This window comes from Prevotella sp. MGM1 (genome assembly GCF_002933775.1).
Classification (GTDB): domain Bacteria; phylum Bacteroidota; class Bacteroidia; order Bacteroidales; family Bacteroidaceae; genus Prevotella.
The window spans coordinates 1-57,593 of the sequence record NZ_BEWV01000180.1; the positions used below are offsets into that span (position 1 = coordinate 1).

General features: G+C 47.4%; 51 protein-coding genes. 31 read left to right on the forward strand and 20 right to left on the reverse strand.

Going from position 1 to position 57,593, the window contains the following annotated elements:
* The first annotated feature begins 125 nt into the window (after positions 1-125).
* From ffh to MoGM_RS07015, 7 genes are all read left to right on the forward strand, one after another.
* On the forward strand, positions 126-1,469 hold the full coding sequence (gene ffh, locus MoGM_RS06985; protein ID WP_104369390.1) for a signal recognition particle protein: 1,344 nt from the start codon (positions 126-128) through the stop codon (positions 1,467-1,469).
* Positions 1,470-1,609: 140 nt separating this feature from the next.
* Positions 1,610-2,488, forward strand: coding sequence for a bifunctional methylenetetrahydrofolate dehydrogenase/methenyltetrahydrofolate cyclohydrolase FolD (folD, locus tag MoGM_RS06990; RefSeq protein ID WP_104369391.1), 879 nt, complete (start codon positions 1,610-1,612; stop codon positions 2,486-2,488).
* Complete coding sequence (locus MoGM_RS06995) at positions 2,488-2,667, forward strand: tetratricopeptide repeat protein (RefSeq protein WP_104369392.1); 180 nt, start codon at positions 2,488-2,490, stop codon at positions 2,665-2,667. Before folD ends, MoGM_RS06995 begins: the two co-directional genes overlap by 1 nt.
* A 68-nt stretch (positions 2,668-2,735) precedes the next feature.
* A complete protein-coding gene (locus MoGM_RS07000; protein ID WP_104369393.1) occupies positions 2,736-2,969 on the forward strand; it encodes a 4Fe-4S binding protein in 234 nt (77 codons plus the stop codon).
* A gap of 4 nt (positions 2,970-2,973) precedes the next feature.
* The gene (locus tag MoGM_RS07005; protein ID WP_104369394.1) at positions 2,974-4,062 is read left to right on the forward strand and encodes a 3-methyl-2-oxobutanoate dehydrogenase subunit VorB; all 1,089 of its coding nucleotides are present in this window, start codon (positions 2,974-2,976) and stop codon (positions 4,060-4,062) included.
* 8 nt (positions 4,063-4,070) lie between these two features.
* Positions 4,071-4,832: a thiamine pyrophosphate-dependent enzyme gene (locus MoGM_RS07010; RefSeq protein WP_104369430.1), complete on the forward strand. Its 762-nt coding sequence runs from the start codon at positions 4,071-4,073 to the stop codon at positions 4,830-4,832.
* Positions 4,833-4,892: 60 nt separating this feature from the next.
* Entirely contained in the window at positions 4,893-5,435 is a 543-nt protein-coding gene (locus tag MoGM_RS07015; RefSeq protein ID WP_104369431.1) for a 2-oxoacid:acceptor oxidoreductase family protein, read from the forward strand.
* Positions 5,436-5,561: 126 nt separating this feature from the next.
* Here the strand turns inward: MoGM_RS07015 and cobC are convergent, their stop codons facing one another.
* Positions 5,562-6,092, reverse strand: a complete 531-nt coding sequence (cobC, locus tag MoGM_RS07020; protein WP_104369395.1) for an alpha-ribazole phosphatase — start codon at positions 6,090-6,092, stop codon at positions 5,562-5,564.
* 286 nt (positions 6,093-6,378) lie between these two features.
* Between cobC and fucO the strand changes: the two genes are divergently transcribed.
* Positions 6,379-7,533 (forward strand): lactaldehyde reductase, encoded by a 1,155-nt coding sequence (fucO, locus tag MoGM_RS07025; protein ID WP_104369396.1) that lies wholly within the window; start codon positions 6,379-6,381, stop codon positions 7,531-7,533.
* Positions 7,534-7,787: 254 nt separating this feature from the next.
* Here fucO and cobS read toward each other — a convergent pair whose 3' ends face one another.
* The 3 genes from cobS to MoGM_RS07040 are packed head-to-tail and all read right to left on the reverse strand — an operon-like array spanning position 7,788 to position 10,159.
* Complete coding sequence (gene cobS / locus MoGM_RS07030; protein WP_104369397.1) at positions 7,788-8,576, reverse strand: adenosylcobinamide-GDP ribazoletransferase; 789 nt, start codon at positions 8,574-8,576, stop codon at positions 7,788-7,790.
* Positions 8,551-9,621 (reverse strand): nicotinate-nucleotide--dimethylbenzimidazole phosphoribosyltransferase, encoded by a 1,071-nt coding sequence (gene cobT / locus MoGM_RS07035; RefSeq protein ID WP_104369398.1) that lies wholly within the window; start codon positions 9,619-9,621, stop codon positions 8,551-8,553. Before cobT ends, cobS begins: the two co-directional genes overlap by 26 nt.
* Positions 9,608-10,159 (reverse strand): bifunctional adenosylcobinamide kinase/adenosylcobinamide-phosphate guanylyltransferase, encoded by a 552-nt coding sequence (locus MoGM_RS07040; protein ID WP_104369399.1) that lies wholly within the window; start codon positions 10,157-10,159, stop codon positions 9,608-9,610. Before MoGM_RS07040 ends, cobT begins: the two co-directional genes overlap by 14 nt.
* 239 nt (positions 10,160-10,398) lie before the next feature.
* Here MoGM_RS07040 and MoGM_RS07045 point away from each other — a divergent pair, with 239 nt between their 5' ends.
* Positions 10,399-11,544 carry an OmpA family protein gene (locus MoGM_RS07045; protein WP_104369400.1) on the forward strand — a complete coding sequence of 382 codons (1,146 nt, stop codon included), beginning with the start codon at positions 10,399-10,401 and terminating at the stop codon, positions 11,542-11,544.
* Between the two features lie 694 nt (positions 11,545-12,238).
* On the opposite strand, the gene MoGM_RS07050 is transcribed toward MoGM_RS07045, so the two are convergent.
* From MoGM_RS07050 to ilvD, 7 genes are all read right to left on the reverse strand, one after another.
* Positions 12,239-14,632, reverse strand: a complete 2,394-nt coding sequence (locus MoGM_RS07050; protein WP_104369401.1) for a glycoside hydrolase family 2 TIM barrel-domain containing protein — start codon at positions 14,630-14,632, stop codon at positions 12,239-12,241.
* Between the two features lie 186 nt (positions 14,633-14,818).
* Entirely contained in the window at positions 14,819-15,262 is a 444-nt protein-coding gene (locus MoGM_RS07055; protein WP_255401893.1) for an HIT family protein, read from the reverse strand.
* Between the two features lie 231 nt (positions 15,263-15,493).
* Positions 15,494-16,543 (reverse strand): ketol-acid reductoisomerase, encoded by a 1,050-nt coding sequence (gene ilvC / locus MoGM_RS07060; protein WP_104369403.1) that lies wholly within the window; start codon positions 16,541-16,543, stop codon positions 15,494-15,496.
* 117 nt (positions 16,544-16,660) lie between these two features.
* Positions 16,661-17,422 (reverse strand): acyl-[acyl-carrier-protein] thioesterase, encoded by a 762-nt coding sequence (locus tag MoGM_RS07065; protein WP_104369404.1) that lies wholly within the window; start codon positions 17,420-17,422, stop codon positions 16,661-16,663.
* Positions 17,423-17,431: 9 nt separating this feature from the next.
* Positions 17,432-17,974, reverse strand: a complete 543-nt coding sequence (gene ilvN, locus MoGM_RS07070; protein ID WP_104369405.1) for an acetolactate synthase small subunit — start codon at positions 17,972-17,974, stop codon at positions 17,432-17,434.
* Positions 17,975-17,979: 5 nt separating this feature from the next.
* Entirely contained in the window at positions 17,980-19,695 is a 1,716-nt protein-coding gene (gene ilvB, locus MoGM_RS07075; RefSeq protein WP_104369406.1) for a biosynthetic-type acetolactate synthase large subunit, read from the reverse strand.
* A gap of 280 nt (positions 19,696-19,975) precedes the next feature.
* Positions 19,976-21,775, reverse strand: a complete 1,800-nt coding sequence (gene ilvD, locus MoGM_RS07085; RefSeq protein WP_104369408.1) for a dihydroxy-acid dehydratase — start codon at positions 21,773-21,775, stop codon at positions 19,976-19,978.
* Positions 21,776-22,216: 441 nt separating this feature from the next.
* Between ilvD and MoGM_RS07090 the strand changes: the two genes are divergently transcribed.
* From MoGM_RS07090 to MoGM_RS07110, 5 genes are all read left to right on the forward strand, one after another.
* Complete coding sequence (locus tag MoGM_RS07090) at positions 22,217-22,714, forward strand: sigma-70 family RNA polymerase sigma factor (RefSeq protein ID WP_104369409.1); 498 nt, start codon at positions 22,217-22,219, stop codon at positions 22,712-22,714.
* A complete protein-coding gene (locus MoGM_RS07095) occupies positions 22,711-23,025 on the forward strand; it encodes a hypothetical protein (RefSeq protein ID WP_104369410.1) in 315 nt (104 codons plus the stop codon). Before MoGM_RS07090 ends, MoGM_RS07095 begins: the two co-directional genes overlap by 4 nt.
* The gene (locus tag MoGM_RS07100; RefSeq protein ID WP_146078678.1) at positions 23,000-23,401 is read left to right on the forward strand and encodes a hypothetical protein; all 402 of its coding nucleotides are present in this window, start codon (positions 23,000-23,002) and stop codon (positions 23,399-23,401) included. The genes MoGM_RS07095 and MoGM_RS07100 overlap by 26 nt, the downstream gene beginning before the upstream one ends.
* Positions 23,402-23,476: 75 nt before the next feature.
* Entirely contained in the window at positions 23,477-25,453 is a 1,977-nt protein-coding gene (locus MoGM_RS07105; protein WP_104369412.1) for a peroxiredoxin, read from the forward strand.
* Positions 25,454-25,685: 232 nt separating this feature from the next.
* The gene (locus MoGM_RS07110) at positions 25,686-28,493 is read left to right on the forward strand and encodes a hypothetical protein (RefSeq protein WP_104369413.1); all 2,808 of its coding nucleotides are present in this window, start codon (positions 25,686-25,688) and stop codon (positions 28,491-28,493) included.
* Positions 28,494-28,659: 166 nt separating this feature from the next.
* Here the strand turns inward: MoGM_RS07110 and trmD are convergent, their stop codons facing one another.
* On the reverse strand, positions 28,660-29,346 hold the full coding sequence (gene trmD, locus MoGM_RS07115) for a tRNA (guanosine(37)-N1)-methyltransferase TrmD (protein WP_104369414.1): 687 nt from the start codon (positions 29,344-29,346) through the stop codon (positions 28,660-28,662).
* 93 nt (positions 29,347-29,439) lie between these two features.
* Entirely contained in the window at positions 29,440-30,294 is an 855-nt protein-coding gene (locus MoGM_RS07120; protein WP_104369415.1) for a patatin family protein, read from the reverse strand.
* Positions 30,295-30,510: 216 nt separating this feature from the next.
* On the opposite strand from MoGM_RS07120, the gene MoGM_RS07125 reads away from it, so the two are divergent.
* Together MoGM_RS07125 and MoGM_RS07130 are read left to right on the forward strand one after the other, a co-directional pair.
* Positions 30,511-31,209, forward strand: a complete 699-nt coding sequence (locus tag MoGM_RS07125; protein WP_104369416.1) for a DUF2461 domain-containing protein — start codon at positions 30,511-30,513, stop codon at positions 31,207-31,209.
* Positions 31,206-32,252, forward strand: a complete 1,047-nt coding sequence (locus MoGM_RS07130; RefSeq protein WP_233210195.1) for an esterase-like activity of phytase family protein — start codon at positions 31,206-31,208, stop codon at positions 32,250-32,252. Before MoGM_RS07125 ends, MoGM_RS07130 begins: the two co-directional genes overlap by 4 nt.
* Positions 32,253-32,513: 261 nt before the next feature.
* Here MoGM_RS07130 and rhaM read toward each other — a convergent pair whose 3' ends face one another.
* Positions 32,514-32,831, reverse strand: coding sequence for an L-rhamnose mutarotase (gene rhaM, locus MoGM_RS07135; RefSeq protein WP_104369417.1), 318 nt, complete (start codon positions 32,829-32,831; stop codon positions 32,514-32,516).
* A 132-nt stretch (positions 32,832-32,963) separates the two neighbouring features.
* Positions 32,964-33,875: a glycosyltransferase family 2 protein gene (locus MoGM_RS07140; RefSeq protein WP_104369418.1), complete on the reverse strand. Its 912-nt coding sequence runs from the start codon at positions 33,873-33,875 to the stop codon at positions 32,964-32,966.
* Between the two features lie 205 nt (positions 33,876-34,080).
* Between MoGM_RS07140 and MoGM_RS07145 the strand changes: the two genes are divergently transcribed.
* Entirely contained in the window at positions 34,081-34,719 is a 639-nt protein-coding gene (locus tag MoGM_RS07145; protein ID WP_158249571.1) for a lipocalin-like domain-containing protein, read from the forward strand.
* Between the two features lie 118 nt (positions 34,720-34,837).
* The gene (locus MoGM_RS07150) at positions 34,838-35,380 is read left to right on the forward strand and encodes a 30S ribosomal protein S16 (protein WP_104369420.1); all 543 of its coding nucleotides are present in this window, start codon (positions 34,838-34,840) and stop codon (positions 35,378-35,380) included.
* Between the two features lie 161 nt (positions 35,381-35,541).
* Here the strand turns inward: MoGM_RS07150 and MoGM_RS07155 are convergent, their stop codons facing one another.
* The 3 genes from MoGM_RS07155 to MoGM_RS07165 all read right to left on the reverse strand — a co-directional run bounded on the left by MoGM_RS07155 (position 35,542) and on the right by MoGM_RS07165 (position 38,807).
* Entirely contained in the window at positions 35,542-36,720 is a 1,179-nt protein-coding gene (locus MoGM_RS07155; protein ID WP_104369433.1) for a glycosyltransferase, read from the reverse strand.
* Between the two features lie 171 nt (positions 36,721-36,891).
* Positions 36,892-37,926, reverse strand: a complete 1,035-nt coding sequence (locus MoGM_RS07160; RefSeq protein WP_104369421.1) for a glycosyltransferase family 2 protein — start codon at positions 37,924-37,926, stop codon at positions 36,892-36,894.
* On the reverse strand, positions 37,881-38,807 hold the full coding sequence (locus tag MoGM_RS07165; RefSeq protein ID WP_104369422.1) for a glycosyltransferase family 2 protein: 927 nt from the start codon (positions 38,805-38,807) through the stop codon (positions 37,881-37,883). Before MoGM_RS07165 ends, MoGM_RS07160 begins: the two co-directional genes overlap by 46 nt.
* Before the next feature lie 115 nt (positions 38,808-38,922).
* On the opposite strand from MoGM_RS07165, the gene MoGM_RS07170 reads away from it, so the two are divergent.
* The gene (locus MoGM_RS07170) at positions 38,923-40,407 is read left to right on the forward strand and encodes an oligosaccharide flippase family protein (RefSeq protein ID WP_104369423.1); all 1,485 of its coding nucleotides are present in this window, start codon (positions 38,923-38,925) and stop codon (positions 40,405-40,407) included.
* A complete protein-coding gene (locus tag MoGM_RS07175) occupies positions 40,404-41,384 on the forward strand; it encodes a glycosyltransferase family A protein (RefSeq protein WP_104369424.1) in 981 nt (326 codons plus the stop codon). The genes MoGM_RS07170 and MoGM_RS07175 overlap by 4 nt, the downstream gene beginning before the upstream one ends.
* Before the next feature lie 538 nt (positions 41,385-41,922).
* On the opposite strand, the gene MoGM_RS07180 is transcribed toward MoGM_RS07175, so the two are convergent.
* Both MoGM_RS07180 and rlmD read right to left on the reverse strand, forming a co-directional pair.
* Positions 41,923-43,053, reverse strand: coding sequence for a porin (locus tag MoGM_RS07180; protein ID WP_104369425.1), 1,131 nt, complete (start codon positions 43,051-43,053; stop codon positions 41,923-41,925).
* On the reverse strand, positions 43,053-44,648 hold the full coding sequence (rlmD, locus tag MoGM_RS13320) for a 23S rRNA (uracil(1939)-C(5))-methyltransferase RlmD (RefSeq protein ID WP_233210196.1): 1,596 nt from the start codon (positions 44,646-44,648) through the stop codon (positions 43,053-43,055). The genes MoGM_RS07180 and rlmD overlap by 1 nt, the downstream gene beginning before the upstream one ends.
* Before the next feature lie 227 nt (positions 44,649-44,875).
* Between rlmD and ppdK the strand changes: the two genes are divergently transcribed.
* The 11 genes from ppdK to MoGM_RS07250 all read left to right on the forward strand — a co-directional run.
* The gene (gene ppdK / locus MoGM_RS07195) at positions 44,876-47,596 is read left to right on the forward strand and encodes a pyruvate, phosphate dikinase (RefSeq protein WP_104369426.1); all 2,721 of its coding nucleotides are present in this window, start codon (positions 44,876-44,878) and stop codon (positions 47,594-47,596) included.
* 203 nt (positions 47,597-47,799) lie between these two features.
* Positions 47,800-49,296 carry a site-specific integrase gene (locus MoGM_RS07200; protein ID WP_016212917.1) on the forward strand — a complete coding sequence of 499 codons (1,497 nt, stop codon included), beginning with the start codon at positions 47,800-47,802 and terminating at the stop codon, positions 49,294-49,296.
* A 1,241-nt stretch (positions 49,297-50,537) separates the two neighbouring features.
* Entirely contained in the window at positions 50,538-50,927 is a 390-nt protein-coding gene (locus tag MoGM_RS07210; protein WP_104369427.1) for a hypothetical protein, read from the forward strand.
* Positions 50,928-51,030: 103 nt separating this feature from the next.
* Complete coding sequence (locus MoGM_RS07215; protein ID WP_104369428.1) at positions 51,031-52,587, forward strand: relaxase/mobilization nuclease domain-containing protein; 1,557 nt, start codon at positions 51,031-51,033, stop codon at positions 52,585-52,587.
* A 172-nt stretch (positions 52,588-52,759) separates the two neighbouring features.
* Positions 52,760-53,533 (forward strand): ParA family protein, encoded by a 774-nt coding sequence (locus MoGM_RS07220; RefSeq protein ID WP_016212921.1) that lies wholly within the window; start codon positions 52,760-52,762, stop codon positions 53,531-53,533.
* 17 nt (positions 53,534-53,550) lie between these two features.
* Positions 53,551-53,937, forward strand: coding sequence for a hypothetical protein (locus tag MoGM_RS07225; protein WP_016212922.1), 387 nt, complete (start codon positions 53,551-53,553; stop codon positions 53,935-53,937).
* Positions 53,934-54,521 (forward strand): hypothetical protein, encoded by a 588-nt coding sequence (locus MoGM_RS07230; RefSeq protein WP_016212923.1) that lies wholly within the window; start codon positions 53,934-53,936, stop codon positions 54,519-54,521. Before MoGM_RS07225 ends, MoGM_RS07230 begins: the two co-directional genes overlap by 4 nt.
* A gap of 12 nt (positions 54,522-54,533) precedes the next feature.
* The gene (locus tag MoGM_RS07235; RefSeq protein ID WP_016212924.1) at positions 54,534-54,971 is read left to right on the forward strand and encodes a hypothetical protein; all 438 of its coding nucleotides are present in this window, start codon (positions 54,534-54,536) and stop codon (positions 54,969-54,971) included.
* Positions 54,972-55,084: 113 nt separating this feature from the next.
* A complete protein-coding gene (locus tag MoGM_RS07240; protein WP_016212925.1) occupies positions 55,085-55,438 on the forward strand; it encodes a DUF4134 domain-containing protein in 354 nt (117 codons plus the stop codon).
* A gap of 18 nt (positions 55,439-55,456) precedes the next feature.
* On the forward strand, positions 55,457-55,747 hold the full coding sequence (locus tag MoGM_RS07245) for a hypothetical protein (protein ID WP_044214434.1): 291 nt from the start codon (positions 55,457-55,459) through the stop codon (positions 55,745-55,747).
* Positions 55,748-55,749: 2 nt separating this feature from the next.
* A partial coding sequence (locus MoGM_RS07250) for a TraG family conjugative transposon ATPase (RefSeq protein WP_104369429.1) occupies positions 55,750-57,593 on the forward strand: 1,844 nt, incomplete at its 3' end.

The window sequence follows — 57,593 nt, forward strand, 5'->3', positions numbered from 1 at the left end:
GTAAATGTGCGCAATTTAAAAGACCGACGTTTTAAAATAGTTTAAAACACAGATAACATATTCGTTTTTTCTGATAATATAGCGTAATTTTGCAGAAAAAGCAATAATAAAGACACATTATATATATGTTTGAAAATTTAAGCGACAGACTTGAACGATCGTTCAAAATTCTCAAAGGCGAGGGAAAAATCACCGAAATCAATGTTGCGGAAACGCTGAAAGACGTGCGCAGGGCGCTGCTTGATGCCGACGTAAACTATAAAGTGGCCAAGACATTCACCGACACGGTTAAGAAAAAGGCTATGGGTATGAACGTGCTTACGGCCGTGAAACCGAGCCAGTTGATGGTAAAGATAGTGCACGATGAGTTGGCGGAACTTATGGGCGGAAAGGCGGTCGATATAAAAATCGAGGGCCGTCCGGCGATAATCCTGATGTCAGGACTGCAAGGTTCCGGAAAAACGACGTTCAGTGGTAAACTGGCCAACATGCTGAAAAACAAGAACCGCAAGAACCCTCTGCTCGTGGCTTGCGACGTGTATCGTCCGGCTGCTATCGAGCAGTTGAAGGTTGTGGGGCAGACAGTAGGTGTGCCGGTATACTCGGAACCTGAAAGCAAGAACGTGGTGGAGATTGCCGCCAATGCCATTCGTGAGGCCAAGGCCAAGGGACACGACGTGGTTATCATAGACACCGCCGGCCGGTTGGCTGTCGATGAGGAGATGATGGATGAAATCGAGAAACTGAAGAATGCCGTAAACCCCGATGAGACCCTTTTTGTTGTAGACTCGATGACGGGTCAGGACGCTGTGAACACGGCCAAGGAGTTCAACGACCGTCTCGATTTCGACGGAGTTGTGCTCACCAAACTCGACGGTGACACACGTGGCGGTGCGGCGCTTTCCATACGTACTGTTGTGACGAAGCCAATCAAGTTTGTCGGAACGGGTGAGAAAATGGAGGCTCTCGATGTGTTCCATCCCGAGCGTATGGCCGACCGTATTCTCGGAATGGGAGATATCGTCAGCCTGGTGGAGCGCGCGCAGGAGCAGTTTGACGAGAAACAGGCCAAGGAGCTGGAAAAGAAAATACGCAAGAACCAGTTTGACTTCAACGACTTCATGAGCCAGATACAGCAGATAAAGAAGATGGGTAACATCAAGGACCTGGCAGCAATGATTCCCGGTGTGGGCAAGGCTATTAAAGACGTTGATATAGACGATAACGCGTTCAAAGGCATCGAGGCCATCATCAACAGCATGACCCCGAAGGAGCGTTCCAATCCCGACATCATCAACCAAAGCCGCCGAATGCGCATAGCGAAAGGCTCGGGTACGAACATTCAGGAGGTAAACCGCCTGTTAAAACAGTTTGACCAGACAAGAAAGATGATGCGCATGGTCACCGGCACGTCCAACAGCAAGATGATGCAGATGGCAAACGCAATGAGAAAGATGAGGGGGATGTAAATGATGTAAATCTTAGTATAGGGAATCGAAGGAGTTAAAAGGAAACAGCCACAGGCCTCAGCCAGCGTATTGCTTTTAACTCCTTTGACTCAACAAGGAGAATACTATAACTCCCAACCCAAAATATAAATAAAAGAAATATGCGACTGATAGACGGAAAGGCTACCGCGGCCAAGATAAAGGAAGAGATAGCGGAGGAAGTGAAGGCAATAGTGGCTTCGGGAGGCAAACGCCCGCATCTGGCGGCAGTGCTTGTGGGTCACGACGGTGGCTCGGAGACATACGTGAAGAATAAGGTGCTGGCTTGTGAGGCTTGCGGATTCAAGTCTTCTCTGATACGGTTTGAAGACAATATCACGGAAGCTGAATTGCTCGAATGCGTCGACAGACTCAATAATGATGATGATGTGGACGGATTTATAGTGCAGTTGCCGCTTCCGAAGCATATTGATGAGCAGAAGATAATAGAGGCGATAGATTATCGTAAGGATGTGGACGGGTTTCATCCGATAAATGTCGGGCGGATGGCAATTGGCCTGCCGTGCTTCATTTCGGCCACTCCTCTTGGTATAATAACTCTCCTGAAAAGGTATGGGATAGAGACAAGCGGTAAAAAGTGTGTCATCCTCGGTCGCTCGAACATAGTGGGCAAACCCATGGCCCAGCTCATGATGCAGAAGCAGTATGGAGATGCCACGGTGACGGTATGTCACAGCAGGTCGCAAAACCTCAAGGAAGAGTGCAGGCAGGCGGACATTATCATAGCCGCCATCGGTCGTCCCGACTTCGTGACGGCGGACATGGTGAAAGAAGGAGCGGTAATTGTGGACGTGGGCACGACCCGTGTTCCGGATGCGACTCGCAAGAGCGGCTTCCGTCTCAACGGTGATGTTAAGTTTGACGAGGTGGCTTCTTTGTGCTCTTTCATAACTCCAGTACCCGGCGGTGTTGGCCCGATGACAATCTGTTCGCTGATGAAGAACACGTTGGCGGCAGGCAAGAAAGAGTATTACGGATAATGACGGCGCAGGAGTATTACCGTTTGGGAAACCGTTTCCGCCGTGAGGGCAACTGGCAGGAAGCCATCAACAATTATATTGCGGCAATAGCTCTCGACCCTGACAGCCCCGCTGTCGAGGCCAAGCGCATGCTCGAAGATATATTAAACTATTATAATAAGGATATGTATAATCCTTGATTCATCGTGGAGCTGACATGCAGTAAAAACCGTGATGGATATTCCTGTGATAACAAAAAGACTGATTTATGAGTAAGATTATTGGCGCTGTCGTGGTAGATACGGGACGTTGCAAAGGCTGTTCGCTATGTGTGGAGGCTTGTCCGAAAGACGTACTTGCCATGGCAAGCAAAGTGAATGTCAACGGATATCAATACGTTGAGGCGGTCGCTGCCGACGCATGTATCGGTTGCGCGTCGTGTGGCATAGTGTGTCCCGATGGATGCATAACCGTTTACAGGAAAAAAGTGGAGGAACAATAGAACTATGGCAGAACAGGAAGTGACACTGATGAAAGGTAACGAGGCGATAGCCCGTGCCGCAATCCGTTGCGGAGTCGACGGATATTTCGGTTATCCGATAACGCCGCAGAGTGAGATAATAGAGACGTTTGCGCTCGACAAGCCTTGGGAAACAACGGGTATGGTCGTGGTGCAGGCAGAGAGTGAGGTGGCGTCGATAAACATGGTATATGGAGCGGCGGGCGCGGGAAAGCGGGCGTTCACGTCTTCATCGAGTCCGGGTGTGGCTCTTATGCAGGAAGGCATTGCTTACATGGCGGGAGCGGAGATTCCCGGCGTGATTGTGAACGTGCAGCGCGGAGGCCCGGGACTGGGAACCATCCAGCCGTCGCAGAGCGATTATTTCCAGGCTACCCGTGGCGGTGGAAACGGTGATTACAATGTGATAGTGCTCGCTCCGGCGTCAGTACAGGAGATGGCCGACTTCGTGGAGCTTTCTTTCGATCTCGCTTTCAAATACCGTAATCCGGCAATGATACTCAGCGACGGTGTCATCGGGCAGATGATGGAGAAAGTGGTGTTGCCGCCATATAAGCCCCGTCGCACAGAGGAAGAGATACGGAAGGAATGTCCTTGGGCTACTATCGGACGGTCGAAAGACCGCAAGCCGAACATAATGACATCGCTTGAATTGAAGCCCGAGGTGATGGAAGAGCACAACATACACCTGCAAGAGAAGTATGCCGCAATCCGTGAGAACGAGGTCAGATACGAGACAATGCTTTGCGATGACGCCGATTATGTCATAGTGGCTTTCGGCAGTGCCGCGAGACTGGCACAGAAAGCTATCGGCATGGCCCGCGAGGAAGGGCTGAGGGTGGGGCTTTTCCGCCCTATAACCCTGTGGCCGTTCCCCGAAAAGGAGATTGCGGCGATGGCAAATGGTAAGAAAGGTGTGCTCGTGGTGGAGATAAATGCCGGCCAGATGGTGCAGGATGTGCGTCTGGCGGTTAATGGAGAGGTGCCGGTCGGGCACTACGGACGTCTCGGCGGAATAGTGCCGGAGCCTCATGAGATATTGGAAGCATTGAAGACAAAACTGACAGAACGATGAACAACGATATGACCAATCATATAATATCACCCGAAAATCTTGTATACAAGAAGCCGGAGCTGATGAATGACACACAGATGCATTATTGCCCTGGATGTAGCCACGGCGTGGTGCATAAACTTGTGGCTGAGGTAATAGAGGAAATGGGTATGGAAGAGAAGACCGTTGGAGTGTGCCCCGTGGGCTGCGCCGTGTTTGCCTACCGCTATCTTGACATCGACTGGCAGGAAGCCGCGCACGGACGGGCGCCGGCAGTGGCTACAGGCATAAAACGGCTGTGGCCGGACAGGCTCGTATTCACTTACCAGGGAGACGGCGACTTGGCGTGTATAGGTACTTGCGAGACGATACATGCCCTCAACAGAGGAGAGAATATCGTGATAATATTCATCAATAACGCAATATACGGAATGACGGGCGGACAGATGGCACCTACGACTCTGATGGGGCAGAAGACCTCCACATGTCCGTATGGTCGTGTGGCAGAGCTTCATGGATATCCTCTCAGGATAACCGAGATGGCCGCGCAACTTGAAGGAACGTGCTATGTGACACGCCAAAGCGTTGATACCGTGGCTTCGATACGTAGTGCCAAGCGTGCAATAAGAAAGGCGTTCGACGCTTCAATGGCGGGAAAGGGCAGCAGCCTTGTTGAGATAGTGTCTACCTGCAACAGCGGGTGGAAAATGTCTCCAGTGAAAGCCAATGAATGGATGCGCGAGAATATGTTTGAGTTCTATAAGAAAGGAGATTTGAAAGATACCATCTGATGAGTGCTTATCGGTGGCACGGCTATCGGTAAAAACTCCTTGATACATAAATATAGGAACATGGAAAAAGAGATAATAATAGCCGGTTTCGGCGGTCAGGGCGTGCTCTCAATGGGTAAGATACTGGCTTACTCGGGACTGATGGAAGATAAAGAGGTGACGTGGATGCCGGCTTACGGACCCGAGCAGAGGGGTGGAACGGCCAATGTGACGGTGATAGTGAGCGACGAGCGGATTTCATCACCGATACTGAGTACATACGATATAGCGATAGTGCTCAATCAACCGTCGCTCGACAAGTTTGAGGATAAAGTGAAACCGGGTGGCGTTCTTATTTATGATGGTTACGGGATAATAAACCCTCCGCGGCGTAAAGACATCACAGTATATCGAATTGATGCCATGGACAAGGCTGCGGAGATGAAGAACGGCAAGATATTCAATATGATTGTGCTCGGCGGACTGCTTGAAGTATGCCCTGTTGTGAGTCATGCTGGTATTGAAAAGGCACTATATAAGACGTTGCCTGAGCGTCATCACGGACTTATTCCGCTTAATATTCAGGCACTGAAAGCCGGAGCGGAGATAATAGTGAAAAATTGATTTGTATAAAAACAGGATTTGCGGGCGCGATGTTTCTTTATCGTTTACGATTTATTTGATAGAGAACGGTGCCTGCAAATTTTGTACATATACACAAACCGACTTCCCAAATACTTGTTGTAATCGTTAAACGCTGATTTTCATTATCCCTCCGTAAGGCACGAGGTGTTTGAAACAATCGTTCTTTGGAAACAATCCGCCATATATTCCGGCGCACATCATTACTCCGCCATGTGCAAAGACAGAGACACGTTTGTAGCTATTGAGGCGTATCTCATCAAGAAAAGCTGCCACACGGGCGTACAGCACAGGAAAGCTCTCGCCGTTTTTGGTAGCCGCATGCATGTAATCGTCGTACCATTCTTGCAGTTCCTTGTCTTTTATCTCATCGAATTTGCGCATCTCCCAGTCGCCCATGCTCATCTCTTTAAGCCTGTTGTCGATAGTGGGTGAGGGGTAGCCGCAGTATTCAGCCAGTTTGCGTGCTCTTGTGAGTGGTGATGAGAACACGGCGTCAAACTTTCCATATTCCATCAGATTCTTTTTGGTTACGGCCGCTTCTTGTTCGAACGTATCGTTAAGCGGTACGTCGGTGCGTCCGTAACATGTGCCTTTCGGCACGTTGACACTCGTATGTCTTATAAAGATTATATCCATATCGGTTTATTTTTTCTGAAAGTACAAAGATAAATGATTTTCGGGTAAACGGCAAGCTGCACTCCTTTTTATTTCCTAACCAAAAGTATAGAATACCGAATATTCTTCGTATATTTGCAGAAGATAGGCTGCGTCTCAGTAATTTGAAACAAATTTCATCACAATTCGACTTGCACTATCTTTGCAGAAGATAGGCTTCCCATTGGCAATTTAAGCGGTTTTGGTTGCTTCCGGTTTGCGCTATACAGGCAGAATATTATTCAATCTAAAACAATAAGTATTAATTATGGTAAACAGATTTATTTTAAACGAAGTTTCATATTTCGGACCCGGCGCACGAAAAGAATTGCCGAATGTTGTAAACCGCTTTGGATATAAGAAAGCGTTGGTCGTGACGGACAAAGGACTTATGAAGTTCGGAGTGGCTAAAATGGTGCTTGATGAACTTGACGCCGCCGGAATAGCATACGATATATTTGATGACGTGAAGCCTAATCCGACCGTGACAAACGTGAAAGAAGGTATCGGGGCGTGCAAGACAGCGGAAGCCGATTTTATAATAGCCATTGGCGGCGGATCTGCCATGGACACTGCAAAGGGCATCGGTATTGTGTGCAACAACCCTGAATTTTCCGACATTGTTTCTCTTGAAGGCGTGGCAGACACGAAGAAAAAGAGCCTTCCTATTATTGCCTTGCCAACAACGGCCGGCACGGCGGCGGAAACGACAATAAACTATGTGATAGTCGATGAGGAAAATCAGAAGAAGATGGTATGTGTCGATCCCAACGACATACCGGCTGTTGCCATTGTTGACGCGGAATTGATGTATTCGTTGCCCAAGGGGCTCACTGCTTCCACCGGAATGGACGCCATGACACATGCCATAGAAGGCTATATAACGAAAGCAGCGTGGGAGATGAGCGACATGTTTGAAATAAAGGCAATAGAGATGATCCACAAATACCTGCCGATAGCAGTCAACGAACCGGAAAATCCGGAGGGACGTAACGGTATGGCGGTGGCTCAGTATATCGCAGGTATGGCGTTCTCGAATGTTGGTCTCGGTGTGGATCACGGTATGGCTCATCCCATGAGCGCACTGCATGATGTGCCGCATGGTGTGGCTTGTGCCATACTTCTGCCCGCGGTGATGCGTTTCAATGCTCCTGCCGCAAAGGAAAAATATGTAGAGATTGCCAAGGCTTGCGGTGTGTATAAGGATGGAATGACGGTCGATCAGGCCGTTGAGGCTGCTTGCGAGGAGATTGCCAACCTGTCGAGAATAGTGGGAATACCGGCTCATCTGTCAGAACTCGGTATCAAAGAAGAGGATATTCCGGCACTTGCCGAACAGGCTATCAATGATGTTTGTACTCCCGGTAATCCGCGTGAGGTCACAAAGGAGGATATTATAGCACTGTACAAGTCTATCTTGTGATCGGCCTTTCCTTTGTGAGAAGAAGTTAAAGACAATGAGAATGAGGGATTTATTATCCGCATAGAGGTTTTCATGCGGTATTCCTCATTCTCATTTTTCCTTTTGGTTATTTGTTGAAAAACAGTAATAGTCGTTCTGCTTATTATTTTTTAGTATGTGTAAGTATACGGCTGATTGTTTTTTACAGTCCTGGTAATCCCCGAAACAGCCATATTATATACTTTGAGACAGGCATCAGGAATATTCGGTAATGACTAAATCATTCCTGCGACAGTGATATATATGCTCAGTTCGACAAGCAGAAACAACGCACCGCAGCAGTCACCGGTATATCCCTTCAGTTTGTTCCATATCATGAGATATAGGAAATACATGACGATGCACGGAGTGAACACAAGCAGTTGCCAGTCTATATGAACATACATAATATATATATATGCTGCAAGTGGCAATAAACCTTGTGCCGCCAGGCTCAGTGACGCGGTGACGTTCATTTTGCGATATACGGTCTTTGCTTTCGATTCTTCTTCCGTTCTGGCATAGGGCATCATCATTATAATCTGTCCGGCAATCATTTTAGCGTATGGATCGGCAGCAAGTATCGTGAACGCCGCAATTTTTGGAGGCATCGAATAGAGAGCGGCCGCAAGCAAGGCAATGTAAAGCACTATGCCCAGTACTCCGTAAGTACCTATACGTGAGTCTTTCATTATCTCGAGAATGCGTGCCTTGTTGCCGCCACCGCCGCCGAAGCCGTCGAAAAAGTCGCACAGGCCGTCTTCGTGTAGTGCTCCTGTGAGCAGTATACGGGAGGAAACAGCCATGATAATGGCGACGGGATAGGGTAGAAACATGCTTCCGAAATATAGAGTGGCGGCCATCACTGCCCCCGTTATCCATCCGGCAAGCGGCCAGTGTTCAACGACAGTGCGATAGCTTTCGTGTGGAGGTTGATGTATTCTCCATAGCGGAAGACGTGTGAAAAATATCATCGCAGCCCATATATTATCGTACCATTTAGAAGTATTTAGTGATATTCGCATTGTCAAAATTATTCATTTCATTGATCATTCTTACGGCACTCTCGATAATAGGGTAGGCGCATAATGCCCCGGTACCTTCGCCGAGACGCAGGCCGAGGTTCAGAAGAGGCTCCGCTTTGATGATGTCGAGCATCCGGCGGTGCCCGTTCTCGTCACCGCAGTGCCCGAATACCATGTATTCTTTTGCGGCAGGATAGAGCTTGATTGCAGCCACGGCGCAAGCCGTCATTATAAATCCGTCCACCATTATAATCATGTTCCTCTCGGCGGCACGCAGCATTGCGCCGATGGCTCCCACCATCTCGAATCCTCCGAAGTAGCGTATGGTGTTGATAGTCTCATTTGTATTGTTATTGTTTTCTGGCTGTGTGGCGTTCCATTTCCGGTAATTCGTCACCGAGGCTTTCAGTATCTCGCGTTTATGCCGTATGCCGTCGTCGGCAAGTCCGGCTCCCGCTCCTATGCATTCGTCAAGTGGAATATTACCGAAAATACTCATCCAAATGCTTGAAGGAGACGTGTTTGCAATACCCATTTCCCCCATACATATTATGTTGCATCCCTTGTCGGCGCATTCATCTGTCTGTTCCGCACCGATTTTGATTGCCTTTTTAAACTCTTCTTGGCTCATGGCCGGCTCATGCAGGAAGTTCTTTGTACCGTTTGTGATTTTGCGGTTGATGATTTCCGGATACTTGCTAAGATCATAATCGACACCGATATCGATGATGTTCAATTTAAATCCGTGTTGCCGGCAGAACATGTTTACGCCTCCGCCACCTTGCGTGAAGTTTATCATCTGCTGCCAGGTGATTTCTCTTGGTGATACGCTTACTTTCTCACGCTCGATGCCGTGGTCGCTGCCGAAGAGCAGATGGTGCGGTTTTTTGAGCGTTGGGCACAGTGATTGCTCTATCAGGCATATCTGTTCGGCGAGTGTTTCCAATCTCCCCAGAGATCCTTTGGGCTTGTTGAGATTATCTATCTTTTCGCGTATGTCGCCCAGCATGGATTTGTCGGGACTTTTTATGTTAAACTTTATCATCGTTGTCAGATTTTATTACCACAGGAATACCGCTTACCATAAGCACCACCTCGTCTGCCCGGCTTGCCACGTATTGGTTCATCCACCCTTCAAGGTCGGTAAACCGTCGCTGTATCGAGTTGTCGCTCACTCCTCCGCTTCCAATCTCGTTGGTGACAAATATAAACGTGGCGTCTTGCGCCGTAAACCTGTCAAACTCGGATTGTATTGCAGCCAGTGCCTCTTCGACCGATGGTTGTTCCCATTCGGCCTTGCTTCGTGAGAAGAAAAAGTTAGTACACCACAGCGTTATGCAATCGATTACCGCTACCCTTCCGCTTATGTTGTGGCGGCTAAGTTCTTTTTCCTCTTCTATATTAGTCCATTGGTCGCCGCGTCGCCGCTGGTGTATTTCCACACGTTTTCTGAACTCATCGTCCCATACATGTGCCGTAGCCATGTATACAGGGCTGTTACTGAGGCTCAAAGCCAGTTTTTCGGCATATTGGCTTTTTCCAGAGCGTTGTCCGCCCGTAATCATTATTATTCTTTTTTTCATTACCCGCAAAGTTAGCTTAAATATAAGAAACAAAGAATATAACCAATGTTTTTTTCATACTTTTTTACCATATAAGTGTAAAAAAAGAGATACCAAATGTTTTAATATCATGAATAATGACCTTTTGTGCAAATATTTACTTAAAAATTTGGTTGATGGTGGATTTTGTATTTACTTTGCAACGCAATCAAAGCAAAGAGAATAGTTAAATTAGAGTATTCATTAAAAACATTAGACGTATGAAAAAAGTAATTTTTACGCTTGCAATTGCAGCGTTGTCTGCACAAACAATGTCTGCTCAGACTGTTGAGGAGAGCAAATTGACAGACAACTGGTATATTGGAGTGAATGGAGGTCTTAATACAAAGACAAGTCACAACGCACTATTTAAGAATGTCAATCCTTCCGCAGGTCTGCGCATCGGTCGTAATCTCACTCCGGTATTCGGACTGGCAGCAGAAGGTGAGGTTTATTTCAACAACAAAGGAAGCGAGTTCCGTCCTCTCGGAACATTCGTTAAGGGTATGAACCTGTCGCTGCTCGGTACTACCAATTTCAGCAACTGGTTTGGCGGTTATCCGGGATCACCACGCGTATTTGAGGTAATCGGTGTATACGGTCTCGGTTGGGGACACGCTTTCCACACACAGAGTGTCCAGGGCATGGACGAGAACGTGCTCACATCTAAATTCGGTCTTGACTTCGCTTTCAACTTCGGAGCTGACAAAGAGTGGCAGGTTTATGTAGAGCCTAACATCACTTACGGCATGAATGCGGGTGACAAGATACAGTTTAACTCAAACCATTCGGCACTTGGTGTACTCGTAGGTGTGAACTATAAATTAGGTAACAGCAACGGTACTCACAACTTTAAGGTTGCCGAACTCCGTAATCAGTCGGAAATCGACGCTCTGAACTCAAAGATCAACGAACTTCGTGCTGACAACAGCAACAAAGACAACACTATCGGTAACAACAACAGAACAATTGCCGATCTCCAGTCTCAGCTTGCAGCGGCGAAGAACCAGAAACCGACAGTTGTGGTTAATGAGAACAAGAACGTTCTGCAGCCTACCGTAATCTTCCAGCAGGGCAAGAGCACGATCGACGCTGCTCAGTATGCAAGCATCTCAATGATTGCCACATATATGAAGAACCACAAGGAGGCTAAGATCCTTATCAAGGGTTACGCATCTCCCGAGGGTAGTCTCGAACTGAACCAGAGACTGTCTGAGGCTCGTGCAAACGCAGTTAAATCAGCTCTTATCAAGCGTTACAAGGTTTCTGCAAACCGTCTTTCTGTACAGGGTATGGGTGCTACCGACAAGTTGTTCGATGAGGTTGACTTCAACCGTGTGGTAACTTTCACTGACACTACGAAGTAATAGCAGACTGCTTTTTCAGAATAGGAAACAGACTTCCCCGCAATCAAAAATGGTTGCGGGGATATTTTTTTGTATTCTGCCGTTTTATGTGGATGAACGTTGAGTAGTCCTGATATTGGATATGCTGTGGGCTAATGGATTTGCCCATAGGTTTTGTGTGGTTTGAAGTTTAGGTTATTAATCATTTATTATAAAGCGCAGTTTGTTTTTATTGTTAGTCATAATGCTGAAAAAATCAGACAAACGATCGTTTATATTTCGATTGTTTTGAAAAAACAAATCCTATGACCGAAAATATCGGCGTATTTTCAATGTTTGCGCAACCGGCTGTTTGTCAGTCTGATATGCCGGTTTGGCCGGAAAATGTTTCCAAACAGATCTGACCCTCATTGCTGTTTTTTTATAACAAGCGTCTTATTGGTCTGCATTTAGACGCTCGATGCATTGCGTTTAGCAATCAATTGGAAGCCAACGGGCGGCTAAACGTCTTGCAATAACGTGCCAATTGCGTTCCATCGAGCGTCTGAATGCAAAAAAGCCGATTTCCCACTAATTTAGGGAGATCGGCTTATCGTGTTGTATATCGTGATTTGTATGGTGCAAATCGACTTAGATTGAGTAAAAACAAAGTGTTAAATTTGTGACTTTATTATTACAACCGATTTGATTTGCGTGCCCATTTTCCGTCATCGGCTCAGATAGTCTTTATGTCTATCGACTTGGATATGTTCCGTTGTTTGTCTTTTACGGTGAGTGTCATCGTTCCTGCCGTTTTATTGCTGCGTACTATGACGACAAGCTGGCCGGCAAAGAGTTTCATGGTCGGCTTGGTGAACGGTTCGAGCGATGTGGCGTCGCCATTGCAGGCAGCCTGAAATGCTCCGCAGCCTTCCACCTCGAATGTCAGTCGGTCTGCTCCATCGGGTACGATGTTTCCGTCTTTATCGCACAGACTGACTGTGACAAAAGCCATGTCATCTCCGTCGGCAGAGATGTTTGTGCGGTCGGCTTTCAGTGTTAATTCGGTCGGCTTGCCGGCTGTGCGTCTCGTGTCGCGGCCCGTTTCCCTGCCTTCTGCGTCGTAGGTGACGACAGTAATTTCGCCGGGTTCGTATACCACATCATTCCATCTCAGTCGGTAGCGGTCGAGGCGGCTATCCTTATTCTTGCGCACACGTCCTTGACTTTTGCCGTTTACAAACAGCTCGCCTTCAGTCCCGTCTGTATAACAGTATACGGGAGTTACTTTTCCCTCTCGGCCGGGCCATGTCCAGTGTGGTAACAGGTGGGTGGTGTGTTTCTTTGTGTTCCACTTGCTGCGATACAGGTAGTAGCGGTCTTTCGGCAGTCCGGCAAGGTCGCATATACCGAAATAGCTGCTGCGGCTCGGCCAGTATTCGTCATAGGGTGTAGGTTCGCCAAGATAGTCGTATCCCGTCCACACGAACTCACCTATCACTTGCGGGTAGTCGTCTTGCCAGCGCCAGTCATCGTCAGGCAGATTGCTCCACGGGCAGTATTCTGTGTCGTAGCCGCTGCATTGACCGTCGGCGTATGTCCTGTTTGATGCCACTTCTACCGGAAATTTATATACGCCGCGGCTGCTGACGGTAGACGCCGTCTCACTTCCGAGCAGGAAACCTTGCGGTAACTCTTTCAGTCCTTTGTCATATTTGTGCAGCCGGTAGTTAAAGCCAGGTACGTCCATCACTTGAGCGAACCCGGTCTTCATGGCGTTGTCAACCCTGTCCATTCCCTGGGTCACCGGGCGGGTGGGGTCAAGTCTGTGGCAGATGTCTTGAAGATTTTTGGCCATCGTGGTTCCGCCTTTCATGCCTTGCTCCGGAATTTCGTTGCCTATGCTCCACATCACGATAGACGGGTGGTTACGGTGGTTGCGCACGAGATTTGCCATGTCTTTCTCCGCCCACTCGTCAAAGAAGCGCGCGTATCCGTTCTTGCACTTGGGATATTTCCACATGTCGAAACTTTCTGCCATTACCATCATGCCAAGTGAGTCGCAGATGTCCATCTGCATTTTGGAAGGCATGTTGTGTGCCGTGCGTATGGCATCGCAACCCATTTCCTTCATCATCTTTATCTGTCGGATTAGTGCGGCCTTGTTCACTGCCGCTCCGAGTGGACCGAGGTCGTGATGCAGGCATACTCCTTTTATCTTTCTGGTTACCCCGTTTAGTTGGAAGCCGCCTTCTTTCGTCACGCTTACTGTGCGTATTCCTACATTGACAGTCTGCTCGTCTATCAATTTATGGTCCTTATACAGTTTCGTGACGAGCTTGTAGAGATACGGTTTCTCGGGCGACCAAAGATTTGGCTTCTTTATATCGAGCACAGTGCGGACATCTCCCGATGGTGTGTTTTCGCAGTGGCTTTCGGCTATGATGTATCCTTTTGCGTTGTGTAACGCTATGTTTATTCCTATGTTTTCGCCTTTCAGGTCTCCCGAGACCTTGGTGTCCACTTCCACTTCTGCGTAGTTTTTGTCGGCTTTGGCTGTGCGGGCAAATGTCTCGAATGTATCAAACCTCGCCTTACCGGTGAGAACGAGGGTCACAGGGCGGTATATTCCACCTCCTGGATACCATCTGCTGCTTTCCTCGACATTGTTAAGATCTACCTCAATCGTATTCTCACCGCTCTTTATATATGGGGTGACATCGATGTTGAAGGCATTGTATCCGTATGCCCAATAGCCGGCCTGCTTACCGTTTATCTTTACGTTCGGCTCGCTCATGGCACCGTCGAATATCAGTTCGGCGTGGCTGTATCCGCTCGGTATGCTTACTGTTGTCTTGTAGTGGCCTTTGCCAATCCATGGCAGAGAACCCGAGCGACCTGATTTTTCTGTTTTCTCCTTCTCTCCGTTCTGTACGATCGCCACCGTCTGTAAGTCCCATTTCTTATCGAATGGGCCGCTGATGGCCCAGTCGTGCGGCACTCTTACTTCTTGCCACTGTGCTTTGTCGCGAGAAAACAACCAGCCTTCGCTTAGCGTTATCTCTTGTCGTTGCTGTGCGAAAGCGACCCCGGCGAGTGACAATCCGAATAAAATAAGTCTTTTTCTCATCGCTGTTTTTGGTATGATTAAGTTTTAAGTAATTAAAAAGAAATATGTTTTTAAATAATATCCGCCTATAATAAATCGGAGGAGGACGGAACTCATTTTCCTGGCCAATGATGAGTGGGAACAGAAAATGCCGAATCCGTGCTTCTTCCGGTTTATTATAGTGTTGCCATAAGGGGCTTGCTACGATTATAATTCCTTGCGTAGCTTCTCTGCCATGTCGTTATATTCACCGTCGGTGAGGTATACTTCTTTAGGGTTCATGCGGAATACCCCACCGAAGTCGGGACCTCCCTTATATTTGGGGATGAGGTGGAAGTGGAGATGTTCGAGCGTGTCTGAGTATGCTCCGTAATTGATTTTATCGGGATTGAACACTTTTTGCATCGCTCTCGTCACTTTGGCCACGTCTGCCATGAACGCATTGCGATCTTCATCGCTAAGCAGGTTCAGGTCGTCTATGTGGTCTTTATATGCAACGAGGCACCGGCCGTGGTATGTCTGTTCCTTAAATATAAATACGCGCGAAACGTCCAGCTTCGCAATCTCAATCATAAGACTGTGCAATGTATCGTTGTTTTGGCAATACAGGCACTCTTTAGGATCACTTTTCATTTTGTATTTTTGTTTTATTGGTTAGTGTTTTGATTATTGCAAAATTACTAATAAAATCTGTAAATGGCGAACGAATGTATATAAAAACAGGGAATTGTCCTTACGGCAATTCCCTGTGATTATTATTATAATCCGGAAAAGGATTGTATTTCATGTCATAATGCCGGGATATTACGGTTTGCTCCTGTCAAATAAACTTTAAGCGCAAATGATGCTTTATCCCGTAATGCCATGATGTTATTGTGCGGTTCAGTCGGCACAGTTTTCCGGACGGAGTTGACGCACTGTCTCGGCTGCACGCCACATTTCCATGTTACGCATAGCTTCGAGTTCCTTGTTGAGTCCGTCGCGGTAGTCGGCTTTCGAGTTGCTGTCGATGGAAATCTGTGCCTCGTTGCCGGTCTTTACAGAGTAATACAGCCACTGCATCACCGGTTTGATAGCGTCGCGGAAGCGCGGTGCCCAGTCTAATGCGCCGCGTTGTGCCGTTGTGGAGCAGTTGGCGTACATCCAGTCCATGCCTTTCTGTGCGAACAATGGCATCAGGCTCTGTGTAAGCTCCTCCACTGTCTCGTTGAAAGCCTCCGACGGTGAGTGCCCGTTCTCACGGAGCACTTCATACTGTGCTTCAAGCAGTCCTTCTATAGCTCCCATCAGCGAGCCGCGTTCACCTGTAAGGTCGGAGGTTGCCTCGCGTTGGAAAGTGGTTTTAAACATATATCCCGCTCCTATACCTATACCGAACGCTATTGTTTTCTCCTCTGCGTTGCCGGATGCGTCCTGATATACGGCGTACGAGCAGTTAAGGCCGCGGCCTTCAAGGAACATTGTACGCAAAGATGTACCCGAACCCTTCGGTGCTACAAGAATTACATCTATGTCTGCTGGTGGTACCACGCCAGTGCGGTCGCTCCAGTTGATTGCGAATCCGTGAGAGTAATATAGTGTCTTGCCCGGTGTGAGGTATTGCTTTATTGTCGGCCAAGCCTGAATTTGTCCGGCGTCTGAAAGAAGCATGCAGATAATTGTGCCCTTCTGTGCGGCCTCTTCGATAGAGAACAGTGTCTCACCGGGCACCCATCCGTCGGCGACAGCCTTGTCGTATGTTTTTCCGGCACGCTGTCCCACAATCACGTTAAATCCGTTGTCGCGCAGGTTGCAGGCCTGTCCGGGACCTTGGATGCCATAACCAATGACGGCTATTGTCTCGTTTTTCAATACTTCACGCGCTTTTTCCAATGAAAATTCTTTGTTGGTGACAACTGTCTCGATAACGCCACCAAAATTCATCTCTGCCATAATATATAAGTTTTTTGTTATACGACCTTGCGAAAGACCGCCTGTTGTTAAATTGTCTGTTGTTATTAAATAGAGTTGCAAAAGTATAAAATTAAAGCGTAAACTCCAAATTTACTTTCATATTTTTGCAAAAACGACTTTGCTTCTGCACACTTCGATATTTTTGTCGCTTTCTTTTTCAATCTTGACAATGCGTATGTTCCATTCGTTTTCGCCTGCCGTTTCGCGATAGAAAGCCAGCCTGTCGCCTCCGTGGCTCTCTGCGACGTAGGCTATTTCGAACCTCTTTATCCGGTATTCCTTATACCAATCAATGTCAAATAGGTCGAGAACATGTTCTATGTACTTCACCGAATTGATGTGTCCGTTTACGTCCACATCATTGTAATGTGTGTCAATCGTAGCCACATGCTCGGCATTGTCGCTCATTTTCACACGCGAGCTTTTATCGATCGGGCACTCCTTGCCTGGCTCTATCCACCCGTTTATCTCGCCGTCGCGTTCAGCCAGTATGTCTTGCGGTTGCCGTGTGCGTGTGTCTATCATTGCCCACACGCTGCGGCCGTATCCGAATACATGGCCGTTTTCGTCCGCAATGCGGAAGTTTCGGTTGGTGAAATATTTCATTGCGCTTTCCACCCATGTCTCGACATTGAATTTGGTGTATTGTGCCGGCATTTCATTCATCTCGATGGCAAGGCGTGACAATACCCATGTCTTGTGCACTTTGTTCAGATACGCCATGCCGAAGCCACGGTCTGAAGAGTGGAAGTCGGCGGCGTTCAGCAGATGATTACCAAGATGTCCCATAAAGAGCCGGTGCGAAAAGTCGCAGTGAAACGGCTCGGCCATGAACGAATATATTCCTGTTTTTTCCATTTCCAATATTTATCTTCCAGCCTGTTCTCTTTCCTTGAGATATTCGCAAACCTCTTCCTGTATGCTTCTTGTCACGGCAATGCGCCCCGAGCGTGTGTATTGCAGCACGCAACCGAAAGCGTTAAGGGCTTCATACAGGCTTAGAATATCTTCCGTAAGTCCGCTTTTCGTCACTATCACATAAGTCGGATTGACCTCTGTTATGGTGGCCTCGTGTTTTCTTATCGTTCTCGATACTTCCGGATTGTCGAGCACTGTGGCCGTGGCAAGTTTGTATAGAGCCGTCTCACGGATGAAAAGCTCTTCGTCGGTGCAGTATATGGCTTTTACCACATCGATTTTTTTCTCTATCTGTTTTGTTATTTTCGTTATCAGGTTTTCGGTGCTCCACGCTGTGATTGTGTACTTGTGAAGTCCCGTTATGCTGGAAGCCGATACGTTGAGACTCTCTATGTTCACCTGCCTGCGGGTGAATACGGCCGTTATCTGGTTCAGTATTCCGGCTATGTTCTCTGAGTATACCAGCAGTGTATAAAGTTTCTTTTCTTCCATTTCTCTTAGATATTTACGTCCAACATCATCTCGTCGACAGTCTTTCCTGGAGGTGTCATGGGCAATACGTTGTCGTCTTCCTTTATGGCGCATTCGAGCAGGTATGGACCTTTTGCGGATAGCATATCCCTTACAGCGTCAGCAAGTTCATGACGGTCGCTTATCCTTCTGTATCCTATTCCGTAGGCTTCGGCAATCCGTTCATAGCAAGGATTGAGCATTCTGGTGAAAGATTGCCGCCTGTCGAAGAACATATCCTGCCACTGTCGTACGTTACCGAGATAGTTGTTGTTCAGCATAATCATCTTTACGGGTATCTGTTGCTCCATTATCGTGCCCAGTTCCTGTATGCTCATCTGATAGCCTCCGTCACCGGTGAAGACGCATACCGTGCGCCCGGGTGAGCCGAAAGAGGCTCCGATGGCGGCCGGAATTCCAAATCCCATCGTTCCGAGACCGCCGCTTGTCACAATAGAACGTTTGTTATTGTATTTGAAGTATCGACTTGCGAAAAGTTGGTTTTGGCCTACGTCAGTAACGAGTATGGCATTGCCTTCTGTCGCTTCGGCAACGGCATTCACAACCTCGCCCATAAGGAGCGGACCTTCCTCTGGTTGTATCGCCGGTTTTATCACGTTGTTTGTCTCCCGTTCTTTGAGCGGTTCGAAACTGTCGCACCATTCTTTGTGGCTGTTTTCCTGCAACAGCCGTGTGATTGCCGGCAGTGTTTCCTTGCAGTCTCCAACAACGGCCACATCGGTTTTTATGCACTTGTCGATTTCTGATATGTCTATGTCGAGATGTATGATTTTCGCCTGCTTTGCGTATGTGGCCGGATTTCCTGTCACACGGTCGCTGAACCGCATGCCGATGGCTATCAGCACGTCGCATTCCTGCTCTTTGATATTGGGGGCCAGGTTGCCGTGCATGCCGAGCATGCCCATGTTGAGCTTGTGATTTGTAGGTAGTGCCGACAGGCCGAGCAGTGTACGTGCGGCCGGGATGTCGGCTTTTTCAATAAATTCTATAAGCTCGTTGTGCGCATTGCCCAACTCAACGCCTTGTCCTACCAGTGCCAACGGTCGTTCGGCATTGTTTATCAGTGCGGCAGCCTCGGTGATGGCGTTGCTGTCAGGTTTGGGATATGGCATATAACTGCGCACATAATCCACGTGGGCCGGCTGCCATTCCGTTGTCTCTATCTGCGCGTTTTTGGCGAAGTCGAGTACCACAGGGCCGGGACGTCCCGAGCGGGCGATGTAGAATGCCCTGCTCACAGCCCATGCGATATCTTCGGCCCTGCGTATCTGATAGCTCCATTTCGATATGGGTTGAGCCAGACCCACAAGGTCTACTTCCTGAAAAGCGTCTGTGCCGAGCACTCCGACGCCTACTTGTCCGGCTATAACTACAATCGGTGTAGAGTCCATCATGGCATCGGCCACACCCGTGAGGGTGTTGGTTGCCCCTGGACCGCTCGTCACAAGTGTAACTCCCACCTTCCCGCTTACTCTCGCATACCCTTGTGCCGCATGTGCGGCGGCCTGTTCGTGGCGTACCAGAATATGGTCGAACGCCTTCTTTTCGCCTCTCGTATAGTCATAAAGTGCATCGTATACGGGCATGATAGAACCGCCGGGATAACCAAAGATGGTTTTCACTCCCTCGATTTGGAGTGCCCGCATCAGCGCTTCCGCTCCTGTTATAATCTCTTTTGGCATTTGTTTTTACTTATGTTGTTCTATTCGGAAATTAAAGGAGTTATCACTCGCAAGCTCGCTCTGGAGTTAAAGGACAATACTCTTTTATTGGAAGTTAAGGTAGTTATCGTAGGCTACGCCAACTCGGGAGTTAAAGACATTACTTTGTTACGTGTAAATTTCATTGTACGTCCTGTTCTTTTTACGGAAGAGAAAGGAGCGACCAATAGTATTGTCCTTTAACTTCATTAACTTCCTTGACTTCTTTAACTTCTACGTCAATTTCCTTAATTTCTCTTTATTAAATCATTCTCACTCCGCCCTTGTCTGCTGAGCTTACGCTCTTGGCATACGCCCGAAGAGCTTTTGATACCTCACGTTTCCTGGTCAGAGGCTGCTGAGGCCGTGCGTGCAGTTCCTCATCACTCAACTTCACGTTGATAGAACGTGAGGGTATATCTATTTCTATTATATCTCCGTCTTTTATCTTGCCGATGTTTCCTCCTGCAGCCGCTTCGGGCGAGATGTGGCCGATGCTCAGTCCGCTCGTTCCGCCTGAGAAGCGTCCGTCTGTAATAAGGGCGCACTCTTTGCCCAAGTGCATGCTTTTAATATATGAGGTGGGGTATAGCATTTCCTGCATACCGGGGCCTCCTTTTGGTCCTTCGTTTGTGATTACCACGCAGTCTCCGCTCTTTATCCGTCCGCCGAGAATGCCCTCGCATGCGGCTTCCTGAGAGTCGAACACACGTGCCGGTCCGCTGAAATGCCACAGGCTCTTGTCCACTCCCGCAGTTTTTACCACACATCCGTCTTGTGCTATGTTACCGAAAAGCACTGCCAGCCCGCCGTCTTTGGTGTAGGCGTGCTCCAAATCGCGTATGCACCCGTTCTCACGGTCGGTGTCGAGCGTGCCCCACTGTGCGTCCTGGCTGCCCATCTTTGTCGAGAAGTGTCCTCCCGGCGCACTTTGGTATATCCTGTCGGCCTCGGGGTCGGTGCCGCCTGTCGTGATGTCGTACTTTTCCAGTTGCTCGCCGAGCGTCTTTCCGTCTATGCGCATGGTGCTCCCGTCTATCAGTCCGCCCTTGTAAAGCTCGTTCATGATACCGAGAATGCCACCCGCACGGCCGCACTCCTGCACGCTGTACTTCTGCGTGTTAGGGGCCAGTTTGCACAGGCATGGCACACGGCGGCTCAACTCGTCGATGTCTTTCATCGTGAACTCGGTGCCGGCTTCCTGCGCCACTGCCAGCAGGTGCAGCACGGTGTTGGTACTTCCGCCCATCGCTATGTCGAGAGCCATGGCGTTAAGAAAAGCCTGTCGTGTGGCAATCGAGCGCGGCAATACGCTTTCATCTCCGTCCTCATAGTATGCCATCGCATTTTTGACAATCTGCCGTGCGGCGTCTTTGAACAGTTGTATGCGGTTTTTATGTGTGGCTAATATCGTGCCGTTGCCCGGCAGCGACAGTCCGATGGCTTCTGTGAGAGAGTTCATAGAGTTTGCGGTGAACATTCCCGAGCAGCTTCCGCAGCCCGGACATGCACAACCCTCGATCTCGGCCATCTCGTCGTCGCTCACCGACGTGTCGGCACCTTTCACCATTGCCGTGATGAGGTCGGCGTTCTCGCCGCGCCATTTGCCTGCTTCCATTGGACCGCCGGAGCAGAATACCGTTGGGATGTTGAGCCGCATGGATGCCATCAGCATTCCCGGTGTCACCTTGTCGCAGTTTGAGATACATATCATTGCGTCCGCCTTGTGTGCGTTCACCATATATTCCACCGAGTCCGCTATTATGTCGCGGCTTGGCAGTGAGTAGAGCATGCCGTCGTGTCCCATCGCTATTCCGTCGTCGATGGCTATCGTATTGAACTCGGCCGCATAGCAACCCATTGCCTCTATCTCTTGTTTTACTATCTGTCCTATTTCATGAAGGTGCGTGTGTCCTGGCACAAACTGCGTGAACGAGTTCACGACGGCTATGATAGGTTTGCCGAATTGCTCCCGTTTCATTCCTGTTGCTACCCATAGCGCACGGGCACCGGCCATTCTTCTTCCTTCCGTGCATACTGCACTTCTCAGTTTATTTTTCATGCGATTAAAATTTATTGCAAAGGTAATCTATTTATTGATAACGGCCAACGAATTAATCTTTAATTTTATTTATTTGTGTCAATCCGTAACTAATATAATGTGTTTTGTGAGTATTTGAAATGAAATGTTGCGCTTTTGCGTCTGAATGTGCGAAACAGACTATGCTCCGTATACTGAAATGTATAGTGGCAAGGTTTTGTTTTTGCATGCTTTTCGGTATGAGGCGTAATAAATATGACACTTGCGTAATGTTAAATTTGGTTTAAAGTCTATGCTGTAGATGTATATTATTAAATAAACATGTTAACTTTATGATAGTTAATTCAGAGAGATGACGATGCTTGTGGTCTTGTTTTCGCATGAGATGTTTACATATCGGTGGAATTTTTTTTCGTTTTTTTTACTTAACATCGTGCTCCTCTTTGCGTATTAAATACGGATATGACAACAATAGAGTTTGAACATATAGCCGAAAAGCTGCGTCTGCGACTGGTGAAAGTGGAACGTGAGTTCTTTGCCGATGACGACAAGGCAGAGGATATTGCTCAGGAGATACTTACACGGTTGTGGATAATGCGGGACAGGGTAAATGTGCAACTCGGGGTTGAGGCGCTTGCCGTGCGCATGGCTAAAAATCTATGTGTGAGCGAGTGGCGCAGGCAGAAAGCCCACAGGACGGTGCCGGTGGACGAGAGGATGTCTGTGGACAACAGGCCGACGGCACCTGTGGAGGCGAAAGACGGCGAGATGGTTTTAAACCGTGCACTTGCCGGTCTCACCAAATCTGAGCTACGCCTTTACAGGATGAGGCATGAGGCGGATATGGACATACAGCAGATATCGGCTGCCACGGGAATAGGAGCGCGCTCCGTGAGCGCCATGCTCAGCACTGCAAGACGCAAACTTTTTGAAACTATAAAGAGAGGAGGCTACTTATGAAAGATATAGAACTACTTACGAACCGTTTTCTGGCGGGTGAGACAACGAGGGAAGAAGAACGCCGGTTGTACGACCTTCTGAAAGGAGACGGTGTCACGGCGGAGCAGAAGATGCTGCGTGACATTATCCGTCCTGCGGTTGACGAGCCTGACACGGACGCTTGGCTCATGGAAGATATGACCGATGAGTACGACAGGGTGGTAGCCGGTCGCCGCCGCCGTCATCGCTTTCGTGTTCTTGGCTGGTGTGAAGTTCGGCGGGCGAGAGGACTGCAATATACCCGTTGTGGCAAAGGTGGAGGCAAATCGTAATTCTAAGGCAGGGTTGCCACCTGTCGGGCCTGCCATAATAAAGGAGCGGCCGGGCTTGCAAGAGGTGGTGGAACCCACGGTGGAGAAAGATGTTGAATTGCCAGTGGTGTCGCAACCGGATATTGCCGAGCTGGATTTGCTCGCGTCCTCTGCCGATGAAAAGATTATAAACGCCGACATGACACTCTCCGACAGCCTTACGGACATAATAGAACGGATAGAGCGGGGACTCGAAAACGTGAGTGACAGTGTGTATATCGCACGTGTGGAAGAGCTTATCGAGAGCGACTCGCGGTTGCAAAGGTTGATGAGAAGGGTGCTTGTCGACAAGATAACGAGAGACAATCAAGACTATGAAGCATACGGGCATTGGTGAGCATACGTATGGCGTGAGTGGTATTACAGTATAATATTAATGTATAAATAAAACCGGATTAAGGAGGCAAACTATATGAGAAAGCTGGTAATAATGGCGGTATCGCTGCTGGTTTCGGTCGCAATTCCGGCACGGGACAATGTCGGAGCGAAGAACATGAAGAAGGAACTGGAACACTTCAAGGCCGCTTCCGAGTTTAAATCTGTGCTGTCACATCGTGGAACGGGACTTTACGAGTGGAATTTTAAGTATACGTACCCGAAGGGAAAGGCAGATGACCATAAACTGCCAGCTCCTTTGGTACGGTTGGAAAAAGCCTTTGCCGACAATATACGATATTCCTCTTCTATGTTTGTGCTTCCGCAAAAAGAAGCCGGTAGGCCATTTGGTAAAGTCTCTTTTATGTGGCCTGACGCGGCATATGGGCGGGTATTTTTCAATTTCAGGATAGATGACAGAGACAATTTCCGTTATCTCTGTTTTGAGGAAAGTGATAATCGGCGCACGTCTTACATGCTCACATGGCATGATGTGGAGTATATCGACTCCAAAGGAGTTACATGGCGGATGATAGACGGCAACGTGGTGGAGCTGTCGGGGACGCATTGGCGGATGGTGGAATTTATTGAAGATTCTTATAGGGATAATTCAAATAAAGTCGCTTCGAAAGGCGGTAATCAGTCGGAAGAGTATATAAATCTTCGTGAACAGATGGCTTATCTCAACGGATTGTATTCCGAATACGTTAAAGACAATAGGCAGATGGATTGTGATGCGGTGGCTTACTTCATCAGCAAACTGGCCGCCGATTTCAAGGGAAATCTTACCGAGACGCAGTATAAGGCGATGGATGAGGAATTGTCGGCGTTGCTTGACATCACTCCCTCCGGGGCACGGTACAATATTATAGCTAATGCCAAGACGGTGTTGAACGGCAAAACGTTTCACATACCTGATGGAGATGTGCTTTTCGAGTCAGTTTCCAATAAGGATTTGGCAAACCGCAACTATGTGAAGCTTATGTTTGAGACTTACGATATGTCTGAATTAAAGGAGTACGGGACGTTTAATGTCAGTGGAAGAACAGACAGAGACATCCGTCGGATATTCGTAACCGACAGCAAACAGACGTTTGCCGATACGTATGCGGTACAGGTGAAAGACGGTAAATTCTCTTTTTCTGGCTTGGTAAGCAAAGATAATCCGGTGACTGTTTCAGACGAAATGGGACGGGAATGGCGCCTCATGGCCGACAGTATACCGGTGGTTATTGATATGCGAACGGGAGTTATGAGCGGTTCGGAGACAAATATGAAGTTGGGAGAGTGCCAACTGCGTTTTAAAAATATAATAGCAGACAGGCAAAAATATACAGTAAGTGTGAACGGCAGTCGCAGAATAGTGGATAATGAAGGCTACGAGGCTCTCTGTGACAGCCTTAAAAGAATTGAGATTGAGACCATTGGAAACTGTGATAATGCCATGGTGGCGGCATGTCTTCTTGCCGATTGCTATTCGGCAATGAGCTATGAGGAACTTGACGGGCTTTTTAATGGCTTCTTGGAAAATGATTCAAATGAGATATTACGCCCGGCAAGAGATTATTTCGCAGGATTGGAAAAGCGCCGCCCGGGCATGAAATATGTCGATGCGGAACTGGAAGACACGGCCGGGGGGAAGCGCAGTCTGGGCGAGTTTATAGGCAAAGGATATGTGATACTAAACTTCTGGAAAGAACGGTGGAACCCGTCAAGAACAGATTTCCCTATATATAAGAAATTGATGAATAAGTATGGCGATAAGGGATTGAACATAATAAGCGTCGTTATCGGCACTGATAAAGACCTCTGGAAGCGTTATGTGGATAAAAGAGGGCTTAAATGGACACATCTGTATACGCCGTTCGAATATGACGGAAAGTCGGTTCTCGACCTGTACGGTGTGCGCTGTATCCCGGAGAATGTGTTGATAGGGCCAGACGGACGCATCATCGCCTCGGACATATACGGTTCTGAGCTTGAAAAGAAAATGGATGAAATATTTGATAGATAGCGCATCTGTTTATGCTTGGCCGGCAATGGGTATAAGATAAGCATTCAACATATATGTGTTGATAACCGGTATTGAGACTGACAAGAAGTCAGGCACATAACGAAAAGGACAGACACGGAAACACAGAGAAAATGAAAGATAGAAAGTTTGGGACAAGGAGATGAAACTTGTACTATCTAAGTGCTTCCGTGTCTTTTCTTTATATTAAAAGACAATCAAATTACAATAATTTATGAATACAATCTGCAAGTGGATAATTCTCCTTGCCCCGGTGTTCTGTGCCCTTACGGCAGGCGCCCAGGGTGCTGGAAAGGAGAAGGCGAAGAAGGAAAAGACCGTTGAGATACACGGAGAGGTATATGACTCGTTTACCAAGGCGAGGATGTATGGTAAGTTTTGTATAATGACCGCCGACTCGACGGTAATAACGGAAGACTCGCTCAGTGGTTACAAGACAAACTCTTTTTATATTGTTGATGTTCCGAAGCGGGATGACAAGTATATAATCAGAATAGAAAGTGACGGCTATGAGACATCATATACTGACTATGAACTTAAAATAACAGGGCGTAAGCAACAGTATATAGTTCCGACAATATTGATCAAGCGCAAGGCAGACGACATCTTTAAGGATGTGGAGCTTGGCGGAGTGGTGGTCACAGGTACCAAGGTGCAGGTTGCGTATAAAGGTGATACGATAGTATATGATGCCTCGGCGTTCAATCTTCCCGAAGGATCGATGCTCGATGCGCTTGTACGTCAGTTGCCCGGCGCGGAACTGAAAGACAACGGCGACATATACATCAATGGTGAGAAGATAGATTATCTGACACTTAACGGCAAGGATTTCTTTAAAGGAAAGAACAAGATTATGCTTGAAAATCTGCCTTATTTCACGGTGAAGGACATAAAGGTGTATCATAAGTCGACGGAGATGAGCGATATGTTAGGGCGTGAGGTTGAGGAGAAAGAGTTTGTGATGGACGTCAGACTCAAGCGTGAGTATGCCCGGGGATCCATCGTCAACGCCGAAGGGGGAATGGGAACGGAAGACAGGTATATGTCGAGGGCGTTCGGACTATATTACGATGACCATACCCGGATATCCGCATTTGGCAATATTAACAACGTGAACGAAGACAGAAAACCAGGTAACGACGGTGATTGGACACCGAGTGGCCGGACGCAAGGTTTGCTGGCGACCAAGTATACGGGTGTTCATTTGCAGACGGAAGACAAGGAAAAGCGTGTGGAGGAGACTTTCGATGCTACCGTGAGATGGACCGATGGGGATAATGTCAGCGGGCAACAGTCGGAGACTTTCGCTGCCGATGGCAACATAAACAAGTGGAACCAAAATGTAAGCAGATCTAAAGATTTCTCTTTTTACACAGGCAACAAAATCCATTTTCGGAAGATCAACCTGCGTACTTATATGACTATGAACTACTTTTCTAGTAATTATAACAACGAACGTGTGGATTCTACGAAGCGCGGTGCCACGCTTGTGAATAGTCGCCATAATCTGTATCGCAGCGAAAACAAGTATCTTTCGTTTACTTGGGGCGTGTTCTGGTATAAGCCTTTTAATAATGGAGATTCCTTTTTTGCCAATTTTTACGGCAATTATTATCGTAATCAACCGACCGATCGTTTTGATATGGAGGCCACGAAATACGATGCTACTGGTGAAGAACAACTGAAAAACAGATATTTTGACAGCCGTGATAACTATTACAGATATTCATTTGAAATGGGATATATTTATGCGTTGCCCGATAAATGGGATCTGGAAGCAAGCGTGACATTCACACAGGACAGAAAGACTGATAATAATTTGCTGTACCGTCTCGACCGTCTTGACAGCGAAATATACGATCATCTCGGCATCATTCCTGTTTCGGAAGAAGACCGCCTTTTGGCGTTTGACACAGAAAACAGTGTAAAGAACATTCTTCTGACGCGCAATTACTACTTGAATTTGCAGTTACAGAAGTACACGGAGAAATACAATATACGTTTCACTTTACCGCTAAGTCATATCAGTGAGAAGCTCGACTATATGCAATCGACACTTGATACGGTGGCAACAAGAAACAAAATGCTATTCCAGCCGTCGATATTATACAAGCGGTTTGGAAACACTCCCATAACTCTGCGTTACTCACTTAGTGTTAAGCAGCCTGATTTAAAACGCATGATGCCGGTTGTCGACACATCCGATGAGCTGTCGTTGTACATCAGTAATCCCGATTTGAAAAGTACCATCAATCACAAAGGTAGCGGCCTGATAACCTTCAAGAACCTAAAGACGGGAGGAAGCACATTCGCTGGTTTTGATATTGGAGTCAGTCAGCGTTTTATAGGGAGGCGTACCACTTATAATTCGACTACCGGTGCCTATGTGTACAAGGACGGTAATGTGGACGGCAATTGGAACGCCAGCGTGAAAGGAGGTACTGATATGCCGGTAGACAAGGCCAAAAGACTGCGTTTTGGCATAGACGGCAGAGTGAAATACGAGCGCAGTGTGGATTTTGCCGTGTCCTACGATGAAGCCAACAACGTGCTGAGCAAGGTTGATAATGTGTATACTCGTCTCAACACCAAACTGACATATAGGTTCAAGACATTGTCTGCCGGCATCGTGGGAAAACTCACCGTCCGTCACAGCACAGGCAATATTGATAATTTTGAGACTATCGACGTTTTTGACTATCAGTTTGGCGGAAACCTGCAATATACCATTCCTGTGATAAAGCTCAATGTGTCTACGGACATGAACATGTTCAGTCGACGCGGATATGCAAGCAGTACGATGAATACAGACGACCTTATATGGAACGCACAGATAAGCCGCTCGTTCATGAAAGGCCGTATAATGGCAAAACTCTCGGCGTTCGACATACTTCATCAACTGTCTAACGTGCGCTATACAGTGAATGCACAGGGTCGTACAGAGAGGTGGTACAACAGTATTCCGCGCTATGTTATGCTCAGTTTGGCATACAGTTTCAAGCAGAAACCGAACAAGAAGTAAATAAGGCGGTATGCCGGAAAGTGGTAGTTAAATGATAAAGCCGGAAGCAAAGTAGATTTGTTTCCGGCTTTATCATTTAAGAAAAAAAGTGCAATCTTTCCGAAAAAAGCAAATATACCCATTGCATGTATCGTGTCATGCGATTAAATACAATTAAGCCGGTAGGTTATTTCCCTTTGCCTTCGAGCAGGTCGGGGCGCAGTCGGGCCGTGCGTGCCATGGCCTGGTCGAGTTCCCATTGCTTAATCTTGGCCTCGTTGCCGCTCAACAGTATCTCCGGCACTTTCCAACCCTTATAGTCAGCCGGGCGGGTATATATCGGAGCCGACAGCATGTCGTCTTGAAAGCAGTCGGAAAGTGCGCTCTGTTCGTCGCCGATCACTCCCGGAACGACGCGTACTATGGCATCGGCCATCACGGCGGCGGCCAGTTCTCCGCCCGTGAGCACATAGTCGCCTATGCTTATCTCCCGTGTGATGAGGTGGTCTCGTACACGCTGGTCTATTCCCTTGTAGTGCCCGCATAGGATTATGATGTTGCCTTTCATCGACAGCTCGTTGGCCACGTGCTGGTCGAACCGCTCCCCGTCGGGCGACGTGAATATCACCTCGTCGTAATCGCGCTCCGCTTTCAGTGCCGAGATAGCCCTGTCTATCGGTTCGCACTGCATCACCATTCCCGCGAATCCCCCGTAAGGATAGTCGTCCACGCGCCGCCACTTGTCGTTCGTGTAGTCCCTCAGGTTGTGCAGATGTATCTCGGCAAGGCCTTTCTTCTGTGCCCTTGCCAGTATCGATTCGTTGACGAAGCCCTCGATCATCTCGGGCAATACTGTGATGATGTCTATTCTCATAATGCGTGCAAAGTTACTAAAAAGCCGAAAAACATCGGCTTGAAACAGCGTGATATTGTGGCATACGGATGAAAAAACACTGTCGGCGGATATTTATTCCGGTGCGGATAGAAATTTTTTCATGGCCTCCACATGCCGCAGTCCGGTCTCGCGTCCGATGTCGTATACCCGTTGCATCTCCTCGGGGTCGTGCGAAATATGGCCTATCGGTAGTTTAGAGTCAGGGCGTATTACGAGGCACCGTCCTTCGTTTTCCGCCATTGCCACGTATGAAGTCTGTTCATTGTACATCACGTGGCGGCGCATCATTGCCTCGACGGCCCCCCTGTGCTTGCGCAGGCTTATCTTAATGAGCGGCATAGCTTTGTTGGGATGTTTCACATAGTCCCTCGGTTGGGTGAGAATTACTATGTTCCGCAAGTAGCCGATGCTCTCGAAAAACTTCAACGGTATGGAGTCGGTGATGCCGCCGTCGAGCAGTTTCATGCCGTCGAGTTCCACGGCGCGCGACACCACGGGCATTGATGCCGAGGCGCGCACCCAGTCGAAGAACTCATGCCCGCCCCGTTCACATTTCTTATATATGGCCTTTCCCGTGTCGATGTCGGTGCATACGAGATAAAACTCCATCGGGTTCCGCTCAAATGTCTCGTTGTCGAATTTGTCATGCTGTGTCGGTACGGTGTGGTAGGCAAACTCGGCGTTGAAGAAATCGCCCGTTTTCAGCAGCGAGCCGATACCGCTGTAACGCTTGTCACGTGCGAAAATTTTGTTGTATCGCAGCGCCCTTCCAGGTTGTCTTGACTTATAGTTGCATCCGAAAGCCGCCCCGGCCGACACTCCGATCACTCCGTCCGGCTCTATGCCATGCTCCATCATCACGTCGGTCACGCCTACGGTGAACATCCCGCGCATGGCTCCGCCTTCGAGTATGAGTCCTTTTTTCATTGTAGCGAGTGTTTTGTTGTTTCGTTGTTGCAAAATTACGGAATAAAATCGAGACAGGCAAGCAAAGCCGCGGGCTAAATCACTTGTCGGCATCAGATGCCGGATGAGTGACGATACGGTACGCTCCATGGCGCAATAATATGGCGGTGATTTTATCATGCCGATATTTTTTATTATATTTGCGGCCGTAACAGATTAACATACAAAAGAAACATTATGGACGCTAAACTGATATTGGACTTCCTGCGGGACATTATGGCTAACAACAACAAGCAATGGTTCCAGGAGCACAAGGAAGAGTATATGGCTGCAAAGGCCGAGTTTGAGCGTGGTGTAGGGCTGGCGATAGCACGGATAAGCACTTTCGACCCGTCTATATCCCACATCACCGTGAAAGACGCTACTTACAGGTTTTATCGGGATACGAGGTTCTCGAACGACAAGTCTCCATATAAGAACCACTTTGGTGCATACATAGCGGCTCACGGCAAGAAAGCGCTTCACGGCGGATACTATATCCATCTCGAACCTGGGCACTGCCTGTTGGCATGCGGCAACTACTGGTTGCCTACAAATATACTAACCGCCTGTCGCAACGAAATAATGGGAAATATCGGCGAATGGCTTCGGTGTGTGGAGAACGAGGAATTCCTGAAATACTTCGGAGCGCCAGAAACAGCCGGTTGGGACGACAGGCAAGGTTTCGGCATGGAGCGGCTTAAAGTGCGGCCGGTAGGTTTCCCTGCCGACTATGAGCACATGCGATACCTCAGGATGAAGGATTACAGCTGCTGGCACAGTGTCGGTGAGGACTTTTTCGATGGCGACGGATGGCTTGACGGCATGGAAAAGATATTCAAGGTGGCAAAGCCTATGCTTGATTTCACAAACGCTGTAATAGACGATTACGAATGAATTGTACCTCGATGCGACTTGCGCTGATACCGCTTTGTGTTTTCACCGGTTTGAAAACGCTTGCCGCCGGTTCAGACAGTGTAATTGTTCGTTCGGATACAATTATAGTGAATGATTGCGGGCAGCGGTCGTTTTCCGGCAAAGTACCGCCGGGAAATTACAGCGGCATAGCCAATATTGGAAACAACCGCTATGCTGTTGTAAGCGACAAGTCTGAGACGGACGGATTTTTTGTCTTCAAGATAGACGTAGACACTGTGTCAGGAAAAATCGTTGACGTTGAAAACGAGGGTTTCCGTTCAGCCGGAACTATCAACCGTGATGGTGAAGGCATCGCTTATTTTGTCCCTGCCTCTACTGTTTTCATCTGTGGTGAGGCAGACAACAGGATATATGAATATTCTCTCGACGGCCTTAGGACAGGGCGTGAGATTGCCGTGCCAAAGGTTTTTGCCTTATCTTCTGCAAACTATGGACTCGAGTCTTTGACTTATAATGCCGTCACGCATCGTTTTTGGACGACGACAGAGAGTACTCTGCCCGTAGATGGTGAGCAAGCTACGTCGGTCAACGGTGTACGAAACAGGTTGCGGTTGCAGAGTTTTGATGATGATTTGCAGCCTGCTGAATGGTTCTATTATGAGATGGATGCCCCCGAATCGCGTACTGTCGCCGGTGCGTATGCCATGGGAGTGAGTGAGCTTTGTGCTCTCGATGATGGTCGGCTGATAGTCCTTGAACGTGAGTTTTTCGTGTCACGGCGCAAGCTCGGTTCGTATGTTAATGTGAAACTGTATCTCGCAGATCCCTCCGCAGCCGTGCCTGGCGGAATGCTCGATAAGTATTTGCTGCATGGTTTTCGTACCGGTCTCTCGCTTTTCGGACGCAGCATAGCCAACTATGAGGGTATGTGCATTGGACCGCAACTTGCCGACGGTAGCATGACACTCATTTTTGTGAGTGACTCTCAAGACGGATACAAAGGGGTGTTGCGTGATTGGTTTCGCACCGTAAGCATCAGAATACATCCTGCCGATAAGTGATAATTGTAATAAAACGGTCATATACCGGATATACATTACCGACAGTCAGTTTCTTCTTTGTTTTATTTATATTGTTTACATACAGGTGGTTGTACAAAATGTAATCGGTTGCTTATTTTGAAGTGCACCCCAAAAGTTAGGCACAAAACTTTTGGGGTGCACTTCATTTTAACCCAACCTGCTCTATTTTTAATAATTGAAAAGCATTAAAATTGGTTTTGTAATAATAGTTTGTAACTCTTATTAATGTGCCGCAGACTGTCAATCCAGGTGGAAAAGTTCGTCGAGCGGAATGCTTACAGGTGAGTTGTCCGGGTTTACTTCCATTATGTCTGCCATCATGTCCCACCAGTGTTGGGTTATTGGGGCTACGTTTTTCGTATCCTGGCTGTTTCCCTCTTTTGAGCATTCCTGATAGGCAAAGAGTATGTTTGTGTCCTTATCCCAGTAGATACTGTAATTGCCGACTCCCTGTTCTTTGAGCATTTGCTTCAGTTCAGGCCAGATGTCTGCGTGCCGCTTGGCGTATTCCTCCTCGCATCCTTTTTTCAGATACATTTTAAATGCAAATCTTTTCATTGTCTTAGGTTTTTTATTCTTATTTTCGGTTAGTATGATATAATTGTTACGTTTGGTTCCCGTTCTTGTTTTTTTAGTCTGTATAACATCTGTTTGAAATGTTTGTGGGCGTTACTTTATCTTTGTGGCTCTTTATTCTTTTATTGACATATAGTAACCTAATCTGTAAAGGTTGAATATCGTCATGTTGGGGCTGCTGCCTGTGAGAATGCGCCGCTCTGCTTTGCCGAATAACATGTGCCATAGTCTTATTGCGGGAGCTATGTTCCGCAGTTTGTTTTCCAAGGTCAACAGCCGTGAGTATCCTTGCAGTTCTATCTTGAAGCGATGCAGTGTGTGCATTGCCTCTTCCGTTTTGGCAACGAATGAACCGTTTGGCTCGTAATCCTTGAAGAGTACCGGGTTGTCGATATGCTTTATTTGCGCTCCGCACAGGTACAGTTCTTTTCCAAGCAGCACGTCTTCGTATCCGTAAAACCTGAACCGTTCGTCGAAAGGGTGGGCGAGCATCGTTTCCCGTCTTATCATGAAGTTTGCCGTGGCAAAACTTTGGTAAGGTGTTTTTTGCCGCATCTCTACTGAGTGCATAGGGGCAGCTGCTCGTTCGGTGATGTATCTGAGGTTTCTGCCCCAAGTCTCATCGTCCGTGTGAATACAGGTATGCCCGTCTATCACATCGGCCTCATCATTTATTTCATTGATGTATCTGGAGATGAAAAGGTTGTCGGGCAATGCCATGTCACAGTCCATGAAAAGCAGCTGGTCGTATCTGGCAGTCTTGGCGAGGAAGTTGCGTATTGCCGCACGGCCACGGTTTTCGTTTCTCGTTATGTATGAGCATTGTGGTATATTGTTGATGCGGGCATTTGTCTGTATGGTGTTTTCGTCGGTGGAACCGTCATCAGCCACTATTATCTCGTAGTCTATATCCTCCTCGCATGCTTGTCTGTGCAATTCTTCGACAAGATTATAGCATGCGTCGTTGTACGTTGGGATTAGTATCGACAGTTGTTTTTTATCGTGTTTGTCAGTGTGGAAAAGCATTGTCGTTTGCGTTCGGTAGGTTGATTTTATATTTGTGGATGATGTGAGCGTGGCGCACCGTTATTTTTGTCGGGTTGCCAATAAGCATACTGTCCGTGGGCAAAGATAACGAATAATGCCCGTTTGAGAAAATTTTGAACGTTTTATTTGGATGGGTAAAGCTAAAATCGTAATTTTGTCGCACTTATAACAAATGCTAAATAAAATGAAAAAATTGATTTTTAAGTCGGTTGTCGTTGCGGTGATGCTCATGTGTTCTGTAGGTGCGAGCGCACAAATAGATTTGGGAAGCATTCTCGGCGGGATAACCGGAGCCGGTTCGTCGTCATCGGGAGACGATATCGTTTCAAACATAACATCTGTATTTTCCGGAAAAAAACAGGCCACATCTGATAAACTTGTGGGCACATGGGTATATTCCGAGCCGGCGATAGTATTCCAGTCGGATAATTTTCTTGCCAAGGCAGGAGCAAAGATCGCAGCCGGTAAGATCGAAAAGAGTTTACAGGCACAATTGGGTAAATATGGAATAAAGTCGGGAGCGTTCACGATTACGTTTAACTCGGACGGTACGTTTACCGAGACATTTGGCAAAAAGACACTCAAAGGCAAATGGACGGTGAAAGATTCGAAGCTTAACCTTACATTCTCAGGTAAAAAAGCCATACCGATTACCACGCAGCTTGAAAGTAAAAAGCTGATGCTCGTGACTGATGCCACGAAACTGTTGAATCTTGTGAAGACGGTGGCAAGCAGTTCGAACAACTCAAATCTGCAAACAGTGTCGGCCCTAATGAAAAGTGTAAACGGGATGCAGGCAGGTCTTATGCTTGTTAAAAAATGATAATAATTACTCTTTTAATATACATATATAGTATATGTTGACATTAAAAAGAGTAACTTTGCAGCCGCTGTCACGAGATGGCAGCATAAATTCAAACCTAAAAAACAAATAATTTAAAATGGCAACAAAAATCAGATTGCAGCGCGGCGGTCGTAAGGGATACGCTTTCTACCGTATCGTAATCGCAGACGCAAGAGCACCACGTGATGGTAAATTTACTGAAAAGATTGGTTCTTACAACCCTAATACCAATCCTGCCACAGTAGATTTGAATTTCGAACGTGCCCTGTATTGGGTGGAAGTAGGTGCGCAGCCCACAGACACAGTACGTAATATCCTCAGCAATGAGGGCGTGTACCTCATGAAGCATCTTCGTGGCGGTGTGAAGAAGGGCGCTTTTGACGAGGCAACGGCACAGAAGAAGTTTGACGCTTGGAAAGCCGATAAGACCAAGGGTGCAGACGCTGTTCGTGAGAGCGAGGAAAAAGCAAAGAAGGCTGCTTACGAGAAGGAGCTTGAGGCAGAGAAGAAAATCAACGAGGCGATAGCCAAAAAGGTATCTGAAAAGAAGGCTGCAAAGGCCGAAGAAGAAGCCGCAAAGGCTGCTGAAGCAGCTGCAGAGGCTGCCGCTCCTGCAGAGGAGGCACCTGCTGAGGCATAATCCGATTTTTCTTTTCGAGGAAATAAAAAATGCCGGAACTAAATGTTCCGGCATTTTTGTTATATGTATATGTTACGGTTGTCTGTATTTGTTTGTCAGGATTTTGCGAATGCCTTCCCGGCATGTGTATGGCATTCATTGGTTGTATGTGTATATACCGGTCACCTTGTTGGCAAAACAGATAGTGCCAGCTTATAGTACTCTTCGTATTTGCGGGCCACTTTCATGTATTCATGATGTCGTCTGACGTATTCCGTGCTCTGTCTTTTCAGGTCAGGTATGCGTTCCGGGTTGAGAACGAGTTTTTCCAACTCTTCATATACGCTCTCGTATGTCGGCTCAACATTTATAATCGGCCGTAGTTCCTTTTCGTTTATAATCTCATAATTCTCCTTTTCACCGCCCCCGATGCATATAATGCCTTTCGACATGGCAAGCAATGGGTTCATGGACGGTGTGTAGCTGTATAGTTGGTCAAGTATGGCGTCGCTGTCGTCCATCATCTTTCCGTATTGAGCGAATGGCACAGATTCCGCTAATGATAGTGTCACTTTGTCAGGATAACGGGCTGCAATGTCCCTGGCAGCTTTCAGCATGATGTCGGTTCCTTTGTATTCGCTGCGTGTCTTGTTTATTCCGATAAACAACCTGACAGGTCTGCGTGTCGCTGTTGAAGGATTGTTTTTTGCCTTTTTCACCGTATGTGGGTTTGTTTCTGCCATATTTTGATTGTCTGTCGCTTGTATTTCATCTGATAATCGGATCGGGAAGGGCATGAAAACGGTTTTTTGTGGGAAAGCCATGTGGTAGCAAATCCAGTATTCATATAGTCCTGTTATTATTCCGTCGCATGTTTCGGCTATGTATTTGTTCAGTCGTTCTTTCTCGGTTCCCAGCCAATCGGCTCTTTCTCTCAGTGCGTCGCTGTTTGTTCGCAGTTCGTTCCCGATGTTGAAGTCGCTGTATCTCAGCGGTTTTTCGGTGCAACAGGTATTCACCCAATACCAGTCCATGCCGAAACCGCCAAGGAACACTTTGCCGTTGTGCTTTTTCAGGTAGTTGTAAATGCTGAATATCCGTTTGGCTTTAAGTTCTACAAACATCGGATTTATGAGCTGGACGACATCATATCCGCGCAGTTTTGGCAGTATGGCATATATCTTTGCCAACAGCATGATACCTCCGAGTTTCCCGGGTCGGCGCACTATGGAAATATCACGGGGATAGTCTTTCCAGAAATCACCGTTTGAAACAACCGTAACTTTGTGTCCAAGATTTCTCAGACCGGCAGCCAGTGTAGCGTGCACATTACTGTATTCGCCTAACAAAAGTATTTTCATTTTTATGGTTTTACTCATTTAAAGCAGTTTGTTTGCTTGTGGAAAGTACATATCATACTTGTCATTAACAGTATGTTTGTTGACTATAGGCTGTATGTCAGTCAGTTCGATTCTATGTCTGCCTATTGTAAGCGGTATGTTTATTCATTAAAATCAATGAGCCTGGCTTTTTTATCTCTCTCGTTTAAGCAATGGAAGAGTATGTATGAGGATATTCAATCCGATTTTGTTGGCAGTGATTTTGCGGAACCACCGGTACTTTTGTGTGTATTTGCGGTCTGGTAATGGGAAGAGTCCTTCGGAGCGTAATTGTTCAATGCGCTTATTGATTGCATCGCGTGGCATCCCGAGAATGATGATGTTGTATATGTAGTCCATGGTGAGTTGTGCCACGCGACGTTGCATTGCGAGTCTGTCCTTACTCGGCATGGTGTCAGCGAGATTGTTGAGATGCAGTATCACGGTGTGCATATCATTCATCCTGCTTTCTTTCCAGTCACTGTTTTTCCCTGTCATGATAGATCCCTGCCGTTTGCGGTAGTAGTATGCTTTAAACGGTAGGCAGTATATACGTTCGCACCTGATGATCAACTGTGGCGTGAACTCCTCGTCCTCATGGACAATTCCGGTGGCAAAGCGGAGGTTCATCAGTACGTTTTTACTGAAAACATATCCCCATGCCGTGGCCTTAATGTTGTTTTTCAGCATGAACTCTGTGCCTGTTACCGGACCGTCGGCAGACAAATGCAGGTTTTCTTCTTTCTTATTACATACATACTCCTCCTCACTGTGTGCGAAATCCTTTCGGTTGCGTGTAAATTCGAACATGACCATGTCTGGATTTTTACGCTTTACCGTTTCGATACATTGCCGGTAAGCGGACGGTATCAGACAGTCGTCCCCGTCGACAAACTGTATATATTCTCCGGCTGCCATGCGCAATCCCATGTTGCGTGCGTCGCTCAGTCCTCCGTTGGCTTTCCTGATGTATATAATGTCATTGCCGTAATCGCTTAATTCGTTCATGGCACAAACGTCGGAACCGTCGTCGACAACGATGATCTCACGTTCGTCACCGTCCAGCGGCAGGGCAATGACACTCTCGATACACTCTATGAGCATTTCCACCGGAAGGTTGTAGAACGGTATTATGAAACTGATTAGCGGAGTACGCCTGTCTTCTTCATGGCTTTGAATAGTCTGCATAGTGTCTTTATTCCTAATATGTTGATTGCAGCCGCCTTTACCCTCGTATTTGCAGGCATGCCTTTGAAACTTTTTATCCTAATCCGTTTGAGCGCAGGCTCGCATCCGGTGATTTCGCACAGGCTCAGTTGTATGTTCACAACATGCATGTAGTATTTGTCGAAATGAGGCTTGCCGACAAACCTGTCGATGACGTTCATGTGTGCTTCGAGCAACATTTGCAGCTCTTTTCCACCGGCTTTATTTGTTATTCCGTTCTGGTTGTGGCAGTAGAAATACATTCCGCATTCTACCGTTACGGCCACATTCACGTTCTGTAATATTTCCGGCAGGGTGTAAACATCCTCGAACACCTTTCCTTTGGGAAATCTTACGCCGTTGAATACAGTGCGCCGGTAAATCTTGTTCCATGCGTATGAATGTGAGTACGCTTCTCCGTAAAGCCAGTATTCGTCCGTGCTATGGTACGTTCTGCGTTCCGGCATGAATATACTTTGTCTTGGGGAGCCGTAAAACCTGTATACAGGATATTCGAGCAGGTCCGTTTCCGGACATGACTCCATTGTTCTCATCAGTATGGACAGCGTTCCCTCGTCCAGATAGTCGTCTGAATCCACAAATGTGATATATTCTCCCTGTGCGTTGTCGATGCCCGCATTGCGTGCGTCGCTCAGTCCTCCGTTGGATTTATGGATTACCTTTATGCGGCTGTCGACTGCCGCCCACTTGTCGCATATCCGCGGGCACTCATCAGGTGAGCCGTCGTCCACGAGTATCACCTCCATCGGTGTGAAGTCTTGCTTCATTATGCTGTCCACACATCTGTCGAGAGTGTCTTTGACTTTGTATACCGGTATTATGATACTGAGCTTTGCATCCATATCCAATATGCAAAAGTACAATATTAATTTAAATATATCGGGTGGCAAATGGCTTTTTTTATAATGTCTTTATGAATAATGTAATAAAACAGGCAAATGGCCGTTAATTAATTTGATGAACGACACAGAATCAAAAGACAGCTATGGTCATGTGTTGAAATATACCGGAATATTCGGTGGAGTGCAGGGACTGAATATTCTGATGGGGCTTGTCCGTAACAAGCTCGTGGCCGTTATGCTCGGCCCTTCGGGTATGGGGCTTATGGCGTTGTTCAATTCCACGATAACTTTCATATCCCAAGCGACCAATCTCGGCATATCGTTCAGTGCGGTGAAACACCTTTCCGAAGAGTTCGACAGCGGCAATGCCGAGCGCATGGAGCATTTCATACGTGTCATCAGGGCATGGTCTTTGCTCACCGCTCTGTTCGGAATGCTCGTATGCATGGCTGTGGGGCCGCTGCTTAGCGATTACACTTTCTCATGGGGCGACCATACTCTGCACTTCATTCTCCTTGCTCCTGCGGTGGGACTGCTTGCCGTCACCGGTGGAGAGACAGCCATACTGAAGGCCGCCCGACGCCTGCGTCCGCTCGCGATGATACAGATTTGCTCCGTTTTTGCGTCCCTTGTCGTTTCCGTTCCCATATTCCTTTTTTTCGGGCAGGCCGGTATCGTGCCTGTGATTGTGCTCATGGCTTTCATGAACATGCTTTTCACCGTGGCTTATTCATACCGTTTCTATCCGTTGCGTTTGTGCGGTTCGCGTGGCATTTTGGGCGAAGGCATGCAGATGGTGCGTCTCGGTGTGGCTTTTGTACTGGCCGGGATATTAGGCAGCGGGTCGGAGATAGTCATCCGGTCGTATTTGAATGTATGCGGCGATCTTGATGTCGTCGGCTTGTATAATGCCGGTTTCATGCTCACGATTACATACGCAGGTATGGTGTTTTCTGCGATGGAGACCGACTATTTCCCTCGTCTGTCGGCCTTAAATCACGATGTGGAAGCCGTAAACATTACCGTCAACAGGCAGATTGAAGTGTCGGTGCTTCTGCTGTCGCCAATGCTTGCCATGTTCATAATATCCTTGCCGATGCTTCTGCCGCTTCTTTACAGCGGGCGGTTTATTCCCGTGGTGGCAATGGCGCAGGTTGCGGTGTTCTCGATGTATATTAAGTCTGTGTCTCTTCCGGTGGCATATATCACGCTTGCCAAAGGTGACTCGGTGGCATATCTCATTCTTGAAGGCGTGTTTGACGTGGCATTGGTACTTCTGATAATGTTGGGCTATGAGCATTGGGGGCTTACCGGCACGGGCATAGCCCTGTCGGTGGCCTATCTGCTCGACCTTGTCATGATCATTGTATATGCCCGTGTTCGCTATCAATATGTAATATCGTCACGTGTGTGCCTCTATGTCCTTTTGCAGTTGTTACTCGGCATGGCGGCCTATGCTGTCACTTTTGTCCAGGATGCGTGGCTTTATTGGTCTCTCGGTATTTTTGTCTTCATGGTCAGTGCCGCCGTGTCGCTGTATATCCTTTACAAGAAGACCTCCCTGTGGAACAAACTCAAACAAAAATACTTGCGTAAATGAGCCGTGTGTCAGTCCTTGTGGCCGTATATAACGCCGCCTGTTATCTTCCTGAATGCCTTGACTCGCTTACGGGACAGACTCTACGGGATATAGAGATAATATGCGTTGACGATTGTTCGACGGATAATTCACTTGACATACTGAACGGATATGCCTCCCGTGACAATAGGATAAGGGTGATACGGCTTGCTGAAAACGGCGGTCAGGCGCATGCCCGTAATGTGGGGCTGGGCTTTGCGTCGGGCGATTTTGTGTGCATGCTCGATGCGGACGATCACTTTTCAAGCGATGCGCTGGAATGTGCAGTGAATGTGTTCGACCGTCATCCGTCGACCGGTTGCGTGCTGTTTGACGTGGTGATGGAATATGCGGACAGAGCCGAGAGATACCAGATGCCCGATTTCGAGGTGTTGACCGGCGGCGAGGCTTTGCGGCTTAGCCTCACGTGGCGTATACACGGTCTTTACATGGTGCGTGCCGATATCCACAGGAGTCATCCGTATGACGAGACGTGCCGGCTTTACAGCGACGACAATACAACCCGGATACATTATATAGCGTCTGGCTCCGTTCGACGTTGCGATGGTATATACTATTACAGACAGCACGAGATGTCGGCCACTCATTCCGTGAGCGTCCGTCGGTTCGACTATCTGCGGGCCAATGAGAGCATGCTCAGGCAAATGAAAGATATGGATGTGGCACAGGACGCTGTGGCTGAATACAATGATCACCGTTGGCTGAATATGATAGACACATATATGTTTTATCACTGCCATGGAGCAGGACTTACGGTTGAGGAAAGGCAATATGGGCTTGAAGAGTTGCATAGGGTGTGGCAGACGATGGCCGATATGATGAGAGGCAGGAGTGTGGCTTTTAAGTTCGGGTATCGCCCGATGCCGTCGTGGCCAATGTTTCGTGTCCAGGAATGGTTGTATTTCTCGTTGCGCGGTTTGCTTGGCAGAAATAAATAATCGCATTGTGTTTTTCCGCCATGGGTTAACGTAAGGCGGACTTGCCATAATCTCATTGCGGTATGTAATAAAAATATCACGAATTTAACACTTGATTTTCTCACGAAACAGGAAGATAAGTACGATAGCAATCTATATACGCAATGCGATAGACTGTTTGCCTGAACATGAAAAACTCTCCGATTTTTTGCAACGGGATACTCGTTGGGCTGAGAATAGCGGCTGATTGCGTCCCGTTTAGACTCCCGTTACAACGCAACGGGTGTCTAAATGCAGACCAAGTAGTATACCGAATGCGTCCACGCACAGTTTTGATAGGGAGATGCCGATGCCTGAATAAAATATGAAGTTTATATCTGTCTGATATATAGGTAATTGAAAAAAACGCTCAAAACCCGCTTATTTCCGCCTGATGGCTTTTTATTTTGAAACGAGCGAGTTTTGAACGGTCTTTTGTACGGAATTTTGATAAGAAGCCAATGTCATTTTGAATATATGCTGCGACACGGTGGCGTTGTTTATGAAATGCTGCCGTATGTCAGAATTTCACGCATAACTCTATGTCTGCGATGTCGTAGTTATGCCTGTCAAGGCTCCGGTCGTTTATAAAGGCATATTCGGCCTGTATCTCGATGTTCTTGTTTACAAGGAAGTTCAATCCTGCCTCATATTGTGTCCGACTGTCTGTCCAAGAGCCCGAGCGGCGGTAAAGATCATAGCGAGCCTTGACTTTGAGTTTTCCTTTTATTACAGGAGCGATGCAGAGAGCGTAGAAGCCGTCTGCCTTGTTGCCTTGGGCATAGTTTACTGTGGCGTCGTTTTTGTCTTCGTCATTCTGATATGCCGTCTTGAACCCATAGCCGGTGCTGTGTATATATTCCGAGCGTATCTGCCAGTCGGCTTGCCTGTATTCGGCACTGAGCGCATAGCGGTATTGGCTCAGGCTGACCGTTCCGTGACGCTCAATGGTGTTTCCGTCTTCTGTTTCGAGCCATGTGCCCTTGCGTGCGTGTGAGCCGGCCCATCCGAAGACACCTACGCGCATTCCGGCGATCGGCATCACCCATGCCCCTACGATGAGATCTTTTCGGTTATCAGCGTCTTTCGTATTTATTCCCTGTCCGTTGAACACACCTGCCTGATAGTGTAACAGGCAGCGGCCGGAAGCGTCGGGCAGTAGGTCGCCTTGTATTTGTATGCCTATGTCGCGGCCGTTGCTCGCATGCTCGCCTGTGCGATCGTTTGAGCCGGAAAGCTTGCTTACGGCCTGTGCGTTACCCATGAATCCCTGGTCTATCGGATTCATGGGATTCTCGAATGTAAACGGGCGCTTGAACTGGCCTGCCTTGACTTTGAAAAATCCGTATTTCTGCCATTCTGCAAAGGCGTCTATCAGCCGAGGACTGCTGCCGAGTGTCTCGGTATTACCGTTTACCTGTCCTTGCACCCGGTATTCGAAATCTCCGAATATGTGTCCCGATAAAGACAGGCGCGCCATCCGTATTTCGAAAGAGTTGCTATTGTCCCCGTCTTTCAGGGAGGCCTGATAACGGCCGATCACATATCCGCTTAACTCAGGGCTGGATATGGTGGCGCCATTCCCGTCCTGTGCCGGTGAGGCTGTGGATGCAAAAAGGAGTATGGCCGACAATATGTTGTTTGCTCTCATTATTGTATGCTGTTGTCTTTTCTTTCGAGCAGCACCACGTTTTCCACATGCGGTGTATGCGGGAACATGTCTACCGGTTGCACTGCGGTCACCTTGTAGTCCGTGTCGAGGTCTGAGATGTCGCGTGCTTGTGTGGCAGGGTTGCAGCTGACGTATACGATGCGTTTGGGCGCGGCGCGGAGGATGGTTTTCACGACATCGGCATGCATTCCCGCACGTGGCGGGTCGGTTATTATTACATCCGGACGTCCGTGTGCGGCGATGAACTCATCGTTGAGGATGTCTTTCATGTCGCCTGCGTAGAAAAGCGTATTGCCGATACCGTTGATTTCAGAGTTCACTTTGGCGTCCTCGATGGCCTCCGGAACATACTCTATGCCAATGACCTTTCGCGCTTTGCCGGCCACAAAGTTGGCGATCGTGCCTGTGCCGGTGTACAGGTCGTATACGAGTTCGTCTCCGGTAAGGCCGGCAAATTCTCTTGCCACGGAGTAGAGATGGTATGCCTGTTCGGTATTTGTCTGATAGAAACTCTTGGGGCCGACCTTGAATTTAAGGTCTTCCATCGTCTCGTATATATAGTCTTTGCCTTTGAACGTGACAACATCCTGATCTCCGATGGTGTCATTGCATTTCTGGTTGTTAACATACATCAGCGAGGTGATTTGCGGAAACTTTGCCGCCAGGTGCCCGAGTAGGGCTTCCGCACGCTGCTCATCGCCCTCTTCGTCGTAATGGAACTGTACGATCACCATCCATTCTCCTGTGTTTGAGTTGCGTATGATTATGTCTCTGAGAAGTCCGTGCTGTTCTCTGAGGTCGAAGAATGTAAGTCCATTGGCAAGCGCGTAGTCGCGTATCTCGTTTCTTATATTATTATGCAGATCGTCCATCAGCATACATTTCTCTATCGGCAGTATCTTGTCGAACGCACCGGTTATGTGAAATCCGATGGCGTTTCGCTGGGAGATGGGTTTTCTTGTGGCGGTAGGAACGTTCTCCGATGACGGTGTCATGTTCTCCGGGGATTGTTGGTTTGGGATTGTTGATAGGGATGCGGCGTGAGTGTCGTTTTCGTTTATGCCGCATTTATCGTTTTTCATCATTTGTCCTCCGCCCGACGGAAAGTAGCCGTCACTCCCTGAATTGATTTCCTCTTTCGTCAGCCAACGTTTGTTTGAGCATCCGAATTCGAGCTTGTTGCGATACTCTTTTATCTTCACCGACCCGAGGATGGGCCGCATTTCCGGCAGTTCCACTTTGCCGATGCGCGTGAGCTGATTGTATACTTGTTTCTGTTTTGCTTTCAACTGCTCCTCGTATGGAAGGTTCTGCCATTTGCATCCGCCGCAGATGCCGAAATGCTCGCACATGGGCACTTCACGTACTTTACTGTACTCTATGAAGCGAATGACCTCGGCTTCGCAATAACTGTGTTTCTTTTTCCTTACTTGAAGGTCTACTATATCTCCCGGAACGGCGAACGGCACGAAGACGACCATGTCGTTCACACGGGCGATGGATTTGCCCTCGGCTGCCACGTCCGTGATGGTGACGTTCTCCAATATGGGTAACGGCTTTTTCTTTCTACTCATAAATATCAAATAATTTGACTGCAAAATTAATAATTTAACCGCACATACGGAATTAATTGCATGGTTAATGACTAAGGGGCGGATGTAAAAAGCGATTAAAACGGAAAATGTAATATAGGGTTTGCAGTTTTTTTGCGTTTTTCTTGCAAAAGCGTGGGAAAACGATTATATTTGCAGAAATTAAAGAAGAAACATAAACAAGTGTTAATCGTAAATAAAACTAACTTATGAGTGAGAAAAGAGTTTACACCTTTGGCAATGGAAAAGCCGAAGGTAAGGCAGGTATGCGCAATCTTCTCGGTGGCAAAGGTGCCAACCTTGCCGAGATGAACCTTATCGGAGTTCCGGTCCCTCCGGGATTTACAATCACTACAGATGTATGTAATGAGTATTTCGAGAAAGGAAAAGAAGAAGTTGTAGCATTATTGAAAGAAGATGTAGCTAAGGCTGTTGAGCATATTGAAGGCTTGATGAACAGTAAGTTCGGTGATGTGGATAATCCTCTTCTTGTCAGTGTTCGTTCGGGTGCCCGTGCTTCAATGCCAGGCATGATGGATACTATCCTTAACTTGGGTCTTAATGACGAGGTGGTAGCCGGATTGGTGAGAAAGACGGGCAATGAGCGTTTCGCTTACGACAGCTACCGCCGTTTCGTGCAGATGTATGGCGATGTGGTGCTCGGCATGAAACCCGTCAATAAGGAAGACATTGATCCGTTTGAGGCGATTATAGAGGAGGTAAAGGCCGTTCGTGGCGTGAAGCTCGACAACGAGATGACCATCGACGAGTTGAAAGAACTCGTGAAGAAATTCAAGGCTGCTATCAAGGAGCAGACAGGCAAGGACTTCCCGACCGATCCTATGGAGCAGTTGTGGGGTGCAATCTGTGCGGTATTCGACTCATGGATGAACGATCGGGCCATTCTTTACCGCAAGATGGAAGGTATACCCGCAGAGTGGGGTACGGCTGTCAATGTACAGGCAATGGTATTCGGAAACATGGGCGCAACATCTGCTACCGGCGTATGTTTCAGCCGCGATGCGGCCACTGGCGAAAATCTCTTCAACGGTGAATATCTCGTTAACGCACAGGGTGAGGACGTTGTTGCCGGTATACGTACTCCGCAACAGATTACCAAGGAAGGTTCGTTGCGTTGGGCCGCCCTTCAGGGCATAAGCGAGGAAGAGCGCGCAAGCAAGTATCCTTCTATGGAAGAGGCTATGCCTGAGATATACGCTACACTCGACGCATTGCAGAACAAGCTCGAGAAGCATTATCACGACATGCAGGACATGGAGTTCACCGTTCAGGAGGGCAAACTGTGGTTCTTGCAGACACGTAACGGAAAACGTACGGGTACGGCTATGGTTAAGATAGCCATGGACTTGCTCCGTGAAGGCGAGATTGACGAGAAGACAGCGCTTATGCGTTGCGAGCCGCAGAAGCTTGACGAGTTGCTTCACCCGGTATTCGATAAGGACGCATTGAAGAAGGCAAAGGTTATCACGCAGGGTCTTCCTGCATCTCCGGGAGCCGCCTGCGGACAGATAGTATTCCATGCCGATGATGCGCAGAAGTGGCGTGAAGACGGCCATCGTGTCATCATGGTTCGTATAGAGACTTCTCCTGAGGATTTGGCGGGAATGTCGGCAGCGGAAGGTATCCTTACTGCCCGTGGCGGTATGACCTCTCATGCGGCTGTGGTTGCCCGCGGAATGGGTAAGTGTTGTGTGTCAGGTGCAGGTGCAATCAATGTCAACTATAAGAACAAGACCGTCGAGGTGGAAGGCGTTGTATATAAAGAAGGTGATTATTTTTCGCTCAACGGCTCGACAGGACAGGTATATGCAGGCGAGATTCCTACGAAAGCGGCAGAGCTTTCCGGAGATTTCAAGGCTTTGATGGACTTGTGCGACAAGTATACCAAGTTGCAGGTTCGCACAAATGCGGATACTCCGCACGACGCACAGGTGGCCCGTTCATTCGGTGCCAAGGGTATCGGTCTTACACGTACTGAGCACATGTTCTTTGAGGATCAGAAGATTGTCGCTATGCGCGAGATGATCCTTGCAGACAGTGTAGAGGGTCGTGAGAAGGCATTGGCAAAGCTATTGCCTTATCAGAAAGCTGATTTCAAGGGCATTTTGGATGCAATGGACGGTTGCCCTGTTAATATCCGTTTGCTCGATCCGCCACTTCATGAGTTTGTTCCCCACGATTTGAAAGGCCAACAGACTATGGCCGATGAGATGGGGGTAAGCGTGGAAGAGATTCAGAAGCGTGTGTCGAGCCTTGCAGAGAACAATCCTATGCTTGGACATCGTGGTTGCCGTCTTGGTATTACATTCCCCGAAATCACAGCAATGCAGACCCGTGCAATCCTCGGTGCCGCATGTGAGTTGAAGAAAGAGGGTAAAGATCCACAGCCGGAAATCATGGTTCCGCTGATTGGTATACTCTACGAGTTCAAGCAGCAGAAGGATATAATCATGAAGACAGCCAAGGAAGTATTCGAGGAAGAAGGCATAGAAGTTGATTTTGAGGTTGGTACAATGATTGAAATACCTCGTGCCGCACTTACGGCAGACCGTATAGCCTCTGAGGCAGAGTACTTCTCATTCGGTACTAACGACCTTACACAGATGACTTTCGGTTATTCTCGCGATGATATTGCCAGCTTCTTGCCGGTATATCTCGATAAGAAAATATTGACGGTAGACCCGTTCCAGGTATTGGATCAGAACGGAGTGGGCCAGCTTATAAAGATGGCAGTGGAGAAAGGACGTGCCGTTCGTCCCGGAATGCGTACCGGAATTTGCGGTGAGCACGGTGGTGAGCCTTCATCGGTGAAGTTCTGTGCAAAGGTCGGAATGGACTACGCATCATGCTCTCCGTTCCGCGTTCCGATCGCAAGACTTGCTGCGGCGCAGGCTGCAATAGAGGAATAATACTCTAGGTAAATAAATACTAATATCAGGCTGTAAATCACTGCAATAGCAGAATTTACAGCCTGATTTGCGCTTAGGCGGTTCGTGCATTTGACCGCAAAAAATGAGCCAAATGAACGTATTTGCTTACTCTCTGCTTACACCAAATGACCCCCTTGCTTACACCTGCTTACACCAAGGTTCAACTTATTAAATAATTGTATATGATTACATTAAAAGCAGTAGTGCGAAAACCAAGGACAGACGGTTTCTTCTCCGTGTACATTCGCATTGTTCACAACAGAAAGCCGGGCTACATCAAGACCAATAAGATTATTGATGCAGCACATATTGACAGCAACGGTGAATTGACCGATCCGGTGGTCAATGAGTATTGTTCGATGATTATCCGACAATACACCGACAGGCTGAATAGAACTGATATTTCTCTTTGGGATGTCAAGGATGTACTGGAGTATTTGCAGAAGACAGATGAAGAAGTTTGTTTTAGCGAGTATGCCCAATCGTTCATTCACAAAATGGAAAAGGAAGGTCGGCAAAGAACCGCCAAGAACTACAAACTTGCCGTGGCGCATCTTGAACGCTTCTTAGGCTCAAACAGGCTTATGTTTAGCCTTCTGACTTCTACCGTCCTGAAGAAGTGGATTGAGAGTTTGTCGCAAACGAGCCGGGCAAAAGAAATGTACCCTACGAACATTCGTCAAATTTTCAAAGCTGCCATCGCTGATTTGAATGACGATGAAAGAGGTGTAAACCGCATCAAGTTCAATCCTTGGCTAAAGATTTCCATTCCCAAGTCGGATAATTCAGTTCAGAAAGCTATCAGTGCCGAAGCCTGTCGTGAGTTCTTTAATAGGCCTCTTCCCAAAACAAAAATGATTTCTTCCCTACCGGAACTGGGCAGGGATGTTGCTCTCCTATCGCTATGTATTGGCGGTATTAACTCCGTCGATTTGTACGAGCTCAAAAAGAAAGACTATAAAAACGGAATTATAGGCTATCAAAGAGCCAAGACTCGCAACAGTCGTAGAGATAATGCCTATATGGAAATGCGAATTGAGCCATTCATACAATCCACATTTGAAAAATATCTTTCAGATGACAAGGATGAACCATACCTGTTCAATTTCCATCAGCGTTATAGTAATTCTGATAGCTTCAATGCGAATGTGAATATCGGCATCCGCAAAATTTGTCAGGACATGGGTATGGATAAAGAAGATTGTTATTGCTTCTATACATTCCGGCATACTTGGGCTACCATTGCTCAGAATGATTGCGATGCGAACCTTTATGAAGTTGCTTTTGGTATGAACCATAGCCACGGATTTAACATTACCAGAGGATATGTCAAGATAGACTTTACCCCGGCATGGAATCTGAATGCAAAAGTCATTGACTTCATCTTTTTTAGCGATGAGAAAAGTAAACAAGGCAAGGCGAAAGACTTGGAAGAAACAGAGGACAAACTCTTCCGTATATCAAAGAAGATGATGATTTATGGTCGGGCTTATTTCAAAGGCAAGGTTGTGGGCGAACTTACAGATATAGGTTTCAGTAACGTGGATGAAGTCATTACGGAACTTGTCAAACAACTGCCCAAAGACATCCCCACAGGCTGTAATGTTCAGTTCCGTCTTACTAATTGCGATTCTCAAAAAGAAGTGGTTTACGAAAGAAGCAAGGGCAAAGGTTTCTAGCTGATGTGAGTAGAATCTAACTCTTAACAGGAGGGAAGAATTTAACTACTCTACCTTATAGCCGTATCAGTCATTTTTTTGATTGGTGCGGCTTTAATCGTATCTGCCCCTATCGGTCTGATTACGGTTAGCTACAATGTTGCCAGTTATCAGTGCAATAAGCAAGACCAGTCCCTTCCACAAAAGAACAAACGATTTCTTGATAATCCAGATTGCCGTTCTGAATACGTTGACTATCAGAAAACGCGCAAACCTAAGTACCAGGATGAACAAGAACACCACTGGTAGCAAGTATATTAAGAATAGTAATTCAAACAACATAACTTTCAACTTTTAGGGTGAATAATGTAGCCTATAAGAGACTGTTTCTATATGTAAATATAGTGAAAATCAGTGACATAGCAAAGAAATATCGTTGCTTTTTATAGCGTTTCAAGATACTTTTTACCTTCGGTTTCAAGCATTTAGGCTATGTTGTACTATGGCTTTCCAATTCTTGGTATTTGGGATAAAGTATCTCTTCATCCAAGTGATATGAGGAACAATAAATGTTGGCATTGACTACTCTGAATATATAAGTTTGGAATACTCTTTTTCCCTTTTGTCTTGGTGTATGAATCCTTGTTACCACATTATCCCTGTATATTGGGCAATGGGTTAATCCTATCCTCTATCCACGGAAACTTGGAAACAATCATATCGGGTATCACATCATCAGATGTCAAAAGGCACAGACCTCTTGGTTTGCAGGTAATGCCACCTTTGGGTTATGTTATTAAGGAATGTAGATACCGAGTAACCGTGGTTACACGATACCATAGAACCATAGTTATTGATAACTTCCTGTTCGGAAAACAGGATTAGGTCATTGCCTTGAATATAGTAACCGAGTTATCTTGATTATACCGTATCGAGACACTTCGGACGATTGTAAACAAGTTATCCCATATCCTTGGCTATCGGGTTAAAGTAACCTTGGTTATAGAATACCACCTTCAAAAAAATCTGTTGCGCATTTCCTTCCGGGCGGAGTTTCAGCGATAATTTTGTCGTAAAAAGAACCTTGGAGGACATCGAACTGCGTTGCAGGATTTGTCAAGCAAGTTGTACCTTTGTGGCCACAAAACTCCGTTTCGTATCAACAAAGGTGACTTGCCGACTGCTACCGCATCGGAGCGATTTCTCGCTGTTTCGCCTTGCGAAAAAGGTTCAGGAAACCAATTTTACTAAAGGACTATTGTATGATGACTCAAAAGACCAAGTACATTAAGGTACGAATGACCCCGGAGGAGCAATCAACGCTCAAAGAGAAACTGAAAGAGAAAAAGATGACCATTGCCACTTATGTTCGTTCAGCAATGGCAGAGTATTCAAACACCGATGCCAAACAACGGTTAGAACTAATCAATAACCTTGGTACGTTTTACCGGAAGTTCCGGGATGAATTATCCTGGGCAGGCGGAAACCTGAATCAGTCGGTCAAGAGAGCCAATGAACTTGCGGTAGCCGGGTTACTTCCACCCAGCTATATCCGGGAGGTCTTGATGCCGGTTATCCTTGAAACCCAGAAAACATTGAACGAGATAAAGAGAGACCTTGAAGCCGTGACACGCAAAGCTGTCAAACTATAGTTTCCCTATACCTTAATTATATATACCCCGATATACAGGAATCAAGATACCAAGTAACCACGGTTACATCGTATCAGAATATATTAGTTAAACACACCCCAGTATGATAGCAACCATATTACCCGGAAACTCGAACTTCCATGCAGTCGGTTACAATGAGCGTAAAGTAGCGAAAGGAGTTGCCCGTATGCTCGAAATGCAGAACTTCGGTACACTCGGCACATTCGGAAAACCTACCCCGGAGGAACTGGTCACATACCTTCAGGAATACACCTCCCGAAACACCCGGATTGAAAAGGCACAGTTCCACGTAGCCTTTTCCTGTAAGGGACATGAAATGACAGAGGCAGAACTACTGGACTTCGCTCACCGCTATCTGACAGAAATGGGATATGGTGAGGAGGGACAACCCTTGTTGGTCTATTCCCACTATGATACCGATAACACCCACCTGCACATCGTCACTTCACGCATCGCACCGGATGGCAGGAAGATACAGCACGACCATGAGCGCAGACGTTCACAGGAAGTGATTGACCGCATACTGGGGAACGACCGAAAGGAAGAAGTCAATAAAGATTTGGATGCAGCCAAGCAATACACCTTCTCCTCTTTCGCCCAGTTCAAAGCCGTAATGACTTCAATGGGCTATGAAGTCTATCAGAAGAATGGAACGATATTTGTCAAGCATGGTGGCAAAGTGCAAGAGAAATTTCCTATAAGTAGTATCGAGGCATTGTATAAGAAACGCGACTACAACAGAGCACGTAACCGCCAGCTTCGGAGCATCCTCAAAAAATATCGTGACGTAAGCTCCAACAAGGAAGAACTCCAAAAGGAACTGAAAACCAAGTTCGGTATCGACATCGTGTTCTTCGGCAAGAAGGATGCGGCATACGGCTACATACTCGTTGACCACGCCAACAAGACTGTTATCCACGGGGCAAGAGTGTTAGCCATTGATGAACTGTTGGACTTCGCCACCCCCGAACAACGCTTTGATCGCATAGAGGATTTCATAGACCAATTACTCACCCTCAATCCCAAGATAACCCAGGGCGAGATATTCCAAAAACTAAAGAAACATCACGCCTATATAAAGAAAGGTGTCATCTATTTCAATGGAGAGTCCCGGCATTTGAAACCGTTTATGGCAGAAGCCATAGACCGCAACAACCGCATCGAGTTGGTAGAGAAGTTCCAACCCACCACAGAGGCAGAACGTGATTTGCTTTGCAAAATCTATAAGGTGAACCGCCCCGACCTTGTTTCCCTTTCGTCTGAAAGAGCAGCGTCCCATATAGATGCAATCAATCGCCTGAAGGAAATCTTCGATGATGAAACAATCTCTTCCGTCAGAAGTGCCCTTCGTGAGGAAGGCTTCATCATCCGTCAGGAAGAAGATGCCACATACGCCATCAACTTTAAGAACCACATCATCATCAACCTGTCAGAAGAAGGTTTCAATCTGGAGCGACTGAAACGGAAGCCGACTAAACAGCAACAACCACACCCGAAGCACTCTGCCAATAAGCCACTCTCCCGTTACAACAAGATGCGAGACCACGGAGAAGGCAGCCACTCTGAAAAACGGGAATGGGAAGTCGGACAGAAAGGCGGTTATGACGATATAGATGACGGACATTCCTTGAAGAGATAAAAACGGGGACGTGTTGCCGTCCACTTTTTGGGCGCATCAAACTGAGATTCCGAGATAACATAAACCTTTATACCCCGGTTACTTTAACCGAGGGCATATAAGTGTTGCGCATTTCGTTTTCGCGGTTACACGTGCGATAATTTTGTCTTAAAATAATTCATCGCACGGAAAAATGATACAGACACCGGTCATAATCACATTCGCAAATCAAAAAGGAGGCGTGGGCAAGACCACCCTCTGCGTGACTTTCGCCAACTATCTGGTGACGAAGGGAGTGCGTGTCGCCATAGTCGATTGCGACTTCCAGCACTCCATCATTAAGTGCCGCAAGGCTGACATCAAGAAATACGACGTGCAGTATGTGCCCTATGATGTGCTGTCATACGAGGCCAACGACAAGAAAGCGATTATTTCCCTTATAGAGAAAATGCACAATGACCAAAGCCTGGATGTCGTGCTGATGGATTCCCCCGGCAGCCTGCAAGCGGACGGACTGGTGCCGATGTTCGTAAACTCGGACATTATCGTTGTGCCTTTCCATTACGATCTGATGACCGTTCCCTCCACCGCCAGCTTCCTTATGTTCATAGACCGCCTGCGCAAAGCCGTTGGCGAAAATATGAAAGCACAGCTTTTCATTGTCCCCAACCTGCATGACGGCAGAGTGGGCAAACGCTCTGAACTGGTTATTTGGGAGAACACCAGAGAGACCTTCTGCAACTATGGAATTGTAACCGGAAGAATCCCCAAACGTGCCGACATGGAGCGTTTCAGTACGATGGCGGCTCTGGATAAACAGAGCGGTATCGTTACCCCGGTCTTTGAACGTATCTACTCCTACATTTTTGACACGACCGAATCCATCCGGGAGCCGAAATTGACAGGAATACAACTGACCGAAAATTTGGAGGCGGAATTAAAAAGAAAAGCAAAAGAGAATCAATAACTATCAACATAGAAGCAATGACAAAAGACATTCCCGAAATAGATGACCTTCTCAAAGGCATCAATGACCCTGAAATGGCTCTTACGGATGAGCATACGGAAACTGCTACTACTTATCAAGTGGAAATAACCAAAGATTTTGAATCGGCTAACTCCGACTACTGGCAATCCTTCTTGTCCTATCTTGAAACAGATACCCAGGAAGACAAAGGAGAACGGATGATCTGCAAGTTAGACCGCGACCTTGCCGACTCACTGGACGAGTGCAACATCCATAACCGCAGCCGCTCCGACATAGTGAACGCCATTGTCCGCACGTTCTTCAAGACCTACCTGCCACAGCTTGCGCAGTACCGCCGTGATAACAAGTCGCTTTTCACCAACTATAAGGAGGCAAAAGCATGAGGACAATCCAATGGACTGACCAGATGACAACCCTCTTGACGGAACTGTACCCGGTGGAAACAACTTCCCATACCGCCATAGTATTGGGAGTAAGCGAGACCCTTGTCAAGCAGAAAGCCCGCAAATTAGGGCTGGTAAAAGTTGCCAAGACGAAATGGATGGAGCGTGCCGACTATATCCGCAGGCATTTCCATTACAAGTCATTCACACAGATGGCCCGTGATTTGGGTACAAGCCGGACGAATGTATGCAACATCGCCGCCAAGTTGGGGCTGAAACGCAGCCGGAGAGAAACATCCCTTATCATATCCCAAACCCGGAATGAGCTAATCAAACGGGAAAGGCGGCATGTAATCTTCGGGCTTGAACCGCTGACAGGAATCAAGGTGGTTTCCAACCGTGCCAGGGTAAGGCTCCGCTCACGGCTCAAAAGTCTGGGGTATGTCGTATGCGGCGAGCGTATCCTGTTGTATGCCACGGACAACTTCGAGCGCAAGACTAAGCTAGAAAACAAAGCCGTCAAGTTGGGATTGAGCTTCCTGCCAATGTCAGGAACTAATCTGCAAGTAGTATTCACCTTATAATAACATAGCACCATGCAATACGGACAAATAGTATTCCTGCTTTTCATCGTCCTCTTGTTCTACTATGCGGCATTGATAGTCCTCGACATCATGAAAGCCAAGGCAGCACAGGTGGCGGAACTGGAATCACAATCAGAAGAAGACATAGACATATCGGATGAAGCAAAGACCTTCAAGCCATTCAGAATCAGCCGGGATGAGTCGAAACAGAAAGAAACTGAGAATCAGAATGAATCGGAAAAACAATCGGATTCTAATTCTGAAACAACGTCAGACCGGAAACAACCTGAATCAAGCACGGAACAACCATTCCACCGCCCCGGCTTCCGTGAACCTATCATGACAGATGGCATCTTGGTTGAAGATTTGGTTGTAGAAGCAAATAAGATGGCAGAGAATGGAGAATCGGATTTAAGTAAGGTCATCCATGAGTGTGAGAAAGCAAGGTGAGCATAGAAACTTACCCGACAAAACAATATATAGCTTCTAAAAAGAAGCCCACACGTTCCTTTAGCGACCTCTGTTCCTTGGGTGATGAAATCAGATAAACAATTTCAAAAAAAATGCAATTCAAGAAAAAACTGAAACGTGCGTATGACCGCTTCATGGGTTCCTCTTTCGCACACAAAAGCTTGTTGGCAGTAACCGCACTTACCATCTCCGTGGGTGACATGATGGCGGCAAGCAAAGGTGCGGCCGGCTTTACAAAAGCCACCACCGAAATCAGTTCCTACCAGACCCCGGTTTCCAACCTGATGAAGGCAATCGCAGCCGTAATCGCCTTGGTGGGAGCTTTCAACGTGTATTTCAAGATGTCAAACGGCGACCAGGACGTGAAGAAGACCATCATGCTCACCATCGGTGGCTGTATCGCCTTTATCGCTTTGTCCGAGGCTCTTCCGCTATTCTTCAAGTAGTAGAAACATAACAAGATATTGACGATGAATCAGGAGGAATTTCCCGTATTCAAGGGACTGCAAAAGCCGCTGGAGTTCATGGGCATCCGTGGACGCTTCCTCACGTTGGCGGCATTGGCCATCGGCGTGTCGTTTGTCGGCTTCATACTGTTCTCCATTGTATTGGGAAAGCTCGCCGGATTCGTCGCCATGCTTGTCATGGCAGTCATCGGGCTGGTGACCATCTTCATCAAACAGCGCGGAGGACTGCACAACAAGCGGAGAGACAAGGGCATTTATATTTACAACAAACTGAGAAAAAGCTCCTAATTATGGCACAAACCAAGAAAAAAGTCTTTGACGGCCTCTATGCCGGGCTGGAGGAAACGGACGGCAATGTCGTCCTTTTTTCAGCCAAGGGCGAGCCGTCCGTCATCTTCGAGATGACCAATCCGGTGCAGCAGTTCTGTACTGATGCCGGGCAGTATATACGTTTTCAGGATGTACTATCCAATGTGGTACAGACCCTCGGCGAGGGGTATGCCTTGCAGAAGCAGGACATCCTTTGCAAACAAGCCTACCACCATGACGTGCCGGAAGATGCGGAGTTCCTGACCCGGAGCTATTTCAATTATTTCGAGGGAAGGGAGTTCACGGAGATACGCACGTACCTGATAGTGACGCAAGAGGCGCAGCGCAGCCAGTTCGTGCAATACGACCCGAAAACATGGCTGGATTTTCATACGAAGGTTTCCAAGGTGGATGATATCCTGACCGAGCGAGGCATCCGCCATCGTAAACTCAGCAAAGCTGAAGCATCCGAGTATTGCCACCGCTTTATGGCATTTCAGTTCCGGCACGGTGCCTTTTCCATGACCAACTTCAAGTCATCGGATGAATACCTGAGAACCGGGGAGCGCATCATCCGTTCCTACCCGTTGGTGGATATAGACGAGATAAACCTGCCGTCAGTCATCAAGCCCTATACGCAGACGAATATCAACGGATATACCATCGCCACCGACCTGTTCTCGTTCCTGACCAACATCCCTTTTTCGGATTGTGTGGTATTCAACCAAGTGGTCCAGATACCCAATCAGAGAAAACTGTTAAGGAAGTTACAAGCCAAGGCAAAGCGTCACGGCTCCATGCCTGACCCCAGCAACAAAATAGCCAAGGCTGATATCGAGGAAGTCTTGAACCGGCTTGCCGTGGACAGTTCCATGTTGGTATATACCAATTTCAATATCCTGGTCAGTTGTCCTGCGGATAAAGTAACCCCGGTTACATCGTATTTGGAAACCAAGTTATATGAATGTGGCATCATGCCGTCACGGACAGCTTACAACCAGTTGGAACTATTCACGGATAGCTTTCCCGGAAACGCCTACGCTTTCAATCCTGACTACGATTTGTTCTTGACTTTATCTGATGCGGCATTGTGCTTTTTCTTCAAAGAACACTTAAAGGAGTCTGAGCAGACACCTTTGACCACCTACTATACAGACCGACAAGGATTGCCGGTCTGCATAGACTTCACGGGAAAGGAAGGCAAAGTCAAGATGACCGACAATGCCAATTTCTTCTGCATCGGGCCAAGCGGAAGCGGAAAATCTTTTCACACAAACTCGGTCGTCCGCCAGTTGTTGGAACAAAACACGGATGTGGTGATGGTAGATACAGGTGATTCATACGAAGGAATCTGCAGCTACTTCGGTGGCACGTATATCTCCTATACCAAAGAGAAGCCTATTTCCATGAACCCCTTTAAGGTGACTAAGGAAGAATACGAACTGAATTTTGGCGAGAAGAAAAACTTCCTAAAATCTCTGATATTTCTGATATTCAAAGGCAACGAATTGCCCACGAAGATAGAGGACATGTTGGTGAACCAGACCATCGTGGAGTATTACGATGCCTATTTCCATCCCTTTGAGAAATTCACAGAGAAGGAACGTGAAGGCTTACGCCAGAAGTTGCTTGTGGACGCAAAGATGGAAGAAGACTATGATAACTATTCCACCAGGATGGAGGACATAGACGAACTGATAAATACGGAAGAGCCTCCTTCCAAGATTGAGGAGAACCGTATGTTGATGCTGCCTACCGAGGCTCACAGACAAAAGCTGATTCGTCAATACCGTTCCCTAAATGCGCTTGCCCATGATCAAGGGGC

Coding starts and splice junctions, on each gene's coding strand:
- ffh (WP_104369390.1), top strand. CDS start 126: ATGTTTGAAAATTTAAGCGACAGACTTGAACGATCGTTCAAAATTCTC.
- folD (WP_104369391.1), top strand. CDS start 1,610: ATGCGACTGATAGACGGAAAGGCTACCGCGGCCAAGATAAAGGAAGAG.
- MoGM_RS06995 (WP_104369392.1), top strand. CDS start 2,488: ATGACGGCGCAGGAGTATTACCGTTTGGGAAACCGTTTCCGCCGTGAG.
- MoGM_RS07000 (WP_104369393.1), top strand. CDS start 2,736: ATGAGTAAGATTATTGGCGCTGTCGTGGTAGATACGGGACGTTGCAAA.
- MoGM_RS07005 (WP_104369394.1), top strand. CDS start 2,974: ATGGCAGAACAGGAAGTGACACTGATGAAAGGTAACGAGGCGATAGCC.
- MoGM_RS07010 (WP_104369430.1), top strand. CDS start 4,071: ATGACCAATCATATAATATCACCCGAAAATCTTGTATACAAGAAGCCG.
- MoGM_RS07015 (WP_104369431.1), top strand. CDS start 4,893: ATGGAAAAAGAGATAATAATAGCCGGTTTCGGCGGTCAGGGCGTGCTC.
- cobC (WP_104369395.1), bottom strand. CDS start 6,092: ATGGATATAATCTTTATAAGACATACGAGTGTCAACGTGCCGAAAGGC.
- fucO (WP_104369396.1), top strand. CDS start 6,379: ATGGTAAACAGATTTATTTTAAACGAAGTTTCATATTTCGGACCCGGC.
- cobS (WP_104369397.1), bottom strand. CDS start 8,576: ATGCGAATATCACTAAATACTTCTAAATGGTACGATAATATATGGGCT.
- cobT (WP_104369398.1), bottom strand. CDS start 9,621: ATGATAAAGTTTAACATAAAAAGTCCCGACAAATCCATGCTGGGCGAC.
- MoGM_RS07040 (WP_104369399.1), bottom strand. CDS start 10,159: ATGAAAAAAAGAATAATAATGATTACGGGCGGACAACGCTCTGGAAAA.
- MoGM_RS07045 (WP_104369400.1), top strand. CDS start 10,399: ATGAAAAAAGTAATTTTTACGCTTGCAATTGCAGCGTTGTCTGCACAA.
- MoGM_RS07050 (WP_104369401.1), bottom strand. CDS start 14,632: ATGAGAAAAAGACTTATTTTATTCGGATTGTCACTCGCCGGGGTCGCT.
- ilvC (WP_104369403.1), bottom strand. CDS start 16,543: ATGGCAGAGATGAATTTTGGTGGCGTTATCGAGACAGTTGTCACCAAC.
- MoGM_RS07065 (WP_104369404.1), bottom strand. CDS start 17,422: ATGGAAAAAACAGGAATATATTCGTTCATGGCCGAGCCGTTTCACTGC.
- ilvN (WP_104369405.1), bottom strand. CDS start 17,974: ATGGAAGAAAAGAAACTTTATACACTGCTGGTATACTCAGAGAACATA.
- ilvB (WP_104369406.1), bottom strand. CDS start 19,695: ATGCCAAAAGAGATTATAACAGGAGCGGAAGCGCTGATGCGGGCACTC.
- ilvD (WP_104369408.1), bottom strand. CDS start 21,775: ATGAAAAATAAACTGAGAAGTGCAGTATGCACGGAAGGAAGAAGAATG.
- MoGM_RS07090 (WP_104369409.1), top strand. CDS start 22,217: ATGACAACAATAGAGTTTGAACATATAGCCGAAAAGCTGCGTCTGCGA.
- MoGM_RS07095 (WP_104369410.1), top strand. CDS start 22,711: ATGAAAGATATAGAACTACTTACGAACCGTTTTCTGGCGGGTGAGACA.
- MoGM_RS07105 (WP_104369412.1), top strand. CDS start 23,477: ATGAGAAAGCTGGTAATAATGGCGGTATCGCTGCTGGTTTCGGTCGCA.
- MoGM_RS07110 (WP_104369413.1), top strand. CDS start 25,686: ATGAATACAATCTGCAAGTGGATAATTCTCCTTGCCCCGGTGTTCTGT.
- trmD (WP_104369414.1), bottom strand. CDS start 29,346: ATGAGAATAGACATCATCACAGTATTGCCCGAGATGATCGAGGGCTTC.
- MoGM_RS07120 (WP_104369415.1), bottom strand. CDS start 30,294: ATGAAAAAAGGACTCATACTCGAAGGCGGAGCCATGCGCGGGATGTTC.
- MoGM_RS07125 (WP_104369416.1), top strand. CDS start 30,511: ATGGACGCTAAACTGATATTGGACTTCCTGCGGGACATTATGGCTAAC.
- MoGM_RS07130 (WP_233210195.1), top strand. CDS start 31,206: ATGAATTGTACCTCGATGCGACTTGCGCTGATACCGCTTTGTGTTTTC.
- rhaM (WP_104369417.1), bottom strand. CDS start 32,831: ATGAAAAGATTTGCATTTAAAATGTATCTGAAAAAAGGATGCGAGGAG.
- MoGM_RS07140 (WP_104369418.1), bottom strand. CDS start 33,875: ATGCTTTTCCACACTGACAAACACGATAAAAAACAACTGTCGATACTA.
- MoGM_RS07145 (WP_158249571.1), top strand. CDS start 34,081: ATGAAAAAATTGATTTTTAAGTCGGTTGTCGTTGCGGTGATGCTCATG.
- MoGM_RS07150 (WP_104369420.1), top strand. CDS start 34,838: ATGGCAACAAAAATCAGATTGCAGCGCGGCGGTCGTAAGGGATACGCT.
- MoGM_RS07155 (WP_104369433.1), bottom strand. CDS start 36,720: ATGAAAATACTTTTGTTAGGCGAATACAGTAATGTGCACGCTACACTG.
- MoGM_RS07160 (WP_104369421.1), bottom strand. CDS start 37,926: ATGCAGACTATTCAAAGCCATGAAGAAGACAGGCGTACTCCGCTAATC.
- MoGM_RS07165 (WP_104369422.1), bottom strand. CDS start 38,807: ATGGATGCAAAGCTCAGTATCATAATACCGGTATACAAAGTCAAAGAC.
- MoGM_RS07170 (WP_104369423.1), top strand. CDS start 38,923: ATGAACGACACAGAATCAAAAGACAGCTATGGTCATGTGTTGAAATAT.
- MoGM_RS07175 (WP_104369424.1), top strand. CDS start 40,404: ATGAGCCGTGTGTCAGTCCTTGTGGCCGTATATAACGCCGCCTGTTAT.
- MoGM_RS07180 (WP_104369425.1), bottom strand. CDS start 43,053: ATGAGAGCAAACAACATATTGTCGGCCATACTCCTTTTTGCATCCACA.
- rlmD (WP_233210196.1), bottom strand. CDS start 44,648: ATGAGTAGAAAGAAAAAGCCGTTACCCATATTGGAGAACGTCACCATC.
- ppdK (WP_104369426.1), top strand. CDS start 44,876: ATGAGTGAGAAAAGAGTTTACACCTTTGGCAATGGAAAAGCCGAAGGT.
- MoGM_RS07200 (WP_016212917.1), top strand. CDS start 47,800: ATGATTACATTAAAAGCAGTAGTGCGAAAACCAAGGACAGACGGTTTC.
- MoGM_RS07210 (WP_104369427.1), top strand. CDS start 50,538: ATGATGACTCAAAAGACCAAGTACATTAAGGTACGAATGACCCCGGAG.
- MoGM_RS07215 (WP_104369428.1), top strand. CDS start 51,031: ATGATAGCAACCATATTACCCGGAAACTCGAACTTCCATGCAGTCGGT.
- MoGM_RS07220 (WP_016212921.1), top strand. CDS start 52,760: ATGATACAGACACCGGTCATAATCACATTCGCAAATCAAAAAGGAGGC.
- MoGM_RS07225 (WP_016212922.1), top strand. CDS start 53,551: ATGACAAAAGACATTCCCGAAATAGATGACCTTCTCAAAGGCATCAAT.
- MoGM_RS07230 (WP_016212923.1), top strand. CDS start 53,934: ATGAGGACAATCCAATGGACTGACCAGATGACAACCCTCTTGACGGAA.
- MoGM_RS07235 (WP_016212924.1), top strand. CDS start 54,534: ATGCAATACGGACAAATAGTATTCCTGCTTTTCATCGTCCTCTTGTTC.
- MoGM_RS07240 (WP_016212925.1), top strand. CDS start 55,085: ATGCAATTCAAGAAAAAACTGAAACGTGCGTATGACCGCTTCATGGGT.